Source organism: Micromonospora humidisoli, from assembly GCF_016900955.1.
GTDB lineage: Bacteria > Actinomycetota > Actinomycetes > Mycobacteriales > Micromonosporaceae > Micromonospora > Micromonospora wenchangensis.
Genome location: NZ_JAFEUO010000005.1, coordinates 456,820 through 513,737 on the forward strand (window position 1 = coordinate 456,820; position 56,918 = coordinate 513,737).

Below are 56,918 nucleotides of genomic sequence, written 5' to 3' on the forward strand. Positions count from 1 at the left end.
GACGGCCAGCACGACCCCCGGTACGTGCCCAAACTGGTCGACCTGCTCGACGACAACGACCTGGTCATCGGTGCCCGGTTCGCCGGTGAGGGCGACTACTCCGTGCGCGGGCCCCGCCGCTGGGCGATGGTCATGCTGTCCGGGGTGCTCTCCCGGGTGGCCAGGACCCGCCTCACCGACACCACGTCCGGTTTCCGGGCCGCCAACCGGCGGGTCATCGAGATGTTCGCCGGCTGGTACCCGGCCGAGTACCTCGGCGACACGGTGGAGACCCTGGTGCACACCGCCCGGCGCGGCTACCGCATCCGTCAGGTGCCGGTGGCGATGCGCAAACGGATGGCCGGCACCCCCAGCCACTCCCCCGCCAAGGCGATGATCTACCTGGGCCGGGCCTTCGCGGTACTCACGCTGGCGCTCATCCGCCGGTGATGCGGCGGCTGCTCCACCTCGTCCCGCCCGGCACCCTCGCCGTCGGAGGCGGGCTCGCCCTGCTCGGGCTCGCCTCCTACGTGCACCTCGCGGTCGCCGGACACGCCCTCGACCGCGCCGACTACTCCTCGCTGTCGGTGCTCTGGTCGATCGTGTTCACCCTCGGCATCGGCGTGTTCATCCCCGTCGAGCAGGAGGTCGCCCGGGTCGTCGCCGCCCGCCGCAGCCAGGGGTTGCCCCCCGGCCCGGTGCTGGCCCGGGGAGCCACCGTCGCCGCCGTCGTGCTGGCGCTGCTGGTCGTGGCCATCCTGGCCGGCTACCGGGCGCTCACCGACCGGCTCTTCGCCGGTGACGCCACGATGGTCGCCGTGCTGATCGGCGCGCTGGTCGCGATGGCCGTGGCGTACACCACCCGGGGCGTGCTGTCCGGCCTGCAACTCTTCCCCTGGTACGGCACCCAGCTCGGGGTCGACGGCGGGGTACGCATCGCGCTGGTCGCCGGCCTCGGCGTCAGCGGCGTCACCGACCCGGTCTGGTACGGCGCGGTGCTGGTCGTCGCCCCGCTGCTGTCGGTGCTGGTGACCCTGCCGCCGGTGCTGCGGGCCGTCGGCGGCGGCGTCCCGGTGGCCTGGGGCACCCTGCTGCGCGGCCTCGGCCTGCTCACCGTCTCCAGCCTGCTCTCCCAGGTCGTGGTCAACGTCGGCGTGATCAACGCCCGGCTGCTCGACCCGGCCGACGTGGCGACCGCCGGTGCGCTGCTCTCCGCCCTGGTGCTGGTCCGGATCCCGCTGTTCGTCTTCGGCTCCATGCAGGCGTCGCTGCTGCCCGGCCTGGCCACCACCGCCACCACCGGCGACGTGACCGGTTTCCGCCGCCTGCTGCGCCGGGCGCTCGGCGTGGTCACCGCCCTCGGCGTCGCCGGGGCGGTCGGCGCGGTGGCGCTCGGCCCGTGGCTGGTGCACCGGCTCTTCGACGCCCCCGGCGTGCTCGGCCACGGCGACTTCGCCTGGCTGGCCGTCGGCACCCTCGCCTACCTGTGGGCGATGGTGCTCGGGCAGGCGCTGCTCGCCCTCGACCGGCACCGCGCCCAGGCGGTGTCGTGGACGATCGGGGTGGCCGCCCTGCTCGCCGTCACGGCCGTCCCGGCCCCGGTCGCGCTCCGCGTCGAGCTGGCCTACGCCGTCGGTTCCGTCGTGGTGGCCGCCACCATGGCCGTCCTGCTGCTGCGCCGGGGCGCCCGCCCGGCCACCCCCACCCCCGGCCGGCCGCTCGACGACGTGGTGGCCGCCGGCGTCTCCGGAGGTCTGTAGATGTCCCGCCCCCAGGTGTCCGCGGTGATGCTCGCCTACGGCGCCGAGCCCTACCTGGTCGACGCCGCCCGCGCCGTGCTGGCCAGCGTCGACGTCGAGATCGAGCTGATCGTGGTCGACAACGGCTGCACCGGTGACGGCATCGACGTGGTCAAGGGCCTCGCCGGGGTGCGGGTGGTCCGGCCGGAGGAGAACACCGGCTACTCCGGCGGCTGCCGGGTCGGTGCCGCCGAGGCCACCGGCGAGTGGCTGGCCTTCGTCAACTCCGACGCCGTCGTCGCCCCCGACGCGTTGGCCCGTACGGTGGCGGTGGCCGGTGAGCCGGGTGTGGGCGCGGTGATGGCCTCGATCCGGCTCGCCGAGAACCCCGACCTGATCAACACGTCAGGCAACCCGCTGCACTACATCGGGCTGTCCTGGGCCGGCGGCAACGGCCAACCGGCCAGCGCGCACGCCCGGCGCACCACTGTGCCGTCGATCAGCGGCTGCTGCTTCGTGATCAACCGGGCGCTCTGGCGGGAGCTGGACGGCTTCGCCGCCGAGTACTTCGCCTACCACGAGGACACCGAGATCAGCCTGCGGCTGTGGCAGCGCGGACTGCGCCAGGAGTACGTCCCGGACGCCGTGGTGGTGCACCACTACGAGTTCTCCCGTAACAAGCTCAAGCACTACCTGCTGGAACGCAACCGGCTGATCTCGCTGCTCACCGCGTACGAGACGCGGACGCTCGTGGTGCTGGCCCCGATACTGCTGCTCACCGAGGCGGCGATGCTGGTGGCGGCGCTGCTCGGCGGCTGGAGCCGGGAGAAGACGCGCGGCTGGGGGTGGCTGTGGACCAACCGGGCCTGGGTGCGGGCCCGGCGTCGCCGCCTCCAGCAGGAGCGGATCGTCCCCGACGGCATCATCGCCGAGCTGATGACCGCCACGGTCGACCCGTCGAACGTCGAGTCGCCGCCCGGCATGGGCATCTTCAACGTCATCGCCGCCGGCTACTGGGCGCTGGCGAAGCCGCTGCTGCGCAGGGCCTGACCGTCGACCCGCCGCCACCGGTGCGTGCCGGTGCCGGCCCCGGTGGGCGGGCGGCGGTGCGTCGGCGCGGATGGCGGATGGCATCCACGGGTCGGGGCCGGGGTTCTCGTCACCCCGGCCCCGACCCGTCTCACCGTCACGCTTCCGGCTTCTCCTGGGGCTGACCCTCCAGGTCGGCCGAGCCGGCCGAGGTGGTGGGCTTGTGCGCCTCCTCGGTCGGCACCGTCGGGGTGGCGGCCCGGCCGTCGGCCGGCGCGGCGTCACCTGCCGAGTCGCCCTCCAGCAGCGCGGTCAGCGCCGCGCCGGTGATCCGTCGGAAGGTACGCCCCACCCGGCCGCGGTCCAGGACCGCCACCTCCAACTGGTTGGGGGCGATCGTCCGGGCCGCACCACCCTCGCCTCCGACGCTGCTCAGCGCCTTCATAGCCACCCTGACCGCCTCGCTGAGCGACAGGTCGGGGCGGTGCTCGGACTTGAGCACGCCGGTGATCGCCTCGGCCTGACCGCCCATCGCCATCCGGCCCGGCTCGTCGTTGACCGAGCCGTCGTAGGTGAGCCGGTACAGCTCGTCTTCCTCGACCGTGGCACCGACCTGCGCCACGCAGATCTCCACCTCGAACGGCTTGGACTGCTCGGTGAAGATCGCGCCGAGGGTCTGCGCGAACGCGTTGGCCAACGCCCGGCCGGTCACGTCCCGCCGGTCGTAGCTCAGGCCGTTGAGGTCGGCCATCCGCACCCCGGCGCGGCGCAGGTTCTCGAACTCGTTGTACCGGCCGACGGCGGCGAAGCCGATCCGGTCGTAGATCTCACTGACCTTGTGCAGGGCGCTGGAGAGGTTCTCCGCGACGAAGAGCACCCCGCCTGTGTAACTCAGGACCACCGCGCTGCGCCCCCGGGCGATGCCCTTGCGGGCCAGCTCGGAGCGGTCGCGCATGATCTGCTCGGGCGAGGCGTAGAACTGCATGGCCACGGCGGCGGTTCTCCTTCTGGCGCTGTGCTGACGACTGGGGCTGGTGGGGGTGGGGACGGCGTCAGCCGCCCGGGTTCTCCATCCGCCCGGCGACGACGGCCTCGGCGATGGTGGCCGTCTCGGCCTCGGTGAGCCGGTGGGTGCCCTCGGCGGTCGCCGTCATCACCACCGGGTAGATCCGCCGGGTCAGGTCCGGCCCACCGGTGGCCGTGTCGTCGTCGGCGGCGTCGTAGAGCGCCTCGACGGCGAGCCGGGTCGCGTCGTCGATGGACAGGCCGGCCCGGTAGCGCTTCTTCAGCGCCGACTTGGCGAACAGCGAACCGGAGCCGATCGCGTCGTAGCCGGTCTCCTCGTAGGGGCCGCCGGTGACGTCGAAGCTGAAGATCCGCCCGGCCCGGGCGGGGTCCCGGGCGGCCAGGTCGAAGCCGGCGAACAGCGGGACGACCGCGAGCCCCTGCATGGCGGCACCGAGGTTGCCCCGGATCATCGCGGCGAGCCGGTTGGCCTTGCCGTCGAGGGAGAGCATCGCGCCCTCGATCTTCTCGTAGTGCTCCAGCTCGACCTGGAACAGGCGCATCAACTCGATGCCGATGCCCGCCGTGCCGGCGATGCCGACCAGCGAGTACGCGTCGGCGGGGTGCACCTTCTCGATGTCGCGCTGCGCGATCAGGTTGCCCATGGTGGCCCGGCGGTCGCCGGCCAGCACCACACCCCCGGTGGCCGAGATGGCCACGATGGTGGTGGCGTGGGGTGCCAGGTCGGCGGCCATGCCCGGCGGCAGCGGCCGTCGGCCGGGCAGCATCTCGGGGGCCACCCTGCTCAGGAACGAGGTGAAGGAGGACGTCCCCGCGTTGGTGAACACATCTGGTAGACGCCCGGATGGATCAAAGCCCGCTGCCACGTGGTTCCTCTCAGGTACGTGATCGCCCTGGCCAGCCTCGTGGGACTGTCACGGAACTGGCCAAGACCACCGTTGCAGTTGAAGCAGAGTATCCCGCGCACCCATCCGGTGCGGTGATCGTGGTCCACATGTTGAGGATCTTCCGCGCCGCAAACGGCGCAGACGCCGCCCTGCTCGGCGAGAAGCTCCCGGAACTCCTGCTCGCCGATCCCGTAGCGGCGGCGCAGGTGGTACTCGCGACTGCCGCCGTAGAGCCGGAGCTTGCTCTCCCTACCCTTCTCGTTGTGGCAGGGCTTGCAGTATCGGCCGTAGCCGCCGCGCCCCGACCGGTTACGGGGAAAGTCGTCGAGCGCTTTCGTCTCACCACACGTCGGGCAGCGACGGTGGCCATCCGGAACCACAGGTGGTTGGCGAACCTCCCGGCCGTGCTTCTCCCTCGTCCGCTTGGCATAGCTCACCTTGGAACGCAGGTTGAAGCAAGGCTTGCAATAGCTGCCCCGGCCATCGGGCCGACGGCTGTTCACGCAGAACTCATCGAGCAACTTCCACTCGCCGCAGTCTCGGCAACGACGGTGTCCGTCTCGATCGTCGAGCGGATAGGGCATGTCCGATTTAACCCGTTATGCCCTATTCACCCCCTTTCTGTACGTAGCCGCGCACAAATTCTTCGGCGTTCTCCTCCAGGACCGAGTCGATCTCGTCGAGCAGGTCGTCGACGTCCTCGGTGATCTCCGCGTGCCGTTCCGCCACCTCGGGGTTGGCCTCGGTGGTGACGTCCTCGATCTCCTCGGCCTGGTGCGACTTGCCCGCCTGCGACTGGCCGCCCTCTTGTGAAGCCATCTCGGTGCCTCCTCCACGATCGCCTGCGATGAACTTACCTCGCGGAGGCGACGAAAAGCCCGCCGCGCGCCGGCATCCGACGCACGACGGGCCACCGGCACCTGTCGGATCAGCCGCCGGTCAACGTCTCCAGCAGGTCCTTGGCGGTGTCGCACCTGTCGAACAACGCGCCCACGTGTTTGCGGGTGCCCCGCTCCGGCTCCATCATCGGCACCCGGACCAGCGACTCCCGGCCCACATCGAAGATCACCGAATCCCAGCTCGCCGCGACCACCTCGGAGGCGTACTGGGCCAGGCAACGGCCCCGGAAGTAGGCCCTGGTGTCCTCCGGCGGCTCGGTCATCGCCCGGCGGGTCTGCTCGTCGTCCAGCATGGTCTTCATCGAGCCCCGGGTCACCAGCCGGTGGTAGAGGCCCTTCTCCGGCCGGACGTCGGAGTACTGGAGGTCGACCAGTTGGAGCTTGTGCGAACCCCAGCCCAGCTTCTCCCGCTCCCGGTAACCCTCCAGCAGCCGCAGCTTGGCCACCCAGTCCAACTCGTCGGCGCAGAGGAACACGTCGCGGCCCAACCGGTCCAGCACCCGCTCCCAACGCTCCAGCACGTCCAGGGTCTGCGCGTCGGCGTCCGCGCCGTACCGCTCCTCCACGAAGGAGCGGGCCCGCTCGTAGTAGGCCCACTGGAGGTCCAGGGCGGTCAGTCGACGCCCGTCGCGCAGCCGCATCCGGTGGGTCAGGGACGGGTCGTGGCTGACCGCGCGCAGCTCGGCGACCGGATCGGCGATGCCCAGGTCGGCACCGAGCGCCTTCTCCTCGATCATGGTGAGAATCAGCGCGGTGGTGCCCACCTTGAGATAGGTGGAGATCTCCGACAGGTTGGCGTCGCCGATGATGACGTGCAGCCGGCGGTACTTGTCGGCGTCGGCGTGCGGCTCGTCGCGGGTGTTGATGATCGGTCGCTTGAGGGTGGTCTCCAGCCCCACCTCGACCTCGAAGAAGTCCGCCCGCTGGGAGATCTGGAAGCCGCTCTGGCCGCCGTCCTGCCCGATGCCGACCCGACCGGCGCCGCAGACGATCTGCCGGGTCACGAAGAACGGCGTCAGGTACGCCACGATGTCGGCGAACGGGGTCTGCCGCCGCATCAGGTAGTTCTCGTGGGCGCCGTAGCTGGCACCCTTGTTGTCGGTGTTGTTCTTGTAGAGGTGGATCGGCTGGGTGCCGGGGATGGTGGCCGCCCGCCGGGCCGCCTCGGCCATCACCCGCTCCCCCGCCTTGTCCCACCGGACCACGTCGAGGGGGGTGGTCACCTCGGGGGTGGAGTATTCCGGATGGGCATGGTCGACGTAGAGCCGGGCACCGTTGGTGAGTATCACGTTGGCCAGGCCCAGATCCTCGTCGGCGAGCGCCTCCGCCGGGTCGTAGGCGGCCCCGGAGTAGGTGAACCCCCGGGCGTCGCGCAGCGGCGACTCCTCCTCGTAGTCCCACCGGGCCCGGCCGCCCCGGTTGAGTTCCGGGCGCGCACCGTACGCATTGACCACCTGCGACGAGGTGACCATCGGGTTGGCTCCGGCCTGACCGGGCACGGAGATCCCGTACTCGACCTCGGTGCCCATGATCCTTCTGACGCTCATCGACCTACCTGCTCCGCTCGCCTCACCCGGTCCGCCGTCACGTCGAGCGTAGTCCGCCTCACCGGGGAAGGGGGCACGCCGCTTCGGCCGGGTCGGGAGTCGCGGTCTCCAGGGTCGGCGGAGGCGGCTCGTCGGAGGGGGCCACGTCGCACTCGGGGACCGTCAACGGCACCCAGCTCAACCGGTGCCGCAGGGCGGGCTCGTCGCGCAGCATGCGATGCACCCGACGTTCACCCTTGGGGTCGGAGGTGATGAACCGGATCGGGCCGGCCACCCGGCGGACGATGATGTCGGTGCGGTCCGGTTCGAGGAACGGCAGACTGTAGATGCCCGGATCGGTGGCCGCCGTGGTGCCGTGCAACGCCGACAGGCACAGCGAGATCAGGTAGGACCGCATCGGTCCCCGGTCGATGACCAGGGTGGTGGTGCCCGGCACCTCGGGATAGCGCTGTTGGGCGTCGGCGCACACCCAGGCCACCCGGGACGGCAGGGTGAGGTCCTGGTGGACCCACCGCTGCGCCCAGGTCTGCTCGTCGACCACCAGCAGGCTGCGGTGCCAGCCGGTCACCCCGCACAACGCCACCGCGACCGTCATGGTGAGCGCGGCAGCGAGCACCCCCGCCGTGGTGCTGCCGACCCCTCGCCAGCTCAGGGCGGGTCGGGGCACCGGCAGCAGCCGGACCACCCCGGCGGTGCCGACGATGAGCAACGCGGTGGCCAGGTGGGTGCCCTTGACGAAGTAGTAGCCAGGGGTCACCCCGGCGTCGGTGTTGATCTGCGCGATGGTCAGCGGTAGGGCCGCGCCGACGACGCAGACCAGCAGCCAGCGCCGCCACGCCGGATCGGCGCGGGCGACCTGGACGAGCAGGGCCACCCCGACGATGCCGCCGAGCCAGATCAGCGCCCGCCAGCCCTCGACGGCCTGGGACGAGCCGATGACCAGCGCCTCGGTCTGCCCGGCCCGCAGCACGCCGAGCAGCGGGGCGATCAGGGCCAGCGCGGCCCCGGCCAGGCCGACCGTCAGCACGGTGAACCACCGGCGCAGCGCCTCCCGCCAGTGGGTGAGCACCCAGCACAGGACCAGCACGGCGGCGGCCGGCAGGAACAGGTAGTAGGTGAACCCGACGGCGGCGAGCAGGGCGCACAGCAGCACGACCTGTTCCCGGGTGCCGGGCACGGGGCGGGCGACCAGGGTGGCGATCAGGACGGTCAGCGTCAGGCCGAGCACCTCGGTGGGGTAGCCGGCGTTGAGCAGTCGCGGCAGCTGGGTGCCGAGCACCAGCGCGCCGACGACCACGGTGAGCACCGTGCGGTGCAGCAGGTGGATCGGGCCGGCCAGCCGTTGGGCCGCCCAGATCAGCACGAGGGTGAACAGTCCGAAGCCGGCGACGGTCCAGCCGAAGTAGTGGGCGACGAGATCGTCGACGCGCGGCCCGGTGGGGGTCAGGAAACCATCGAGCAGGGCGGTGGCCAGGTGCCAGCCCTGCGGGTAGTAGATGAGCTGGGCGGTGATCTGCTCCCGGGCGGCGGCCGGGTCCACGAAGGTGTAGCCGTCGAGGCGGCCCATCGCGTCGAACAGCGCCAGGTGCCGCCAGTTGTCCTCGCCCGCGCCGAGGACGGTGAGCCGGTCGGCGAGGTCGGTGGCCCGCTGCCAGGGTTGCCGCAGGTAGAACACCATGGCGGCGGCACCGGCCAGCGGGAACAGGTCGGCCCAGCCGGGTCGGGGCAGCCGGGGACGGCGGCGTAGCGCGGCGGCGGCGAGGACCAGCGCGGTGAGGGCGGTCCCGGTGAGCGGCACCGGCCGCATCCCCCAGGGCCAGACCGGGAAGACCAGGCCGGCGATCGTGGTCAGGCCGAGCAGCAGGCCCAAGGCGAGCATCAGCCGGTCGAGCAGGGTGCGGCCACCGCGTAGCAGGCTGGCCGTGGCGACCAGGACGATCGGCGGGAGCAGCCACTCCCGGTGCAGGGCGTGCCCGGCGACGGGCACGGCCCAGGCGGCGACGAGGGCGGCCAGCAGAAGGGGTATCCACCGCCAGCTGCGGCCCCGCCGGGGCGTCGGGACGGTGGGGGGCGTGCGATCCACTGCCGGGGACAGCGGCGGATCGGCGACGGACAGCTCGGGCGGCACGCGGTTCCTCGGAGTCGACTAGCGGTGGGGGAAGTCTAGCGACGAGTCCGGCATTCCACCCGCCCGGCGCGGGGTGGCGCGGTTAACAGTGGGTGACGCCGACGCCAGCGGGCCCGCGACGCGTCGCGTCGCGGGCCCGTCCGGTCGTCCGGTCAGAGGTACTGGCCGGTGTTGCTCGCGGTTTCGATGGAACGGCCGGCCTCGGTGCCCTTGCCGCCGGAGACGAGCGTACGGATGTAGACGATCCGCTCGCCCTTCTTGCCGGAGATCCGGGCCCAGTCGTCCGGGTTGGTGGTGTTGGGCAGGTCCTCGTTCTCCCGGAACTCGTCGACGCAGGCGTCGAGCAGGTGCTGCAACCGCAGCCCCTTGCGTCCGGAGGTGAGGAACTCCTTGATCGCCATCTTCTTGCCCCGGTCGACGATGTTCTGGATCATCGCGCCGGAGTTGAAGTCCTTGAAGTACAGGACCTCCTTGTCGCCGTTGGCGTAGGTGACCTCGAGGAAGCGGTTCTCCTCGGTCTCCGAGTACATCCGCAGGACGACCGCGTCGATCATGGCCGCGACGGTGGCCTGCGGCTCACCGCCGTGCTCGGCCAGGTCGTCGGCGTGCAGCGGCAGCCCGGCGAGGATGTACTTGGAGAAGATGTCCTTGGCCGCCTCGGCGTCCGGACGCTCGATCTTGATCTTCACGTCGAGCCGGCCGGGGCGCAGGATGGCCGGGTCGATCATGTCCTCCCGGTTGGAGGCACCGATCACGATCACGTTCTCCAGGCCCTCGACGCCGTCGATCTCGCTCAACAGCTGCGGGACGATGGTGTTCTCCACGTCGGAGGAGACACCGGAGCCACGGGTCCGGAAGATCGAGTCCATCTCGTCGAAGAACACGATGACCGGGGTGCCCTCCCCGGCCTTCTCCCGGGCCCGCTGGAAGATCAGCCGGATGTGCCGCTCGGTCTCGCCGACGTACTTGTTGAGCAGCTCCGGGCCCTTGATGTTGAGGAAGAAGCTGGTGTGCCGGTCCTTGCCCAACCGCTCGGCGATCTTTTTGGCCAGCGAGTTGGCCACCGCCTTGGCGATGAGCGTCTTGCCGCAGCCCGGCGGACCGTAGAGCAGGATGCCCTTCGGCGGCCGGAGCTGGTGCTCCCGGAACAGATCGGCGTGCAGGAAGGGCAGCTCCACCGCATCGCGGATCTGCTCGATCTGCGACTGGAGGCCGCCGATGTCGGTGTAGTCGACGTCGGGCACCTCCTCCAGCACCAACTCCTCGACCTCGCTCTTCGGGATCCGCTCGTAGGCGTACGCCGAGCGGGGCTCGATCATGAGCGAGTCGCCGGCCCTGATCGCGGAGCCGATCAGGGTGTCGGCCAGATGGACGATGCGCTCCTCGTCGGAGTGCGAGACCACCAGCGCCCGGTCACCCGGAGCGCCCTCGGGACCCGCGAGGATCTCCTTGAGCATCACCACCTCACCGACCCGCTCGTAGCCGAACGCGTCGACGATGTTGAGCGCGTCGTTGAGCAGGACCTCCTGGCCGCGCCGCAACTCCTCGGCGTCCAGTGAGGGTGAGACGGCTACCCGGAGCTTCCGTCCGCCGGTGAAGATGTCCACCGTGCCGTCGTCGTGTCGCGCGAGGAAGACGCCGTAACCGGACGGCGGCTGTGCCAGCCGGTCGATCTCCTCCTTGAGCGTCACGATCTGCGCGCGAGCCTCCTTGAGGGTGCTCACGAGCCGGTCGTTGTTCTCGGTGAGCCGCGCCAACTGTGCCTGGGTGGCCGCCAGCCGCTCTTCGAGCTGCCGGACGTGTCGGGGGCTTTCGGTCAACTTGCGCCGCACCAGAGCGAGTTCCTCCTGAAGGAACGCGACCTGCGTGGAGAGATCGTGGGCCTCCTTCTCCCACCGTGCGGCGCGCGAGTCCGCGTCGTCACTGCGTGCCACGTCCCACCTCCCCGGGGGGCTTGAACGTTCTGCCCTAACACTAGCCGCTATGAGGCCGATTCGGTCCCACGCAACGCCCTCGTCACCGAACCTTGATCGCCACGGGACGCCTGAGGGGCAGGTCCGGCCGTTCGGGTACCGTCGGGGAGTGGGACGGGAGAACATGGGGGGTGCCTGGTGACCGACGTCGCTACCGACCAGTTGCAGGTCTGGGTTGACCAGGACCTCTGCACGGGTGACGGGCTCTGCGTGCAGTACGCACCGGAGGTCTTCGAGTTCGACGTCGACGGCCTGGCGTACGTCAAGGGCGTCGACGGTGAGCTGCGGCTCGCCCCCGGCAGCCGGGTCGACGTGCCGGAACACCTGCGGCTGGAGGTGATCGACTCCGCCAAGGAGTGCCCGGGCGAGTGCATCCACGTGGTGCGTGGCAGCGACGGCGTCGAGGTCGCCGGCCCGGAGGCCGAGGACGACTGAGCCGACGACGACCGGCTCCCGGGCCGGGGTGGCCCCGGCGTCGCCCCCGGCCCGGTCACGGCGCTACAGCAGCGGGCGGCCGACCACCGAGGCGACCAGCCGGGCGAACTCCTCCAGCCGGGCGATCTGCCCGGCCCCGCCGTCGTCGAGGGTCTTGCCGAAACGTAGCGCGTCGTGCCGGGGCGCGCCGACCATGTCGTCGCCGGGCGGTGCCTCGTCCAGCGAGGTGAGCAGCAGGTAGACGTCGATGCTGTCGACCCGGACCTCGCCGTTCTCGGCCCGGGTGAGCCGCCGCCGGCAGCCCACCTCGGTGACCGTGGAGACCGGCACCACCCGCAGCGACGACGTCATCGACCCGGGCGGCCCCTCCCCCGGCGGCACGTCCTCGCCGTGCCAGAGCACCAGCCGGCTGCCGTCGCAGACGACGACCTCCTGCCACACCCCGTTGACCTCGTTGACGAACCGTTCCAGGGTGAAGCCGAGCACCGAGGCGCCCCGCAGCACGCCGCCGAGCGCCTCCAGGGCGATGTCCGGGTCACGCAGGTAGGCCCGCGCCGCCGACTCCAGATCCTGGTACGGCGACCAGTCGGGGAACACGGCCGGCAGCTCACCGCCGCCGAAGCCCGGCCGACTCATGCGCACTCCCTGCGGTCACACCGTCGGCCCGCACCGGCCGTCGGGTTCTGCCCGTTCACGCCCAGCAGCTCCGATCCGCCGTCACGGCCGGTCCACCCCGTCGGCTGCGGTGGCCGACGCGGCGGCGGTGGCCTGTGCCGCCGCCTCCCGGGCCGCCGCCGCCTCCCGCAGCGCCTGCTTGCGTTCCGCGTACGCCTCGGCGCCCTTGCTGGGCTTGCGGCGGCGCGGCGGCGCGGTGACGCCCGGAGCGAGCTTACGCGCGGAGACCAGGAACGCGGTGTGCGCGATCATCCGGTGGTCGGGGCGGACGGCGAGCCCTTCGGCGTGCCAGTCGCGCACCAGCGACTCCCAGGCCCGCGGCTCGGTCCAGCCGCCCCGCTCGCGCAGCGCCTCGACCAGCTCGGACAGCTGCGGGGTGGTCGCCACGTAGCCGATGAACACCCCGCCGGGCAGCAGCGCCCGCTCGACCATGTCGAGGGTCTCCCAGGGGGTGAGCATGTCCAGGATGATCCGGTCGAAACCGGTCTCCGGGCAGTCGGCGACGTCGCCGACGTGCAGCCGCCAGGCGGGGTGCGGCGCGCCGAAGAACGCCTCCACGTTGCGCCGGGCGATCTGGGCGAAGTTGTCGCGCACCTCGTAGGAGTGCAGCTCACCGCCGGTGCCGACGGCGCGCAGCAGGGAGCAGCTCAGCGCCCCCGAGCCGGCGCCGGCCTCCAGCACCTTGGCGCCGGGGAAGATGTCGCCCATGGCGACGATCTGCGCCGAGTCCTTCGGATAGATCACCTGGGCGCCGCGCGGCATGGACAGCACATAGTCCGACAGCAGCGGACGCAGCGCCAGGAACGCCGTCCCGCCGCCGGCGGTGCTGACCACGCTGCCGTCGGGCCGCCCGATCAGCGCGTCGTGCGCCAGGATGCCCCGGTGGGTGTGGAACTCCTTGCCGGGCTCCAGGGTGACGGTGTGCATCCTCCCCTTCGGGTCGGTCAGCTGCACCCGGTCACCGGGGCGGAACGGGCCCCGGTGCACCGGGGGGAGTTCCGCGACGGCGGGGGGCGGCGGGGTGCCGTTGCGGGCCGGGAGGGTGGGGGGATGTGCTGCGGTCACCTGTTCGTCTTCCGTGTGGGTTCGAGGACCTGGGCGAGATCCGCGGTGTGCAGAACGCCGACCACATCTTCGCCTGACGTCACCACGTAGCGTGCGCCCGGGTGGGCCTGGACGGCCGCCATCAGCCGCTCGCCGTCGAGACCGAGCGGCACCGCCGGCAGCGCGGCCAGCGGCCGGGCCACCGCGTCGACCCCGAGCCAGGGCCGCCGGTGCACCGGTACGGCGTCCGCCGCGGCCGGGTCGACCAGGGCGACCGGCCGGCCCGCGCCGTCGACGACCAGCACGGCGGACCCGGGCGGGCCCTGCTCGGCGTGCCGGCGCTGCGCCTCGGCCAGCGGCGTGCCGGTGGGTACGGCGACGACCGGGCGGGCCAGCCGGGCCAGGTCGAGCAGCGGCACCCGGCGGCTGATCCGGGCGTACCGGATCGACTGTCCGGCGCCGCGCCAGAGGGTGACCGCGACCAGCAGCATCAGCGGCAGCGCCAGCGGCACCAGCACCCGCTGCACGGTGAGCAGCACGACCAGCCCGGCGGTGCCCACCGCGACGGCCCGCCCGACCCAGCCGGCGACCTCGGTGGCCCGGTGCCGGTCGCGGGTGATCCGCCACAGCACGGCGCGCAGCGCCCGGCCGCCGTCCAGGGGCAGGCCGGGCAGCACGTTGAACACGGCGACGATGATGTTGCTCAACGCCAGTTGCAGCGCGAGCTGATGGGCCAGGGTGTGGTCGGGGGTGGCCAGCGTGGCGGCCACGGCGAGCCCGCCGAGCAGCGCCGAGACGGCCGGGCCGGCCAGCGAGACCAGCAGCTCCACCCGGGGGGTGGGGGCGTCCCGGTCCATCTCGGTGTAGCCGCCGAGCAGTTCCAGGGTGATCCCGCGCACACCGATGCCGTGACGCCTGGCGGTCAGCGCGTGCCCCAGCTCGTGCAGCAGGACCGAACCGAGCAGCGACACCACGAAGCCCAGACCGATCAGGTAGCCGCCGAGCGGGGACAGGCCGAGCCGGTCCCGGGCGAACTCGGCGTAGGTGACGGTCACCAGCAGGGTGAGCAGCAGCATCGACACGTTGAGGTGCAGCGGCACCCCGAACACCCGGCCGACGGTCAGGCCGCTGCGGGGCCGACGCGGCGGGCGGGGACGGGACTGCACCGCCCCGATGTTACGCGCCGACCCGATCATGCCCGGTGCGGCGAGCACGGCCCTGTCACACCGGTGTCCTAACCTTCGGGGCATGACGGCGGAACCGGTGATCGACCAGCAGCATCCTCCGGCGGCGCTGCCCGCCACGGTCCGGGCCTCGCTGTCGCCGTCACGGGCGGCCGACTTCAAGACCTGCCCGTTGCTCTACCGGTTCCGCAGCATCGACCGGCTGCCCGAGCGGCCCAGCGTCGAGCAGGCCCGGGGCACCCTGGTGCACGCGGTGCTGGAGCGGTTGTTCGACCTGCCGGCGGGCGGGCGCACCCCGCAGGCCGCCGGTGACCTGGTCGGCCCGCAGTGGGACCGGCTGGTCACCGAGCAGCCCGAGTTGGCCGGGTTGTTCGACCCGGGCGACGAGCCGGGCACCGCCGAGTTCCTCAGGTCGGCGGCGGCCCTGCTGGAGGGCTACTTCGCGGTGGAGGACCCGCGTCGGCTGGAGCCCGCCGAGCGGGAGAGCCTGATCTCCGCGGTGGTCGACGACGAGTTGCTCATCCGGGGTTACCTCGACCGGCTCGACGTGGCTCCCGACGGGGCACTGCGGGTGGTCGACTACAAGACCGGCGGTGCGCCGAGGGAGGCGTTCGAGGCGCGGGCGCTGTTCCAGTTGAAGTTCTACGCGCTGGTGCTGTGGCGCACCCGGGGCGTGGTGCCCCGGGTGCTGCGCCTGCTCTACCTCAAGGACGCCGAGGTCTGCGACTACTCCCCCGACGCCGACGAGCTGCTGCGGTTCGAGCGTACGGTGGTGGCGCTCTGGCAGGCCATCGAGCAGGCCACCGCGCGGCAGGATTTCCGTCCCCGGCCGAGCCGGCTCTGCGACTGGTGCAACCATCAGGCGCACTGCCCGACGTTCGGCGGCACCCCGCCGCCGTTCCCGCAGCGGGCCGGGGCGGCCGACCCGCTGCGCGACGCCCGGTCCCGACCGGCCACCCCGGGCGCCGACGAGTAGCGCCGGCACCCGCCCGGCGGAGGCGGGCTCCTCCGTGAGGAGGAGACGAGGTTCACCGTCGGCGACGACCGGACGCCCCGGCGGGCGGCTAGCGTCGCGGTATGACCGAGGGACCCGAGCGGTGGTGGGTACGCCGGCCGCTGGCCGGTGACGCCCTGTTCGCCGCCGCGCTGGTGCTGGTGGAGGTCGCCTTCGTCCTGCTCACCCCGCGCGAGTTCTGGCCCCGGCAGCTGCCGTCCGCGCTGGCCTGGAGCGTGCTGTGCGCGGCCCCGGTGGTGCTGCGCCGGATCGCCCCGTGGCCGGCGGTAGTGGCGGCGCTGGCCACCCTGGCGGTGCCGGCGGTACTCGGGCACGCGCCCACCACGCAGAGCCTGACGTTCCTGGTGCTGACGTACACGACGGCGGTGCACCGGACGGTGCTGCCGGCGGTGGTCGCCACGGTGCTGCTCTGGGTGCCGGTGGCCACCCTCAACGTGGTCACCCCGCTGGACACCGGGCTCGACGTCGGTCCGGCGTACCTGGTGCTCAACAACCTGCTCACCGCTCTGCTCGCCTACGCGGTGGGGCGGGCGGTGCGGGCCCGGCGCACCTCGCTGCGGGCGCTGCGGGAGCGGGCCCGGGCGGCCGAGGACAACCAGCGGGCGCTGGCCGAGCAGGCGGTGGCCGACGAGCGGCGACGGATCGCCCGGGAACTGCACGACGTGGTCGCCCACCACGTCAGCGTGATGGGGGTGCTGGCCACCGGGGCACGGCGGGTGCTGCACCGCGACCTGGCCGCCGCCGACGAGGCGATCACCACCATCGAGGACACCAGCCGGGTCACGCTGCGGGAGATGCGCCGGCTGCTGGACGTGCTGCGCACCGACACGGAGCCCGCCGCCGACCTCACCCCGCAGCCCGGCCTGGCCGGCATCACCGCGCTGGTGGAGCAGGTACGCGAGGCGGGGCTGCCGGTCGTCCTGGAGGTCACCGAGCCGGTGCCGACGGTCGACGAGGGAGTCTCACTGACGGTGTACCGGATCACCCAGGAGGCGTTGACCAACGCGCTCAAACATGCCGGGACGGCCACCGCGACCGTCCGGTTGGGCGTCGACGGCGGCGGCCTGACCGTGGAGGTCACCGACACGGGGCGGGGACCGGAGCCGGGACCCGACCGGATCGGGCACGGTCTGGTCGGGATGCGGGAACGGGTGGCGCTCTACGGTGGAACCCTGCGGATCGGGCCTCGGCCCGGTGGCGGCTTCCGGGTGTACGCGAGAATTCCGGTGGAACCGGCCGGGACGGTCCCGGCGTGACGGGGGAACGGGGACAGCAGATGGGCCAGACGTACGGCAGCCCTGTGCCGTCCGCGCCGGACGGGCGGGCCGGACACCCGCCGGGGCGGCCGGTGCGGATCCTGCTCGCCGACGACCAGCCGTTGCTGCGCACCGGGTTCCGGATGGTGCTGGGCACCGAGGACGACCTGGACATCGTCGCCGAGGCCGGCGACGGGCAGGAGGCGGTGGAGTTGTCCCGCCGGCTGCTGCCCGACGTGGTGCTGATGGACATCCGGATGCCCCGGATGGACGGGGTGGCCGCGACCCGGGCGATCGTCGACGCCCGGTTGCCGGTGCGGGTGCTCATCCTCACCACCTTCGACCTCGACGAGTACGTGGTGGGGGCGTTGCGGGCCGGGGCGAGCGGCTTCCTGGCCAAGGACGTGCCGGCCGACGATCTGGTCACCGCCATCCGGACGGTGGCGGCCGGGGAGGCGGTGGTGGCGCCGCGCATCCTCAGGCGGCTGCTGGACCGGTTCGCCACCGTGCTGCCCGATCCGGCGGCGAGCCCACCGAAGGCGTTGGGCACGTTGACCGAGCGGGAACGGGAGGTGCTCGTCCAGGTGGCCCGGGGGTTGTCCAACGCGGAGATCGCCGCCGCGCTGTCGGTCAGCGAGACGACGATCAAGACGCACGTCGGACACGTGCTGACCAAGCTGCGGCTGCGCGACCGGGTGCAGGCGGTGGTGCTGGCGTACGAGTCGGGGCTGGTCCGCCCGAAGGCGTAGCCGGGCGGCGCCGGGTGCCCCTCGGGGCGTACCCAGGGTGAGGCCGGTGGGGGGACGGCAGCGTTGCCGCGCTCACCTACCGTGACGAAAGACGGCGTGGCGCGGTTGACCGTGTCGTGGCGTCGGATCCTGAACTTGATGCCGGGCCCCGCCGCAGGGTGGGGGTGGCACGACCGGTCGCCGGCTCAGGGTCAACCCTGAGCCGTTCTCCGGGCCGACCCGCAGCGGGAAATCCGCGCCGGGTCAGTCCGTGGTCGGACGGATCCGCGCCGACCGGCACCGAGGATGGGATCGACCCCACCGACCAGCGGGGGCGGTGGGGGCACACACAGCCAGACGGAAGAGGTAGATGACGTGACCGCGACGGTAGGCCGGCATGCGCAGGCCGCGGCCCGGGCGAACGACGTGTGGAAGGTGTACGGCACCGGCGAGGCGCAGGTCGCCGCGCTGCGGGGGGTCAGCGCCGAGTTCGAGCGGGGCAGGTTCACCGCGATCATGGGCCCGTCGGGGTCGGGCAAGTCGACGCTGATGCACTGCCTGGCCGGGTTGGACTCGGTGAGCAGGGGCACGGTGCAGATCGGCGACACCACGGTGACCGGGCTGGGTGACTCGGGGCTGACGAAGCTGCGCCGGGACAAGGTGGGCTTCATCTTCCAGCAGTTCAACCTGCTGCCGACGCTCACCGCGCAGGAGAACATCCTGCTGCCGATGTCGATCGCCGGTCGCAAGCCCGACCCGGCCTGGTACGACACGGTGATCGACACCGTCGGTCTGCGGGACCGGCTGGGGCACCGGCCGTCGCAGCTCTCCGGTGGCCAGCAGCAGCGGGTCGCCTGCGCGCGGGCGCTGGTCGCCCGACCCGAGGTGATCTTCGCCGACGAGCCGACCGGCAACCTGGACTCCCGTTCCGGTGCCGAGGTGCTCAACTTCCTGCGCAACTCGGTCCGCGAGCACGGGCAGACCATCGTGATGGTCACCCACGACCCGACCGCCGCCGCGTACGCCGACCGGGTGGTCTTCCTGGCCGACGGGCAGATCGTCTCCGAGCTGATCGAGCCGACCGCCGACACGGTGCTGGACACCATGAAGAAGCTGGACACCCCGGTCGAGGTGGCCGGCTGATGTTGCGGGCCACCCTCAAGAGTCTGCTGGCGCGCAAGGTGCGCCTGCTGCTGTCCGGCCTGGCCGTGGTGCTGGGCGTCATGTTCGTGTCGGGGGCGTTCGTGCTCACCGACACGCTGGGCCGCTCGTTCGACGCGGTCTTCGCCGACGCGTACGAGGGCATCGACGTCAACGTCGCCGGCAAGCCCAAGGTGGCGCTCAGCGAGATGCAGGGCGAGCAGGTGCCCGCGACGGTGCCGGCGGCGACGGTACAGCGGATCGCCGGGGTGCCCGGGGTGGCCGAGGCCACCGGCGTGGTCACCACCGACGGGGCCCAGCTGATCGGCAGCAACGGCAAGGTGGTCACCTCGTTCGGGCCGCCGCAGCTCGGGTCGAACTGGCGGGGCGAGAGCGACCTGGTGACGCTGCGGGAGGGCCGGGAGCCCCGGGCGGACGACGAGATCGTCGTCAACGCGGCGCTGGCGCAGGCGGGCAAGGTGAAGGTCGGCGACCGGGTCGGGGTGCTGACCCCGCTGGTGCCGAAGGAGACCTTCACCCTGGTCGGGGTGTTCGGGTACAGCGGTGACCGGGACTCGATCGGCGGGGTCAACGAGATCGCCTTCACCACGCCTGTCGCGCAGCGGCTGCTGCTGGGCGAGCGGGACACCTTCACCAACGTCACGGTCCGGGCCGCGGCCGGGGTCGACGACGTCGCGTTGCGCGACGACGTGGCCCGTACGCTCGGCGACGGCTTCGAGGTCAAGACCGGCGCGCAGTTGTCGGCGGACGCCTCGGCGAGCCTGAAGGAGGGGTTGTCCTTCTTCAACAAGATCCTGCTCGGGTTCGCCGCCGTCGCGCTGCTGGTGGGCACGTTCCTCATCCTCAACACCTTCTCGATCATCGTGGCGCAGCGGACCCGGGAGCTGGCGCTGATGCGGGCGATCGGGGCCAGCGGCCGGCAGATCATCGGTTCGGTGGTGCTGGAGGCGGTGGCGATCGGCCTGATCGCCTCGGTGCTGGGGCTGGGCGCCGGCATCGGCATCGGTGCGCTGCTGGCGTACGTCTTCGGCAACCTGGCCGGCGGGTTGACGCTGGCCGGGATCGGCGTCCCGGCGTCGGCGGTGGTCGGCTCGTTCGCGGTCGGCCTGCTGATCACGGTGGTGGCGGCGTTGCTGCCGGCGCTGCGGGCGGCGCGTATCCCGCCGATCGCGGCGATGCAGGACGTGGCCAACCCGGACCGGCCGTTGACCCGGGTCACCGTGACCGGTGGGGTGATCACCGGGATCGGCGCGGTGCTGCTGTTCCTCGGGCTCAGCGGCAACGCCGGGGACAACACCCTGGCGGTCATCCTGGGTGGGGTGCTGTTCGCCTTCATCGGGGTGGCGCTGCTGACCCCGCTGATCAGCCGCCCGGTGGTGTCCCTGCTGGGGGCGATTTTCGCCTGGTCGGTGCCGGGCAAGCTGGGACGGTTGAACTCCGGCCGCAACCCGCGCCGGACGGCGATCACGGCGGCGGCGCTGATGGTCGGCATCGCCCTGGTGACCGGGGTGACGGTGATCCTGGACTCGGCGAAGGGCAGCATCGGCGCGCTGGCCCAGGACACCATCAAGGCCGAGCTGGTGATCTCGGGGGCGTCGACCGGTCCGCGCCCGGCGAGCTTCGACCCGGCGGTGCTGACGAAGGTCGCCGCGCTGCCCGGGGTGCAGCTGGCCGACGGCGAGTACGGCGACATGGGCATGGTCGACGGGAAGGTCACCTGGCTGGCCGCGTCCAGCGACGTGACCGCGTTGCAGCGGATCTTCGGGGCGAAGGCGACCGCCGGTGACATCAGCCGGCTCGGCCCGGACCAGATGCTGTTCAGCTCGGACGCCGCCCGTTCCCGCAACATCTCGGTCGGGTCGACGGTGACCGTGCAGGCCTCCCGGGGTGAGCCGCGCACCTACACGGTCAGCGGCATCTACGAGAGTTCCGAGCTGACCAGCCCGGTGCAGTTGCCGCCGCAGGCGGTGAAGGACTTCGCCATCCCCAAGCCCAACCAGGGCTTCATCCAGCTCGCCCCGGGCACCCGGGTGGCGGACGTGCAGCCGCAGGTGGAGGCGCTGCTGGCGGACAGCCCGGAGGTGTCGGTGGCCGACCGGGACGCGTTCATCGAGCAGCAGACCGGGTCGCTGGACAGCCTGCTCACGATGATCCAGATCCTGTTGGCGCTGGCCATCGTGATCGCGGTGCTCGGCATCGTGAACACCCTGGCCCTGTCGGTGCTGGAGCGGACCCGCGAGCTGGGCCTGCTGCGGGCGATCGGGCTGCGCCGGGCGCAGACCATGCGGATGATCACCGTGGAGGCGGTGGTGATCTCGGTCTTCGGGGCGCTGCTCGGGATCGTGGTGGGCGTCGGCCTCGGTGCCGCGGTGGTCCGGGCGCTCAAGGACGACGGCATCACCGACCTGATCCTGCCGTGGGGCCAGATGGGGCTGTTCCTGCTGCTGGCGGCCGTCATCGGCGTGGTGGCGGCGGTGCTGCCGGCGGTGCGGGCGGCCCGGATCAACGTGCTGGGCGCGATCGCGCACGACTGATCCTGTCCGCCGTGAGGGGGGTTCCGCCGGCCGGCGGGCCCCCCTCGTCATGTCAGACGGCTCAGCCGGGTGGCTCGCCGAGCAGCGCCGCCAGCAGCTCCAGGTCCGCCGAGGTGAGGCTCTCCACCTGGTGTACGCCGTCGGTAGGCGGCACCGGCACCTCCGCCGGGACGGCCAACACCGCCGCACCGGCGGCGAGCGCGCTGGCCACCCCGGTCGGCGAGTCCTCGATCGCCACACACCGGTCGATCGGCACGTCGAGCAGCCGGGCGGCGGTCAGGTAGGGCTCGGGGTGCGGTTTGGTCGAGTCCACCTCGTCGCCGCAGACCACGGCGTCGAAGCTGTCCCGGCCGAGGGTGTCCAGGGCGACCTCGACCAGGGGCCGGCCGCTGGAGGTGACCAGCGCGGTGGGGATGCCGGCGGCGCGGACCGCCCGCAGCAGGGTCAACGCGCCCGGCCGCCAGCGCAGCCCGGTGCGGAACAGTTCCAGGATGCGCGCGTTGATCCAGTCGGCGCTGGCCTGCGGGTCCCGCTCGGGTTGGCCGAGGTCGTCATGGAGGATGCGCATCGACGCGGCCATCGCGGTGCCGATCATCGCCCGCCGGGCCGGGCCGCTGAGCGTCCCCCCGTAGACGGTGGCCAACTCGTGCAGGGCGACGTCCCAGAGCTTCTCGCTGTCGACCAGGGTGCCGTCCATGTCGAAGAGCACGGCGGCGGGGTGTGGGCTGCTCAGCGGAATCCTCCTGGCGCTCGCGGGTGGTCTCCGGGCGATCCTGCCAGGCGGGCCAGGACCGTCCGTCGCCGTACCGGCCGGACGTGACCTGCTCCTCAGCGCAGGTTGCAGGCGTCCAGGGAGCGCTCGTAGCCGCGGAAGAACCAGTCGGTGCGCTGTTCGGCGGTGCCGTGCGAGCCCTCGGCGAACCACGGCTGGTCGGGGTCGTCGCCGACGGCGAGCAGCCCCTCACGGAACTCGTCGAGGTCACCGGCATCGAGCCGCAGGGTGCCGTCGCGTACGGAGTCGCCGAGGTAGGCCCCGGCCATGCAGTCGGCCTGCAACTCCTGCTGGATGGTGAAGTTGGCGCGCAGGCCGAGGCGGACCTGGATGCCGTGGGCATACTCGTGGCCCAGCAGGTAGAACACGAACGCGTCGCCGACCTGCCGGAACGCCGACACCGACCAGTTGACGTCGTAGGCGATGAAGTCGCCCTGGGAGCAGTAGACCGCGTTGTTGCGGGGCAGCGCCTGCCCGGCGCAGGAGATCTCGCCCTCACGCTGGTAGGGCACGATCCGGCTGATCGGGCGGAACTGCTCGCCGGAGGTCCGGAACTGGGCGGCCCAGTAGCGTTCGGCGATGGTGACGGCGTCGGCGATGTCGCTCTTGAACTCGGCCACGCTGGTGGTGCCGTCGGCGCGGGTGGTCTCCGCCTCGGGCGAGGAGGGGGCCGCCGCCGGGCGCGACGACTGCCGGGGGGCCGGCTCCCGGGGTTCCTGCGGGGCGTTCTCCCCCACCCCGCCGGCCGCGCAACCGACCGCCACCACCAGTGCCGTCAACGCGGCGAGCAGTGGTCCGTGCGAGCGGCGTCGCGAGCCTGCCGTCACCGTGTGCCTCCCAGGCGTGCCGGTCCTGCGATCGGTGGTACCCCGACCGTGGAACGATCATGCCCGGCCGGCGTCCCGTTGACCATGGGTGAGCCAGGTCGGCCCCGCCGGGCGGTCAGTGGTGCTCCTGGCCCCGATGGATCGTGTCGTTCTGGGCGAAGTGGCGTTCCGCCTCGTACCGGTGCTGTCTGGCCTGGGCGTCCCGCCCGGCGGTGCGGTCCTCGGCCCCGACGGTGCGGGCCCGGTCGCGCCAGGCGACCCAGCCGACCGTGCCGATCATCACCAGGGCCGCCACCCCGAGCACGAGCCACATCGTCGTCATGAGGCCACGGTAGGTGACCGTCGCCACCCGCCCGGTCGGCGACTAGCCTCGCAGCCGGTGTCCGGATCGCCCCGGCGGCTCCGACGTCCCGGGTGTCCGGCCGCACCCGGCGGCCGAGAGGAGAGCCCGTGAAATACATGATCATGTTGTACGGCTCGCAGCGCGACTACGACGCCATGGCCGGCCGCCCCGGGGCCCAGCCGCCGATGACGCCGGAGCAGGTCGCCGCGGTGCACGAGCACATGGCGGCGGTGCACCAGGAACTGGCCGAATCCGGTGAGCTGGTCGACGGGCAGGGGTTGACCGCGCCGGTGCACGCCCGCCGGGTACGGCTGCGACAGGGCACGCCGGTGGTGACCGACGGGCCGTACCCGGAGACGCAGGAGGTGCTCGCCGGGTTCACCGTCGTCGACTGTGTCAGCTTCGACCGGGCCACCCAGATCGCCGCCCGGTTCGTCGACCCGGACGCCGAGGGCGGGTACGTCGACGTACGGCCGGTCGCCGACGGCATCGACGACCTGGACGGCTGACCCTCACGCGATGGGACCGTCCACCGTCGAGGACCTGTTGCGCGTGCTCGCGCCGCAGGTCCTCGGCGCGGTCGTCCGCCGGTACGGCCACTTCGACGCCGCCGAGGACGCCGTCCAGGAGGCGCTGCTGGCCGCCGCGACCCGCTGGCCGGTCGAGGGGCTGCCGGAGCAGCCCCGAGGCTGGCTGGTCACGGTGGCCGCCCGGCGGCTGACCGACCTGCTCCGCGCCGAACAGGCCCGGCGACGGCGGGAGGACGACGTCGGCCGCGCGCAGCCGTGGTCCGCCCCGGCGGCCGACCACCGGGAGCCGGGCGACGACAGCCTGGTGCTGCTGTTCCTGTGCTGTCATCCGGCGCTGCCGCCGGCCGCCCAGATCGCATTGACCCTGCGCGCCGTCGGCGGGTTGGGCACCGCCGAGGTGGCGCGGGCGTTCCTGGTGCCCGAGGCGACCATGACCCGGCGGATCACCCGCGCCAAGCAGCGCATCCGGGACAGCGGGCTGCCGTTCGCGCTGCCCGGACCCGACGAGCGCGCAGCCCGGCTCGACGCCGTCCGGCAGGTGCTCTACCTGATCTTCAACGAGGGGTACGTCGGCACCACCGGCCCGCGCCTGTGCCGGGTGGACCTGTCCGCCGAGGCGATCCGGCTGACCCGGCTGCTGCACCGGTTGCTGCCCGACGATCCGGAGGTGACCGGGCTGCTGGCGTTGATGCTGCTCACCGACGCCCGGGGGCCGGCCCGGGTCGGCCCGGACGGTGAGCTGGTGCCGATGGCGCAGCAGGACCGCCGCCGCTGGCGGGCCGACCAGATCGCCGAGGGGGTGGCCCTGGTCAGCGCGGTGCTGCCGCGCGGCGACATCGGGCCCTACCAGCTCCAGGCGGCGATCGCGGCGGTGCACGACGAGGCAGCCAGCGCCGCAGCGACCGACTGGGCGCAGATCGAGGCCCTGTACGGGGTGCTGCTGGGGATGTCGGACAACCCGGTGGTGGCGCTCAACCACGCGGTGGCGGTGGCGATGGCCCGGGGTCCCGCCGCCGGGCTGCGGCTGCTCGACGCGCTGGCCGACGACCCCCGCGTCGGCGACGACCCCCGGCGGCACGCCGCCCGCGCCCACCTGCTGGAACGCTGCGGCAGGACCGCCGAGGCCCGGACCGCGTACGCGCACGCGGCCCGACGGTCGACGAACCTCGCCCGCCAGCGCTACCTGTACGGCCGGCTGGCGCGGCTGACCGATGCCGGGGACGGTGAGCACGGCAACGGATGACCGTCGGCGGGCGACGCTGCGATGGTGGGTGGGTCGCCTGGCCGGGCCCGTCACCGTCTTCGAACCTGGAGTGCTCGATGGACCATCAGCGCGATCTGCTGGGCGCCGCGACGAAACTGCGCGCCGAGATGGTGGACCGGCTGGGGGACCTGGTCGCGGCCGAGTCCGCCCCGGGCGACCTGCCCCACCTGGAGTCCTGCGCCGACCTGCTCGCCGGCTGGGGCGAGCAGGTGCTCGGCCGGCCCGCCGAACGGGTCGTCGTGGACGGGCTGCCGCACCTGCTGTGGCCGGCGGCCCGGCAACGGGTGCTGCTGCTCGGCCACTTCGACACGGTCTTCCCCATCGGCACCGTCAGGTCCCGGCCGTTCACCGTACGCGGGGACGTCGCCACCGGTCCCGGGGTGTGCGACATGAAGGCCGGGATCGTGCAGATGTTCACCGCGTTGGGCCTGCTGGCGGACACCTCCACGGTCGGCGTGCTGCTCACCTGCGACGAGGAGACCGGCTCCGGCACGTCCCGGCCGCTGATCGAGCGGGAGGCGCTGCGCTCGGACGCGGTGCTGGTCTGCGAGGCGGCCACCCCGCAGGGGGAGGTGAAGGTGGCCCGCAAGGGGGGCTCGGTGTACCGGGTCATCGTGCAGGGCCGGGCCGCCCATGCCGGGGTGGAACCCCAGCGGGGGGTGAACGCCACCGTCGAGGTGGCCCACCAGATCCTCACGCTGCGCGCCCTCGGCGCGGGGCACAGCGGCGGCACGTCGGTCACCCCGACGCTGCTGGCGGCGGGCACCACCACCAACACGGTGCCGGAGCTGGCCAGTCTGGCGGTCGACGTCCGGGCGTGGACCAGTGCCGAACTCGAACGCATCGACCGGGCCATCCACGAGCTGGTGCCGTTCCTGCCCGAGGCGACGGTGGCGGTGGAGGGCCGCATCGGCCGTCATCCGATGCCGGCGGAGCTGGCCCGGCCGCTGTTGGAGACCGCCCGGTCGGTCGCCGACCGGCTCGGCCTGCCGGCCCTGACCGGGGCGCACGTGGCGGGCGCGTCCGACGGCAACTTCACTGCCGCGCTGGGGGTGCCGACCCTGGACGGGTTGGGCGCGGTGGGTGGTGGGGCGCACGCCCGCGACGAGTACGTCCGCCTCGACCGGATGCCGGAGCGTACCGCCCTGCTGGCCGGTCTGGTCGACCAACTGTCCACGAAGGACAACTCCTGAGCGCGGTCCGGCCGGTGGGGCCGTAGGCTACCCCCTGTCGGCGAGCGACCGACGGGCAGGGGTCGAACGCGCGCATGAGCACGGCACAGCGGTCAGGGTCGTCCATTCCCCGGCTCGGCGTCGAGGAGGAGTTCCTCGTCGTCGACGCCGAGCGGGGCGAGGTGACGCCGCAGGCCGCCACGGTGGTCGACCGGGCCCGGGCGGAGCTCGGCGGCCGGGTGGGTGGCGAGATCACCGAGTTGCAGATCGAAACCCGTACCGAGCCCTGCCGCACGGTGGCGGAGCTGCACGCGCAACTCGTCGGGGCGCGTGGCGCGTTGCAGGCGGCGGCGGGTCGGGACGGGCTGCGGGTGGTCGCCACCGGCTCTCCGGTGCTCGGCCCGGCGGTGCCGCCGCCGATCACCCAGGGGCCACGGCAGGACCGGGGCAACGCCACCTACCGGGGGTTGCACGACGACCTGGCGATCTGCGCGGTGCACGTGCACGTGGAGCAGCCGGACCGCGACCGGGCGGTGCTGGTCGGCAACCACCTCCGTCCGCACCTGCCGGTGCTGCTGGCGCTCACCGCCAACTCGCCCTACTGGCGCGAACGCGACACCGGCTACGCGAGCTGGCGCAGCCTGACCTGGCAGCGCTGGCCGGTGGCCGGGCCACCGCCCTTCCTGACCTCGGCCCGGCAGTACGACGCACACATCGACCTGCTGCTCGACGCGGGCGCGATGGTCGACTCGGGGACGATCTTCTGGGACCTGCGGCTGTCGGCCCGCCATCCCACCCTTGAGGTGCGGGTGGCCGACATGCCGATCACCGCCGCCGAGTCCGCCGGGTTCGCGGCGCTGGTCCGGGCCCTGGCGATGGTCGCCGCGACGGCCGTCGAGCGGGGCGACGAGGGGCCCCGCACCGACCCGGACCTGATGCGGCTGGCGTACTGGCGGGCGGCACGCGACGGGATGTGCGGCCACGGCGTCGAGGTCGGCACCGGCCGGCTGCTGCCCGCCGGGGTGCTCGCCGCGCAACTGGTCGAGCTGGCCCGGCCGGCGTTGGAGGAGACCGGCGACGGCCCCCGGGTGCAACGGTGGCTGGCCGGGCTGGCGGTCGACGGCGACGGCGCGGCCCGGCAGCGGGCGGCGGCGGCCACCAGGGGCCAACTCACCGACGTGGTCGCCGCGCTGGTCGCCGCGACCGCCGCGGACGGACCCGGCGGGCAAGACAGCACACTGGCGTAACGACGAACCGGCCCGCCTCGGAAATGCTGGGAGCAGCCGGCCCGCGCGGTCCCCGCGTCCACTGTGGAGTGGGACACGACCGGGTCCGGCCGCGGCTCTGCCAGGGAGGCGACAGATGGCCGACACGGTCCAGCTACCCACCGTTCCGATCCGACTCGAACGCCGTCCGGCAGCGGACATGGTCCGCGCGGCGGAGGCGTTCGCCGAACAGATGGCCCGCCGCCGGTCGGTGCGCGACTTCGCTCCCGACCCGATACCCGAGGGGGTGATCGAGGCGGCGATCAGGGCCGCCTCGACCGCCCCCAGCGGGGCCAACGTGCAGCCGTGGCGGTTCGTCGTGCTGACCGATCCGGCCCGCAAGCGCCGGCTGCGCGCGGCGGCCGAGGCCGAGGAACGCGACTTCTACCAGCGGCGCGCGCCGCAGGAGTGGCTGGGTGCGATCGCCGCGCTCGGCACCGACTGGGAGAAGCCGTTCCTGGAGACCGCACCCGCCGTCATCGTCGTGTTCGAGGTGCACCAGGGGCCGCACAGCCCCAAGCCGTACTACGTCAAGGAGTCCGTGGGCATCGCGGTCGGCCTGCTGATCACCGCGCTGCACCAGGTCGGTCTGGCCACCCTGACGCACACACCCAGCCCGATGCGGTTCCTCAACGAGGTGTGCGGACGCCCGCCGGAGGAACGACCGAACCTGGTGCTGCCGGTCGGGTACCCCGCGCCGGATGCGCGGGTGCCCGACCTGGCCCGCAAACCGCTTGACGAGATCATGATCCGTCAGTGAGGTCCCGGCTGAGGAAGCGCACCAGTGGCTCCACGTGCCGGTCCGGCCGCCGCCACTCGGCCAGCAGATCCTCCAGCAGGTGCTGCTCGGCCACCAGTTCGCCGTGGCGGTACCGCCGGATCACCGGGTGGATGAAGGCGCTCTCCCGGGCCCGGTCCGGGGTCGGGTGCCGCTCGATGGCGAACACGTCGCCGTAGTCGTCGCGGCCCCAGCGCAGGGCCAGGGTGTAGCAGTGCGGGGAGTCGGCGAACCGCTGCACGGCGTAGTCCTCCGGCAGGTCCTCGTGGTGCCGGAAGTCGCCCGTGGCGTCGTCGCGGACGAAGACGTCGCAGAGGTACTCGAACTGGGTCCACAGCGCCGAACTCCAGTTGACCCGGTCCAGCATCACCTTGGTCAGCGAGGCCGGCTCGCCCGACACGGTGCCCACGGGCAGCGGCACGTCGTCGTACCGCTCCCGCAGCAGCCGGGTGAAGGTACGCAGGTTGTACCGGAACCCGTCGATGAACGGCGACGAGGCGTGCTTCACGTCCCGCGCCTGGGCGATGGTGCCGGCGAAGTACAGGTCGTCGACGTTGCTCGACTGCCAGTCGGGACGCAGGCCCGGCATCCGGCCGTCCCGCACCATGTCCGGGACGCAGGAGGCGTCGAACAGGGAGGTGTCCATCCGGAATCCGGTGCAGCGCAGCACCTCGTGGTAGTCGAGTTCGGCGGTCTCGCCCTGCGCGTGGGTGTAGGTGATCGAGACCCGGAACCTGCCGTCGACAGGCCGGATCTCGTCGATGGTGCAGTCGAGCACCGAGTGCAGCGTCTTGAACTGGTAGCTGTCGAGGATCGCGCCGTACTGGCCCCGGACGTCGCCCGGGTGCTTGGTGTTCCAGGCCAGCCGCAGCGGCTGCCGGCTGGCCAGGTGCACCATCGACGCCTTGCCCAGGATCGACGAGGCGGTCTCGAACGCCGAGTTGCCCTTGCCGATGATCAGGACCCGCTTGCCGGCGTACCGGTCGGGGTCGACGTCCATCTCCTCGTAACCGGTGGCGTGCTCGATGCCCTTGATGTCCGGCACGAACGGCCGCCCCCAGCCGGTCGCCACGATCAGGCACCGCGCCCGTACGACACCCCGGTCGGTACGGACGGTGAACCCGTCGTCGTCGCGGGAGATCTGCTCGACGGTGGTGCCGTAGCGGACCCGGAGCTGGTGTACCCGCTGGAACTCGGCGAGGTACCGCACCAGGTCGTCGGCGGCCGGCAGGTACTCCTGGCTGAAGTTCGGGAACAGCAGTTCCGGATCGTCGTTGAGCAGCGAGTTCCAGTCCCACCGCAGTCGGATCTCGGGGTCGCTGCTGTCGGTGTGCACCTTGTTCAACGAGATCAGGCGGCGGTGGCGCGGGAACCGCCGGAAGAAGCCCCCCGGCTCGGCGCCACGTTCGAGCGTCAGGTAGTCGGCGCCCTGCTGCTGAAGGTAGTAACTCAGTTGCAGGCCGGCGGGCCCGGCTCCGACGATGACGTACGTGTGCGTGGTGTCGACCATCAGGTGAACCCTTCGGTGCGGAGGCGGTTGCTCCGACGATGAGGTGGACCACGAGATGTGTCAATGGTCGACGGCCGGGCGAACCGCAGCCGGACCCGCCGGGGGCGACGCGGAACCGGCCCGGCTACGACGCGATGGTGAACGCGGCCACCACGCCGTTGTGGTCGGAGTTGGTGCCGCTGACGATGCTGTAGTCGGTCATCCACATCTCGCGGTACTCCTCCAGCCGCTTCCAGAAGTAGATGTAGTCGATGTGCCGGTTGCCGTGCGTCCCGTTGGCCTTCTCGCCGTACAGGTTGTAGCAGGACCGCAGGTTCGGCAGCTCGTTGGCCTCGAAGACCTGCCAGGGGAACTTCTGGTACCCGTAGGCCCGGTCGGCGCTGAAGTCGACGTTCAGGTCGCCGCTGACGATGACCTGGCCGGAGTCCTTCTTGGCCGCCGCCAGGTCCTTCAGGGCCTGGAACTGCTGCTCGGCGCAGGCGGTGCGGGGCAGGTCCTCGGGCCGGCCGTTGTTCTCGATGCTGGCGTTGGCGTGCGCGTTGATGTGGTACACGCTGCGCCCGGTCGCCTTGTGCCGGTAGCGGACCCAGTTGTTGTAGCGGGCCGGCGGCACCTCGCCCGGCCCGTTGGTGTCGCACACGAAGTTGGACCCCTTGTCGAGCACCTCGAACATGCTCTTGCGGGCCAACAGCGCCTCGTTGGCCGCCTGCGTCGGTTCGGGCGCGTACAGCCACCAGCCGTTGTCCGCGGCCCAGTCCTTCAGGTACGCCTTGCGGTTGCCGACCTCGTTGAGCCCGACCAGGTCCGCCTTGGCGGTGATCAGTTCCAGGTCGTGGACGAAGTCGGCCTGGTTCAGCTCGTTGAGGATGTTCAGGGTCGCCGCCTGGAAGGTGGAGTTCGCGGCGGCGGGAGTGGCCGGCACCAGGCTCACCAGCAGCACCGCCGCGCCGACGAGGGCTCCTGCACCGCGCGCCGACCATCGTTCTCCGCGTGCCATGGCTGTCCTCTCCGGAGCGCTGACGACCGGCGCGACACGACCCGGCCATGAAGAAAGGTTACTTTGCCAACGGTGGCACGGTAGCTTAGTTTCAGCCTCCGGACAACGCACACGCATTGTCCGCAGTGAATTGCCGATCCAGCCGGCGGAGCGACCCGGACACCCGCGACGCCCCCTCCGCCGCCGTCACGCCAGGGAGAGCCCATGCACCTACGAAGGACCTGGCGGCCGGCGTTGGTCGCCGTCGTGGTGACGGTCGTCGCCGGCACCGCCGCCGCGCCCGCCACCGCCGCCACCCCGCAACCGGTGTACGCCCCCACGGGCGGGATCGCCGACCCCGGCGTGGTGCGGCACGGTGACAGCTTCGTCGTGTTCGCCACGGGTGGACGTGCCCCGGCCTACCGGGGTGAGACCGCGTCCGGGCCGTGGAGCAGCCTCGGCACGACACTCGGGTCGGTGCCGGACTGGGCCGACAACGGCACGGTGTGGGCCCCCGAGGCGGTTCACACCGCCACCGGTTGGGTGCTCTACTACTCGGTGCCGGCCAAGGGTAGGAACGGGCAGCGGTGCATCGGTGCGGCCACGTCCGACGTCGTCGGTGGGCCGTACACGCCGGTCGGCACCGCGCCGCTGATCTGCCCGGGCGGCGCGCACGGGGCCGACGACGCGGTGCCGGGGCGGCCGGTGGCCGCCGCCGGGGTGATCGACCCGTCCCCGTTCGAGGACGCCGACGGCCGACGGTTCGTGCTCTACAAGACGCAGCAGACGCCGTCGTCGATCCGGATGCTGCGGCTCGACGACACCGGCACCCGCTGGGTCGGCAACGCCAGCGGTGAACTGCTCCGCAACGACGGCATCATCGAGAACCCGGTGCTGCGGCAGCGGGGATCCACCTTCGTGCTGTTCGCCTCCCGGTACGGGTACGACAACTGCAGCTACGCCACCGTCTACCTGACCTCCACCGACCGCTGGGACTTCCACGGCCGGACCGAGCACCCGCTGCTCACCACGTCCGGCACCGGAATCTGCGGCCCGGGTGGCGCGGACCTCGTCCCCGCCCTGGTCGACGACGAGCAGCGGTTGTTCCTGCACGGGTGGGTCTGTGCCGGCACCACCCCGTGCCGGCAGCAGGCCGACGGTTCGCTGCCGGCCGACGCCCGCCGGGCGTTGTACGCGGCGATCTTCCGGTGGGACGGCGCGACCCCCCGGGTCGGCGCGTTCCTCTGACCCGGCCGGCGACGACCAGCGGTGGGCCGGTCGGGCCGCGCCCGGGGGTGGTCAGTCGTCGCGCCGCCGGCCCGACCGGCGGGTGCTGCGGGCGACCACGACGGCGGCGGCGAGGCTGAGCGCGGCGGCACCCAACTGCAACAGGCCGTCGAGCAGGTCGACGAGAGCGGTGAGAGAGGTGGAATCCACTGTGGCCTCCGGGGGTTGGTTCCCCCGCCGTCCGCGTGCTGCGGAGGCGGCCCCCCGGGCCCGACGGTGACAACCACGGGCACCAGCACGATTATGGCACGGCGGCCCGAACGACGTTCCCCGCCGGGCACCGCCCGTCGCCGGGCCCGGCCGGCACCGCGGTGACCCCGGCCGCTCAGAGTTGGCCGGGGAAGAAGCCGTACCGGGCCAGGGGTTCGACGATGTTCCGTTCCTCGTAGGACAGGTGCGACAGCAGGGTGTCGGTGAGCACGTCCACCGCCTGCTGCAGGCCGGTCAGCCGCCCCGGGTCCCCGATCAGCGCGACCAGGGCCCGGTCGACACCCTCGACGACCTCGTGGATGACGACGTGTTCCTGCTCCAGCCGGTCGATCACCGGGACCAGCCCCGGATCGGCCCGCCTCAGGTGCGGGAAGATCGCGTCGTCCTCCAGCCCGTGGTGCTGGGTGACCAGCGTGCAGTAGGCGGCGCAGTACGCCCCCAGCGTCCAGTTGTTCTGCCGCAGGGTCATCCGGTTGAGCGCGCCCCGGGCGTCCCCGGCGGAGACCACCCCCCGGCGGACCTGGTCGAGCAGGTCGCGGATCTCGCCCAACTCCCGGCGCAGGTGGTCGTGCACATCGACCAGGTGCCCGCCGACGGCCTGGGCCTGCGGGGAGTAGACGTACCCGGCCGGGGCGGGCGGGGCGACGGGCCGGGTCGACTCGTCCCAAAGCCGGTGGTCGCTGTGCCGTACCTGCGGCGCGGGGGTGGGGGTGACCGCGAGCCCCGCCACGCCCCCGGCCCGGACCGTCTCCCGCCGCCCCTGCGCCGGTCCCGTCGCCCCGGACGGTTCTGTCGCCCCGGTCGGCCCCGCCGTGCCGGTCGGCTCCCCCGGCGGCGGGGTGGCCGACGTCGAGCCGGCCCGCTCGGCGGCGACCAGCTCGCGGACGCCGGGGGCGACCTCCTGGGCGAAGAGCTGGATGCTGGCGGGGTCGTCGGTGCCGAGGACGAACCCGGAGGTGCCGTGCTCCAGCGCCAGGTCGGTCAGCTCCCGCACCCACTGCCGGGGCGGCCCGTCGAGGAAGCCCGCGCCGGTGCCGGTGAACCGACCGGAGACGTTCAGCAACCGCCGTACCCCGGCGGGGTCCCGCCCGGCCGCCGCCGCGCCCTCGTCGACCAGCGCGTTGAGCCCGGCCAGGTCGGCCGGCCCGTTCGGCAGGTACGCCAGGGACGGCAGCCAGCCGTCCGCCGTCCGCCCCACCAGCCGCAGCAACCTCGGCCTGTACGCGCCGACCCAGATTCCCACCGGGTGCGCCGGGGCGGGGCCGCGCTTCGCGCCGACCACCCGGTAGTGCTCGCCGTCGACGCGTACCCCGCCGCGCCGGTCGGCGGCCCACACCTCCCGGATGATCCGGATCGCCTCGTCGAGGGCGTCCACCGCCTGCCCGGGGGTGCGCCGTCGGCCCCCGTTGGCCTCGATGGCGTCCCAGAACGCGCCCGCGCCGAGGCCGAGCTCGACCCGGCCGCCGCTGAGCAGGTCGAGGCTGGCGACGCTGCGGGCCAGCACCACCGGCTGCCGCAGCGGCAGGTTGAGCACGTTGCCGGCCAACCTGATCCGGCTGGTCGCCGCCGCCAGGTAGGACATCAGCGTCCAGGTGTCGAGGAAACCCGGCTGGTAGGGGTGGTCCTGGAAGGTGACGAGGTCCAGGCCGACCTGCTCACAGAGCCGGGCGCGGGCGACGACCTGCTCCGGCTGCCGGGCGTCCGGGGTGAGGAAGCCGCCGAACAGCAGCTCGTGTCCGTAGTCGGTCATGACGTCGCCGTCACCTGTCCCCTCGTCGCGTGCGGCGTCGCCCGGCGGCCCGGCGCGGTGGGGCGACCGGCCCACCGTAGCGCCGACCTGCGCCCACCCGCCTGGCGGTCGCGGGTTTCGGGTCCGCGCGGGGCGGGCTGCCGGTGTGCTCAGACGTCGACGGTGAGGTGCACGGCCACCCGGTCGCCCACCGCGAGCCCTTCGGCCGCCCGCACCCGGGTCTTCACCGGGACCATGCCCCAGCCGTAGCTGACCGCGGCGGACGCCGTCGACAGCGCCGCGCACTCGTCGTCGGGGACGGTGACGAAGTGCCAGGGCGCCGGCCCCTTCCACCACCACAGTTCACCGCTGAACGCCAGTTCCACCGGGTCAGGATAGGAACAGCGCCCCGTCCCGGCCACCGGGACGATCACGACTGGCGGAAGTTGCGGCACCTTGCGAGGCTAGGTGCCGTGTATGACTACGACCTGTTGGTGCTGGGCTCCGGGCCCAGCGGTCAGAAGGCGGCGATCGCCGCCGCGAAGCTCGGTAGGCGGGTCGGCATCGTGGACCGCCGCGACATGATCGGTGGGGTGTGCATCAACACCGGCACCGTCCCCTCCAAGACGCTGCGGGAGGCCGTGCTCTACCTCACCGGCCTGAGCCAGCGGGACCTGTACGGCAGCAGCTACCGGGTCAAGGAGGAGATCACCGTCGCCGACCTGGCCGCCCGCACCCAGCATGTGATCGAGCGGCAGACCGACGTGATCCGCAACCAGCTTGCCCGCAACCGGGTCGCGCTGATCACCGGCACCGGCCGGTTCGCCGACCCGCACTCGATCTGGGTGGACGGCGGCTCCGGCCACGACACCCGGATCACCTTCGACAAGGCCGTCATCGCCGCCGGCACCCGGCCGGCCCGCCCGGACAGCGTCGACTTCGACGACCGGACGATCGTCGACTCCGACGGGGTGATCAACCTGCAGGCCGTGCCGCGCAGCATGGTGGTGGTCGGTGCCGGCGTGATCGGCATGGAGTACGCCTCGATGTTCGCCGGGCTGGGCACGAAGGTGACCGTGGTGGAACGCCGGGACCGGATGCTCGACTTCTGCGACGAGGAGATCATCGAGTCGCTGAAGTACCACCTGCGTGACCTGTCGGTGACGTTCCGCTTTGGCGAGGAGGTCGCCGCGGTGGAGAAGCACCAGAACGCGGCGCTGTGCGTCCTCAAGAGCGGCAAGAAGATCGTCGCCGACACGGTGATGTACTCGGCCGGTCGGCAGGGGCAGACCGACGACCTGGCCCTGGACGCGGCGGGCCTGGAGGCCGACAAGCGTGGCCGGATCGCGGTGGACGAGCACTACCGCACCAGCGTGGAGCACATCTACGCGGTGGGTGACGTGATCGGCTTCCCGGCGTTGGCGTCCACCTCGATGGAGCAGGGCCGGATGGCCGCGCAGCACGCCTGCGGCGAGCCGGCCCGTGAACTCCAGGAGTTGCAGCCGATCGGCATCTACACGATTCCGGAGATCAGTTTCGTCGGCAAGACCGAGGAGGAGCTGACCAACAGCTCCACCCCGTTCGAGGTCGGCATCGCCCGCTACCGCGAGCTGGCCCGGGGGCAGATCGTCGGCGACTCGTACGGCATGTTGAAACTGCTCGTCTCCCCGCAGGACGGCCGGCTGCTCGGGGTGCACGTGTTCGGCACCGGCGCGACCGAGATCGTCCACATCGGGCAGACCGTGATGGGCTGCGGTGGCACGGTCGACTACCTGATCGACACGGTCTTCAACTATCCGACCCTGTCCGAGGCGTACAAGGTCGCCGCCCTGGACGCGGCCAACAAGATCCGCAACATCACCCGGATCGACGGCTGACCCGCCGCCCGGTGCGGGCACCGCGATCCTGCGGGACCCGCACCGGTGGGTGGGGACGGTCACCGGCCCCGGCACGCGGGGTGACGCACGGCAGGTCGGCAACTACGCTCGACGGGTAGTCAGCAGCCGATCGACAGGGCCCGCCGTGATGCCGAGAAGTCCCACAGTGGACGGGCAGTCGCCGGGTGACAGCCGTCGCCGGAGCCTCGGGGCGTTGCTGCGGCGGGTGCATCTCGGTGGCCCGGTGTCGCGGGCCGGCCTGGCCGAGTGGCTGGGCGTCAACCGCAGCACGGTCCTGTCGCTCACCACGGAACTGGTCGCGGCCGGCCTGGTGCGGGAGGACTCCGCCGAGCTGACCGGGCGGGCCGGGCGACCGTCCCTGATGGTCCGGCCGGCCGCCGACCGGGTCTACGTGATCGCCTTCGACATCGCGGTGGACCGGCTGGTCGCGGCCCGGGTGGGGCTGGGCGGGGCGATCCAGGATCGCCGCGAGGCGCGCCGGGCCCGCGCGGGCGTCGACCTGGACACCGTCGTGCGGGTGCTGGCCGACCTCGGCCGGCAGCTGCACGCCACGGCGGCGTCGGGGGCGGCCTGCGTCGGGATCGGCGCGTCGTACTGCGGGATGATCCGGCCGGGCGACGGGATGGTGCGCTTCGGGCCGGACATGGGCTGGGTGGACCAGGCGTTCGGCGCGGAGCTGGCCCGCCGGCTCGATCTCGGCCTGCCGGTCCTGGTCGGCAACGAGGCCCATCTGGGCGCGGTGGCCGAGCACCGGCGCGGGGTGGGTGTCGGGGTGGACAACCTGGTCTACCTGCACGGCGACGTCGGGGTCGGCGGCGGGATCATCGTGGGCGGCGAGCTGCTCGGCGGCGACGGCGGGTACGGCTCCGAGGTCGGTCACATGCTGGTCAACCCGTACGACGGCAGACCCTGCGGGTGTGGCTCACGCGGCTGCCTGGAGGCGGAGGTCGGCGAGCGGGCGCTGCTCGACGCCGCCGGTCGGCCCGGCGACCGGATCGGCCGGGACGCGGTCCGCGAGGTGGTCGACGCGGCGGACCGGGGCGATCCGGCGGCCCGGGAGGCGCTGCGGACCGTCGGCGACTGGCTCGGCATCGGGGTGGCGAACGTGATCAACCTGTTCAACCCCGGCATGGTGATCTTCGGCGGGATGCTGCGGGAGGTGTACCGGGGCTCGGCGGCGCACGTGCGGGAGCGGATCGCCGTCAACGTCCTGCCGGTCTCGCGTACCCGGGCTCGGTTGCGGGTGTCCGCCCTCGGCGACGACGCCACCCTGGTCGGCGCGGCGGAACTCGGCTTCACCCGGCTGCTCGCCGACCCGCTGGGGACGCCGGTCGGCTGAGCGGCCGGCCGAAAACCGGTTGGCGGAAGCGGTCCGGTGGGCCAGGCTGACGGGCATGACGTACTGACGGACACCCCCGCATCCCGCACGCCCGTGCCGCGCCACCGCGCCGTGGCGCCGCCGCACGCCATCGTGCCGCCGGCTGCCATCGTGCCGCCGCGTGCCGTCCGTCGTTCCCGTCACCCGAAACGAGCATTCGTGTCCGCACAGCATTCCCCGCCGTCCCCGACCACGGCCACCGTCACCGTCTTCGCCTCCCCCGAGAGCTGGATCGAGTCCGACGCCGTGCGGCAGTGCCACCAGGTGGCCGCACTCGACGGCATGCGGCACGTCGCCGCCATGCCCGACCTGCACCCGGGCAAGGGCGCCCCGATCGGCGCGGCGATGGCCTCGACCGTGCTCTACCCGCACCTGGTGGGCTCCGACATCGGGTGCGGCATAGCCGTCTTCCCGATCGGCCTGAAGCGGGCCGTACCCGAGCGGATCGCCGCCCGGTTCCCGGACCTGGACCGGTCGCCGGACCCCGACGACCCGGTCTGGGCCGTCGCGCCCGGCGGGCCGCCCGCCGGTCACGTCGAAGGGCTCGGCACGGTCGGTCGGGGCAACCACTTCGTCGAACTGGCCCGGATCGACACCGTCCTCGCGGCGGACCACACGGACCGGCTCGGGCTCGTCGCCGGTGACCTCGTGCTCGTCGTGCACAGCGGGTCGCGGGGCCTGGGCGAGCGGATCCTGCGGGCGCACACCGAGGCCCACGGCGCGGGGCCGGCCCCCGACCCGGCCGGCTACCTGGCGCGGCACGACGAGGCGGTCCGCTGGGGCGCGCTCAACCGGCGGGTGCTGGCCGCCCGGGTCGCCCACGCCCTAGGGGCCGAACCCACCGAGCCGGTCGTCGACCAGTGCCACAACCTGGTCGAGGTCCGCGACGGCGAGTACCTGCACCGCAAGGGGGCGGCCCCGGGCGACGGCCGGGACGTGCTGGTCGCCGGCACCCGGGGCACCCCGTCGTACCTGGTGGCCGGGCACGCCGGCCCGGCGGCCAACCACTCCGTGGCGCACGGCGCGGGGCGGAAGATGTCCCGCGCCGACGCGCTGCGCCGGGGCCGCGCCAAGCACACCGTCGCGCAGTTGCGGCGTACGCCGGTGGGTTCGCTGGTGGTGTGCGGCGACCGGCAACTGCTGTTCGAGGAGGCGCCGACGGCCTACAAACGCATCGAGCAGGTGATCGCCGACCTCGTCGCGCACGACCTGGCCACCCCGGTGGCGAGCACCGTCCCGCTGGTCACCTACAAGACGCCCGACCTCGGGCCGGACCGCCGGGACGAGCGTCGGCGGGGTCGTAGGTGAGCGTCCACCTGCTCCTGTCGGCCGGGCGCGGTCCACAGGAGTGCGAGTGGGCGGTGGCCCGGCTGCTGGGCCGGTTGGCGGCCGACGCCGCCCGGCACGGGGTGGACAGCCACCGGGTCGAGTCCGTCGCCGGCGACCGACCGGGCACCTACCGGTCGGTCCTGCTCCGGCTCGACGGGCCCGACGCGGCGACGTTCGCCGCCGGGTGGACGGGCACCCTGTGCTGGCAGGCGCCCAGCCCGTACCGGCCGGGGACCGGTCGGAAGAACTGGTACGTCACCGCCCGACCGTGCCGGGTGGACACCCCGAGCACCGCATTCGTCGAGGCCGACGTGTACGTCGTCGCCTGCCGTACCGGTGGACCGGGCGGTCAGCACCGGAACAAGGCCAGCACGGCGGCGCGGGCGACCCACCGCCCTTCCGGCACCGTCGTGGTGGTCGACAGCGAACGGCAGTTCAGCCTCAACCGCGCCGCCGCGCTGCGGCTGCTGCGGCAGCGTCTCGCCGAGGGTGACGCGCGTGCCGGCCGCGCCGTCACCGCCGCCCGCCGACGCCTGCACGACGAACTCGTCCGGGGCGACGCCGTGCGGGTCGAACGTCCCCGGCCGCCCGCCGCGACCGGGGCCGGTGTCAGGAGCCGTTCCGCAGGTCGGTCAGCCGGTCGCGGGTGAAGCGGAGGTCGTCGAAGACGACCCGGCAGCCGTCGCCGGTCGGCGACTGCGCCTCCAGGCCGATCGTGGCGGCGGTGGCCGCGCCGTCGATGCCGAAGTAGCGGACCATCCGCCAGGTCCGCCCGTCGACCGAGGCGTGGTACGCGAACGCGTGGTCGATCCGGGACACCCGCAGCCAGACCGTGCGGGCGTCGACGACGAAGGCGTTGGCGTCGTCGGCGACGCCCCGGGCGACCACCGAGACGATCATCGGTTCGCCGTCGGGAGAGAGTTCGAAGCAGAGCTTGCCCCAGTGCCGCTCGTCGACCCAGAGCAGCAGCACCCCGGCGTCGTAGGTGGCCGCGAAGTCGACGGTGACCCGGGCGCTGAACTGGAAGTCACCGTCGGGGGGCAGGCCGAGCAGGGTCGCCGCGTCGAGGGTCGCCCCGACCACCGGGTCACCCGCCGCCGGGTCGATGAAGATGTCGCTGCGTGGGGCCGCCGAGCCGGTCACCACGCCGTCGGCCTCGACGATCGTCCACGCCGCCTCGGGCGAGGGTGACAGGGCGAACGGCAGACCCGGGACGGTGCGGGTGGTGGTCATGACAGCCATTATCCGCCGCGGCCCCCCACGCGCGTCGCCCCGGTGGCGCGTCCGGGTGACGGTGCACGACCGGGAACAGCGGGACCGGCGGACGCCGACCCCCGGCTCCCCCACCGGGCCGGTACGCACCGTCGTCGGTCGGGCCGCCTAGGGTGAGGGCATGGTAGAGCGAGGTCTGACCCTGATGGCGGTGCACGCGCACCCGGACGACGAGGCGACGAGCACCGGTGGCGTGTTGGCCCGGTATGCAGCGGAGGGCATCACGACGGTGTTGGTGACCTGCACCGACGGTGGTTGCGGCGACGGCCCCGGCGGGGTCAAGCCGGGCGAGCCGGGGCACGACCCGGCGGCGGTGGTGGCAATGCGGCAGGCCGAGTTGGAGGCCAGCTGCGCGGCGTTGAAGGTCAGTCACCTGGAGACGCTCGGCTACGCCGACTCCGGGATGATGGGCTGGCCGAACAACGAGTCGCCCGGCGCGTTCTGGACCACGCCGGTGGCGGAGGCGGCGCAGCGGCTGGCGGAGCTGATCCGCCGGTACCGGCCGGACGTGGTGGTCACCTACGACGAGAACGGCTTCTACGGCCACCCCGACCACATCCAGGCCCACCGGATCACCATGGCCGCCGTCGAGATGACCGACATCCCGGCGAAGGTCTACTGGACCACGGTGCCGCGCACGGCGTTCGCGGAGTTCGGCCGGGTGATGAAGGAGTTGGGCGTCGAGTGGGCCGAGCCGGACGCGCAGGACGCACCGGGGCCGCAGCTCGGCCTGCCCGACGACGAGATCACCACCTGGGTGGACACCAGCAGCTACGGCAACCAGAAGTTCGACGCGCTGGCCGCCCACGCCAGCCAGACCGAGAACATCTTCTTCCTGCGAATGGGCCGGGACCGGTTCGTCGAGCTGATGGGCCGGGAGACCTTCGTCCGGGTCCGCGACACCACCGGGGCGGCGCTGCCGGAGGACGACCTGTTCGCCGGTCTGCGCTGACCGATCCGGCGATTGTTGCCGGGGTGTTCCAGCCGTAACCGGGACGGAACACCCCGGGGGGTGACCCGCCGGCCATCACTTCGGAAAGATGGACAACTCGGTATGGTTATCCATCGACAACCGTCTTCCCAGACTCTCCACAGCCGACGATGATCGCGTCATCGAAAGATGCGAAAGCATCTCGGATCGGGGAGGTCAGTTTGAGATCAGCCCTAGCGCTGGCCGGCGTCACCATGCTGGTCGGCAGTGGTCTCGTGGTCACCACCACGGGCGCGTCCGCCGCTCCGCCCCCCACCGCGGGACCATCGCTGGTCGCCGCCGCCGACACCGCGCTCAAGGAGCACTCCCGCGACGTCAGGTCGTCGGCGAAGGACCGCTACGCCGTGCACAGCAGCAGGCGCGACGCCCAGGGCCGGGGCACGGTCCGCTACACCCGCACCTACGACGGGCTCCGCGTCTACGGCGGGGATGTCGTCATCCGCACCGGGGCCGACGGCGACTACGCCGGCAGCTCGGTCGGCCTGGCCGCGCCGCTGAGCCTCGCCACCACCCCGAAGGTCAGCGCCGCCAAGGCCAGCAAGGCGGCGACCACCGCGTTCTCCGGCCGGATCACCGGCACCGGCGCGGCGGAGCTGTTCGTCGACGCCAGCAGCGGGACCGGCCGGCTCGCCTGGGAGACCGTGGTGTCCGGCTGGGCGCCCGACGGGCAGACCCCCTCGAAGCTGCACGTGATCAGCGACGCGCTCACCGGGGCCCGGATCGGCTCCTACGACGAGATCGAGTCCGTCGTCGGCACCGGCAACAGCATCTACGCCGGCCCGGTCGCGATCGACACCACCCTGTCCGGGTCGACCTACAGCATGATCGACCCGACCCGGGGCAACGGCCGTACCTGCGACATGAACAACGGCACGTCGACCTGCACCACCTTCACCGACGCCGACAACGTGTGGGGCACCGGCGCGGCCTCGAACCGGCAGTCCGCCGCCGTCGACGCGCACTTCGGCGCGGCCACGACCTTCGACTACTTCACCGAGGTGCACGGGCGCAACGGCATCTTCGGCAACGGCACCGGCGTGCCGAGCCGGGTGCACTACGGCAACGCGTACGTCAACGCCTTCTGGGACGGCGCGCAGATGACCTACGGCGACGGCACGGGCAACGCCAAGCCGCTGGTCGCCCTCGACGTCGCCGGCCACGAGATGTCCCACGGCGTCACCGAGAACGTGGTCCCCGGTGGCCTGACCTACTCCGGCGAGTCCGGCGGCCTGAACGAGGCCACCAGCGACATCTTCGGCAACATGGTGGAGTTCTACGCGAACACCCCGGTCGACCCCGGCGACTACGAGGTCGGCGAGAAGATCGACATCCGGGGCACCGGCGCGCCGCTGCGCTACATGTACAACCCGACGCTGGACGGCTCGTCGCACGGCTGCTGGTCGACCAGCACCAACAGCCTTGACGTGCACTACTCCTCGGGCGTGGCCAACCACTTCTTCTTCAACCTGGCCGAGGGCTCCGGCGTCACCCCGTACGGCACCTCGCCGCTGTGCGGGTCGGCCCCGCCGGTGACCGGGATCGGCCGGGAGAAGGCGGAGAAGATCTGGTTCCGGGCGCTGGACGCGTACTTCGTGTCGAACACCCGCTACGTGAACACCGCCCAGCCGACCAACACCGCGCGGATCCACACCCTGTCGGCCGCCACCGACCTGTACGGCCTGTGCAGCACCGAGTACAAGGCCGTGATGGCCGCCTGGACCGCGGTGAACGTCACCGGCACCGAGTCGTGCGCCGCCAACGACTTCACCGTCGCGGTCTCCCCGACGACGCTGACCCTCGACCCGGGCACCTCGGGCTCCGCCACCGTCAGCACCACGGTCATCCGGGGCACCGCCGAGACGGTCACCTTCTCGACCGGCCCGCTGCCGGCCGGGGTGAGCGTGTCGTTCTCCCCCGCCTCGGTCACCGCCGGCGGGTCGACCACCGTCACGGTCACCGCCGCCGCCACCGCCGGCAGCGGCACGGTGCCGATCACGGTGGTGGGCACCGCCCCCTCGGTGGCCCGCACGACCACGCTGAACGTGACGGTGAACGGGCTGCCGGGCTGCTCCGGCAGCAACGGCACCGACGTGCCGATCGCCGACAACTCGACGGTGCAGAGCACCATCGTGATCAGCGGTTGCGCGGCGACCCCGTCGACCGCGAGCAAGGTCGAGGTGCACATCGTGCACACCTACATCGGTGACCTCGTGGTCAGCCTGATCGCGCCGGACGGCAGCGTGTACACGCTGCAGAACCGCTCCGGGGGCAGCACCGACAACATCGACCAGACGTACACCGTGAACCTCTCCTCGGAGACGGCGAACGGCACCTGGCGGCTGCGGGTGCAGGACGCGGCGAGCCTGGACACCGGCTACCTCAACAGTTGGAGCCTGAACCTCTGACGTATCGGCGACACGGGCGGGCCATCCGGGGTTTCCCGGGTGGCCCGCTCACGCGTCGGCGACCCGAACCCACCCCGCTATAGTCATGTTCATCTATTGGTGTCGCCGTCCCGACGCCGGCAGCTCCCCCACCACCCCACCACCGAGGAGGTCCGGATGACTCCGTACCGATCCCGCCTGCGGGCCTGGGCCGTCGCGTTCCTCGCGGCGGTCGCCCTGCCCGCCGCCCTGCTCGGCCCGCCGACGCCGGCGTCGGCCGCGAACACGCTGACCATGCTCGGCGCGGACGTCTCCTCCGTGCAGCGCAGCCTGGACCTCGGCGCGCGGTACTACGACGCGGCCGGCACCGCCCGCGACCCGCTCGACATCCTCAAGGGCGTCGGCGTCAACTACGTCCGGCTGCGGGTCTGGAACAACCCGGCCAGCGGCTGGAACAACAAGGCCAAGGTGCTGGCGTACGCGAGGACGGTCAAGGCCAAGGGCCTCAAGCTGATGATCGACTTCCACTACTCCGACACCTGGGCCGACCCGGGCAAGCAGTACAAGCCGGCCGCCTGGGCCAACCACGGCATCGGCCAGCTCCAGACCGACGTCTACGACTACACCTACGACGTGTGCACCAGCCTGCGCAACCAGGGCACCACCCCGGACAGCGTGCAGATCGGCAACGAGATCAACGTCGGCATGCTGTGGAACGACGGCAAGGTCGTCAACAACGACTTCACCAACCTCAGCCTGCTGCTCAAGGCCGGTTACCAGGCCACCAAGGCGTGCAACGGCGGCACCCAGGTGATCATCCACACCGCCAACGCGGACAGCATGGACCACGCCCGCTGGTTCTACGACGGCATCCGGGCCAAGGGCGTGCAGTGGGACCTGACCGCCCTGTCGTACTACTGCATGTGGCACGGCACGCTGGCCAACCTCTACAACGTCATCACCGACGTCCGCACCCGGTACGGCAAACCGGTGGTGCTCACCGAGACGGCGTACCCGTTCACCGCCGCGAACGCCGACTACGAGGCCAACGCGATCAACGGCACCGAACCCTGCGCGGGGCACCAGGCGAGCTGGACCGGCCAGGCCACCGAGTTCTCCTGGGTGCAGGACACCGCCCGCAACGCCGGCGCGATCGGCGTCTTCTACTGGGAACCGACCTGGTACGCGGTGCCCGGCAACGGCTGGGACCCGGCGAACATCAACGGCACCGGCAACCAGTGGGACAACATGGCCATCTTCAACTGGACCGGCCAGGTGAACCCGAACATCCGCTGGCGGCCGTAGGCCGGACGGTCGGCGGGCCACCGTCGGTGGCCCGCCGACCGGGCACTACCCTGGCGCGGTGCGATACGACGAGTGCGAAGCGGCCATCCGTGAGCTGGTCGACGCGGCCGACGAGGACGCCCTGCACGCCTTCGGGCTGGCGACCGTCACCCGCCTACTGGAGGCCGACCTGATCGACGAGGCCGGTACCGACGACCTCGACGAGGACGCCTGGGCGGCGCTGACCGCCGCGCGGGAGCGGATCACCACGGCCGACGCGAGCGAGCTGCGCGCCCACCTCGACCGCATCGACGAGGGCATCCTCGCCGACGGCGACATGGATCCCGGCCTGTTGATCGCCCTGTCGGCCCTCGAACACTGGACCAGCTACCTGGAGGAGCACCGGCGCGGCGAGCTGCACGAACTCGCCCTGCGCTCGGTCGAGGAGGTCGACTACCGGGTCTCGGCCGCGCTCGACGACTTCCTGGCCACGCCGGAGATGGCCGCCGAGTACGCGCGGATCAGGCAGTCGCTGACCGCCTGACGGGTCGATGGGTGGCGGGCCGGACCGACGGTGTGCCGCCAACCGGGTGGGTGGCGGCACACCGGTGTGCGCCTCAGTGCCGTGTGGTGTGCCCGCGCGCCGACACGACCGTCACCCGCCGGCCGACGGTCACCGGCCGCAGTTCAGCGTCAGCGGGCCCGGCGCGTTGGTCCAGACGAGCATGCCGAAGGTCGTGCTGCCACCCGGGGCCAGCGTCCCGTTCCACGAGGCGTTGCGCACCGTGACGTCGGCACCGGAGATGGTGAGCACGCCGTTCCAGAGGGCCGAGATGCGCTCGTCGCCCAACCACCGCCAGGTGACCTGCCAGCCGTTGAGCGTCTCCTCGGCGGTGTTGCGTACGGTGACCGTGGCCGCGTACCCGCCGGTCCAACGGTTGTCGATGGTGATCGTCGCCCGACACGACGCCGACCCGGCCGGCAGCGTCCGGACCGGCCCGTTGAGCACGTACGGGTCGTGCTTCTCCCCGGCGCTGAACCGGTACCAGTAGTCGCTGTCCGGGGTCAGCCCGGTGACCGTGATGTCCCCCTGCCGTTCCGGGCCGGACACCGCCGAGGCCACCGGGTTCAGCCACGCCGTCGCGTCCTCCCGGCTGGCGAAGAGGACCAGGGTCATCGGCGGGTTGTAGCCGCACGGCGGGGTCATGATCATCGAGTACCGGACGGTGATGCTCGTGGCGCTGGCCGACACGAACTGCCCGGAGACCGGCAGCGCCGGGGGGCAGGCGTAGGTGGGGGTGGGAAGGGGGGTGGCCGAGAGCGCCGGCTGGGCCTGGGCGCCGGTGAGCGTGCCGGCCCAACCGGCCAGGGTCAGGGTCGTGGTCGCCAGCACCACGCCGAGCGTGCGGAGCATCCGTACCTCCGAGAGGGTTGCGGGGGCACCGGCGGCCGGGACGGGCCTGGGGTGCCGGGCGGTGAGGGGTGGGTGATCTCTGCGCGACCGACGGCGGCCGTGGACCGGGTGGTGCCGGACGACACGGGCGGGGCGACCGGCCGGTGGTCACCGTCGCGGACTGCCCGGCGCGGGGTGGCGCGGTCGCCCCGCGTGTCCGACGGATCGACGCACGAGTGGTCACGCTGGCTCCCGAGCGTGACGACGTCAGAACAGTCTGGCATTCGATGACTGTCGATGCAATGCCCGTCCGGCCGGCCGGCGTGCCAGCCGGACGGGCGTGACGCGCCGCCGTCCGACCGATCGCCCAGAACGGGTCGGATCAGCGGTTACGCGGCGGGGCGGCGCTGTCGCGGACGACCAGATCGGTGGCGAGTTCGATCCGCGGACTCTCGATCGTCTCGCCCCGGGCCAGCCGCAGCACGGTACGGGCGGCCAGCATGCCCATCTCGGCAAGCGGTTGACGGATCGTGGTCAGCGGCGGCGAACACCAGCGGACCTCCGGCAGGTCGTCGAAGCCGACCACGCTGACGTCGTCGGGCACCCGCAGGCCACGCTTGCGGACCGCCTCGTAGACGCCGAGCGCCATCTGGTCGCTGGAGGCGAAGATCGCGGTGGGCGGTTCGGGCAGACCCAACAGGTGCATGCCGGCGGTGTAGCCAGACTCGTGGTAGAAGTTCCCGGGCCGCACCAGCCGGTCGTCGATGGCGAGGCCGGCGGCGTCGAGCGCGGCCCGGTAGCCGTCCATCCGGGCCCGGCTGCACATCAGCTGCGGCGGGCCGGCGATGAAGCCGATCCGCCGATGGCCGAGGCCGAGCAGGTACTGGTTGGCGCGCAGGCTGCCCGCCCAGTTGGTGGCGCCGATGGTGGGGGCCTCCTGGGGGGCCACCCCGGCGGGGTCGACGATGACCACCGGCAGCCGTAGCCGGCGCAACTCCGCCTGCAACGGCGGCTCCACCATCGAGGTCACGAAGATGACCCCCTCGGTGGAGCGGGTGCGCATGTTGTCCAGCCACTGCTTGGCCGACGAGGTGCGCCGGTGGATGGCCGACACGACGGTGCCGGCCCCGCTGGCCTGCGCGACGTCCTCCACCCCACGGATGATCTCCACGGCCCACGGGCTGTCCAGGTCGTTGAAGACCAGGTCGATCAGGGCGGACTGGGTGCGTCGCGCCGCCGAGCGGGGACGGTAGCCGTGCCGGGTGAGCAGTTCCTCCACCCGTTCCCGGGTCTGCGGGGCGACGTCGGACCGACCGTTGATCACCCGGGAGACCGTGGGCACGGAGACGCCCGCCAACCGCGCGATCATCGCGATGGTGACGTTCCTGCCGTTCTCGGAGCCCACGGTCGCCCTTTCGGTCGGGGAACTACAGTCGCAGAAGGCTATCGCAGCAGGTCCGGGTCACCCCTTCACGCTGCCGGAGAGCCCACCGATGAGCTGACGTTCGGCGATGGCGTAGAAGCCCAGCGCCGGGATCATCGACAGCACGACGTAGGCGAGCACCTTCGCGGTGTCGTCGGAGTACTGCCCCTGGAACGCCTGGACGCCGAGGGGAAGGGTCCACCAGCTCTGGTCGGTGAACACCACCAGCGGCAGCATGAAGTTGTTCCAACTGCTCACCAGGGCCAGCACCGACACGGTGGCCAGGGCGGGACGGGCCATCGGCAGCAGCACCCGCCAGAAGAAGCCGAACGGGCCGCAGCCGTCCAGGGTCGCCGCCTCCTCGACCTCGCCGGGAATAGTCCGGAAGAACTGCCGCAGGATGATGATGGTGATGGGCAGGCCGAACGCCGCCTGCGGCAGGATCACCCCGAGCGGGTTGTCCAGCAGCCCCATCCCGCGCAACAGGATGAACAGCGGCAGGATCGCCACCGCGAACGGGAACATCAGCCCGATCGCGAAGATGGTGACCAGGAACTCCCGGCCCCGGAAGGCGAACCGCGCGAACACGTACGCGGCCATCGCCGCCGCGGCGACCACGACGAACGTGCTGGCCACGGCGATGAAGACGCTGTTGCCCACGTTGCGCCAGAACACCCCGGCGGTGACGATGTCGAGGTAGTTGCTCGGCGCCCACGGGTCGGGCAGGCCGAGCGGGTTGGTGGAGAGCTGCCCGTTGTCCTTGAACCCGCCGATCACCCCGAACCAGACCGGCACCACGATGAGCGCGCCGACGGCGATGGAGATGAGGTGCAGCAGGAGGCGGCGGGCCCGCTGGGCCGGGTTCGCCGGGCTGGTCATCGCTGGTCTCCTTGGACGGTGAGGGCACCCTCGGTGTCCCGGCGCAGCACGATGCGCTGGTAGATGAGGGCGAAGACGAGGCTCAGCAGGAACATGATGATGCTGATCGCGCTGGCGTAGCCGACCTCGAAGCGGCGGAAGCCGTACTGGAACATCGTCACGGCCATGGTCTCCGAGGCGTGGATCGGGCCGCCGCCGGTGAGCACCCAGACCATGTCGAAGAGCTGGATGGTGCCGATGACCGACAGGAACACGCTGATCCGGATGGTCGGGCCGAGCAGCGGCAGGGTGACGTGCCGGAACGCCTGCCACGCGCTGGCCCCGTCGGTGACCGCCGCCTCGTTGAGTTCCTTGGGGATGTTCTGCCGGGCGGCCAGGAAGAGGATCATGTAGAGGCCGAAGTACTTCCAGGAGACCACCAGGAAGACGGCGTACAGGACGGTGTCCGGGTCGGCGAAGACGGCCCCCGCGTCGGCCCCCAGGAACCGGGAGATCGCGTCACCGAACCCCCGGTTGGGCGAGAACACCAGCTTGAACAGGACAGCGGTGGTGACCTCGGAGAGCACGTAGGGGGCGAAGAAGATCACCCGGTAGACGGCGCGTCCCCGCAGCGGCTGGTTGAGCAGCATCGCCAGGCCCATCGCGACCGGCAACTGGACCACCAGGGAGAGCACGATCAGCACGAGGCCGTGCCACAGGTCGCCCCGGAACACCGGATCGGCGAAGGCCCGGGTGTAGTTGTCCAGCCCGATGAAGTTCTCGGGCAGACCGAAGCCGTTCCACTTGTAGAGGCTGGCGTAGCTGGCCACCACGATGGGCGCCAGCACCAGCAGCAGGAACAGCAGCAGGGACGGGGTGAGGAAGATGGCCAGGGCACGGCGGCGGCCCGGCCGGGGCCGGCGGCCGGTACGGCGTCCGCCGCCCGGCCCCGGCCCCGACGGTTCGGTCACTCGGCCGCCGGGTCCCGCGTTCGACAGGATCGATGGCGTGGTCATGCCTGCTCCACTCAGTTCTCGCCGGCGGCTGGTGATCGGTGGGGGTGGGACGTCACTACTGGGTCTTCGCCACCTGGGTGATGTCCTTGAGGATCTGCGCCGGTGACTTGCTGCCGGCGACCAGGGCGGCGACGCTGTCGTTGACCTGCTGGCCGACGGCCGGCGGGTACGCCTGGTCGAGGTAGAGCTGGAAGCCGGTGGCGGCGGCCAGGCTCTCGGCCACGATCTTGTTGTTCGGGTCGGCGATGGCGTCGGTGGCTTCCTTGACCGTCGGCAGCACCGCGCCGGTCTTCGCGCTCCGGCGCTGGACGTCGACGCTGAGCAGCGTCTTGAGGAAGTCCATGGTGGCCGGCGGGGCGTCCTTGCCGACGGCGAAGCCGTTGCCACCGCCGAAGACCTCGGTGGCCGAGCCCTTGCCGCCGTCGACGGCCGGGAAGGGGAAGAAGCCGAGCTTGTCGCCGAGCCCCTTCTTGCTGGTCGAGCTGGACGCCTGCACCGACGGTGCCCACTGCCCCATCAGCTCCAGCGCGGCGCCCCCGTTGCCCATGGTGGCCGCCTGGCCGTCCGGGGAGCCGTACTCGGCGCCGAGGAAGCCCTTCTGGAACGGCTGGAGGTCGACCAGTTCCTTGAGCCGCTCACCGGCGGCCGCGAAGTCGGGGGTCTCGAAGTTCTTGTCCTTGGCGGCCTGCTGGAGGGCACCGAGCCCGCCGATGCGCATGGACAGGTAGGCCCAGTAGTAGTGGGCCGGCCACTTGTCCTTGCCGGCCAGCGCCACGGGGGTGATCCCGGCGGCCTTGAGCTTGCGGACCACGTCGAGCAGCTCGGCCCAGGTGGCCGGCGGCGCGGTGATCTGCGCCCGGGCGAAGAGGTCCTTGTTGTACCAGAAGCCGACCATGCCGATGTCGAACGGCACCCCGTAGATCTTGCCGTCCACCGTATACGGCTCCAGGGACAGCGGCAGCAGGGTGTCCTTCCACGGGGCGACGGTCTCGGTGAGGTCCTTGACCAGGCCCGCGTCGACCTGCTGCTTGAGCACCCCGCCACCCCAGGACTGGAACAGGTCCGGCGGGGAGCCGGCCTGGGTGGCGGTGGTCAGCTTGGCCTTGAACGCCTCGTTCTCCAGCGGCTGAATCTCGATCTTCACGTTGCTGTGCGCGCCCTGGTACTCCTGGGCCACGGCCGCCCAGACCGGCAGCATCGGCTCGGTGTTCTGGATATGCCACCAGTTGATCGTCTGGGGCGCGTCCGGGTCGTCGGACGCGTCGTCGCTGCAGCCGCTGAGCAGGTACGCGCCGGCACCGGCGCCGACGAGGCCGAGCAGCGATCTGCGGGAGAGGTGCGCTGTCATGATCCATCCCTTCAGGGACTCACGAGGTGCTCGGGCGCCGGCCGGGCCGGCGGGATTCGAAACGTGTATCTCCGGAACTTTCAGAGCGTCGCCGGTATTACCGATCGATGGCGGGCACGCTACGAGTTGTTTCCACGCGGGTCAAGACCTCTGTCCTATCGCGGCGAAAACGGCTAGCGTGTGCAGGGCTTCACCGAGCACGGACCTGATTTCGAAAGTTTCGAGAGCTGCCCCGAGGAGTGCACGTGTCGACCGACACCGCTGAAGTGGCGACCGCTGCCCGGTCGATCCGCAATCCCGTCCTCGCCGGGTTCCACCCGGACCCGTCGATCCTGCGGGTCGGCGACGACTACTACCTGGCCACCTCGACGTTCGAGTGGTACCCCGGGGTCCGCCTGCACCACTCGCGCGACCTGGTGCACTGGCGACCGCTCGGCGGGATCATCACCGACCGCCGCCTGCTCGACCTGCGCGGTTGCGGCGACTCCAACGGCGTGTGGGCACCCGACCTGACCTACCACGACGGGCAGTTCCACCTCGTCTACAGCGACGTGGCCAGCTTCGCCAGCGGCTACTGGGATCCGCAGAACTTCCTGATCACCGCGCCCGACATCACCGGCCCCTGGTCGGACCCGGTGAAGCTGCACGGGCGCGGCTTCGACGCCGCGCTGTTCCACGACGACGACGGCACCACCTGGCTGCTGGCCATGAGCGCCGACTGGCGGCCCGGCCGGGACCGCTTCGGCGGCATCGAGATCCAGCAGTACGACCGGGCCGCGCGCCGCCTCGTCGGCCGGCCCCGCATCCTGTTCACCGGCACCCCGGTCGGGGTCACCGAGGGTCCGCACCTCTACCGCCACGACGGCTGGTACTGGCTGATCACCGCGGAGGGCGGCACCAGCTGGGAACACCAGGTCACCGTGGCCCGCTCCCGCGAGCTGCTCGGACCATACGAGGTGGACCCGGACGGCCCGCTGCTGACCTCGGTGGGCCGACCCGACCTGCGGTTGCAGAAGGCCGGCCACGGCAGCCTGGTCCGCACCCCCGACGGCGGGTGGTACCTCGCCCACCTGGTCGGTCGCCCCTACTCCCCGCTGGGCAGCTGCGTCCTGGGCCGGGAGACCGCGATCCAGCGGGTCGAGTGGCCCGCGGGCGGCTGGCCCCGGATCCCCGGTGGGGTGCCCGCCGACGAGGTCGACGCCCCCGACCTGCCGGCACACCCGTGGCCGGCGGAACCCGACACCGACGACTTCGACACCGACGAGCTGGGCCCGGCGTGGTCGACGCTGCGCCGGCCGGCCGCCCCGGACTGGATCGACCTGCGGGCCCGGCCGTCGCACCTGCGGGTCCACGGTGGGCAGTCACCGGTGGGGCGGCAGGCCCCCAGCCTGGTCGCCCGCCGGGTCGGCGCGACCCGGTGCGCCCTGGAGACCGTCGTCGAGTTCGACCCGGTCGACCACCGTCAGCTCGCCGGGATCACCGCGTACTACAACACCCTGAACTGGCACCATCTCTACCTGACCCGGGCCGACGACGGCCGCACCGTGCTGGAGCTGCTCAGCTCCGACAACGGCCGGCGCACCGCCCACCCGGAGCTGACCGTGAACACCGGCGGCGTCACCCGGGTCGGCCTGCGCGCCGAGTTCGACGGTCCGGTGGTGCGCTTCGGCTACGACCTGGGCGCCGGCTGGCAGCAGCTCCCGGTCGAGCTGGACGCGACCATCCTCTCCGACGAGCACGCCGCCCTGATCATCGACGGCGAGCCGGCCGCGTGGGGGTTCACCGGGGCGTTCCTCGGGCTCTGGGTCCAGGATCTCGGCGGCGACGGCGGGTACGCCGACTTCGACCGGGCCACCTACCGGGAGCACTGACCGCCCGGCGTACCACGACCGACCGCACCACGACCGGCTCCGGTGGAGCCGGTCATGGTCGTGCCCGGAGCCCGTCGCCGTCGAAACGTTGCGACTCGGCGTCGGCGGCGTGACCAGGAGTTCCGGAAGTATCGATGGTTGACCCGGCGGGTCTGCGCTCGTAACGTTCCAGTCGACTTCCGGAAATCGATAGTGAACTATCGGTAGGTTCCGGCGCGGCCGTCCCCCGCGCGCATCGGTGGCCGCACCGCACCCCTGCCCCACCTCGCCGCCGTCGACCCGTCGACGGGCCTCGGGAAAGGAACGCAGATGATGCTCAGACGGTGGATGGCTGCCGGACTGGTCGCCGTCGCGACCGCCGGTGTGTTGAACGCCGTACCGGCCACGGCGCAGCGGCCGTACGACCCGACCGCGCAGAGCCTGCGCGCCCTGGGCCAGCGCCACGGCCTGTACGTCGGCACCGCGGTCGACATGGCCGCCCTCGCCGACCCCGCCGAGCCCCGCTACCGGGAGATCGTCCGCGACGAGTTCTCCACGGTCACCGCCGAGAACGTGATGAAGTGGGAGTCGCTGGAGCCCACCCGGGGCAGCTACGACTGGTCGGCGGCCGACGAACTCGTCGCCACCGCCCGGCGCAACGGCCAGAAGGTCCGGGGCCACGTGCTGGTCTGGCACAGCCAGCTGCCCAAGTGGCTCACCGACGGGGTGGCCGACGGCTCCATCGACAACACCGAGCTGCGGTCGATCCTGCGCCGGCACATCACCACCGTCGCCAGCCGCTACCGGGGCAAGATCTGGCAGTGGGACGTGGTCAACGAGGCCGTCAGCGACCCCTGGGACACCCCGTCCACCCTGCACTACAAGGGGTTCTGGGCCGAACACCTCGGCCCCGGCTACGTCGCCGACGCGTTCCGCTGGGCCCGCGCCGCCGACCCTACCGCCCTGCTGTTCTACAACGACTACAACATCGAGGCGTTCGGCTCCGGCGACCCGGCCAACGACAAGACCCAGTTCGTCTACGACATGGTCAAGGGCCTGCTGGCCCGGGGCGTGCCGATCGACGGCGTCGGCAGCCAGGGCCACCTGGGCACCCAGTACGGCAACTACGACACCCTCCAGGTATCCGACGCGCTGCACCGGTTCGCCGGGCTGGGACTGTCCACCGCGTTCACCGAGGTCGACGTGCGCAGCCGGCTGACCGACGGGGTCCAGGCCGGCGACTCGGAGGAGATCAACCCCCGGCTCCAGGCGTCTGCGGCGAACTTCCACGTGCTGTTGCAGGCCTGCCTGGCCGAGCCGCGCTGCCTGTCGTTCACCGTCTGGGGCTTCACCGACCGGCACTCCTGGGTGCCCGGCACCTTCGACGACCCGCCGCAGGGCCTGGCCACCATCTACGACGAGAACTACCAGCCCAAGCGGTCGTACCAGCTGATGAAGGCCGACCTGATCTACGCCGGACCGCCGTACGTGCGGATGCGGGCCACGCCGAAGCCGCGCCGGTAGGCCGGCCGGTGGTCGCCGACATCCTCGACGCGGCCCGGGGCGGCGGACGGACGGTCAGCCTCACCTTCGACGACGGCCCGAACCCCACCGACACCCCGCGCCTGCTCACCGTCCTGCGGCGGCACCGGATCGCGGCCGTGTTCCTCCTCTGCGGCGGGCAGGTCGAGGCCCACCCCGAGGTGGTGCGCAGGATCGTGGCCGACGGCCACCACCTGGGCAACCACAGCATGCACCACGACGACATGTCCGCCTGGTCACCCGAGCGGATCGAGGCGGACCTGCGGGAGACCAACGAGGCCATCCGGCGGGCCGTGCCGGCGGCCAAGGTCCGGTACTTCCGGGCCCCCTACGGGGCCTGGGGGGCGACCCCGGCGGTGGCCGCCGCGCTGGGCATGCGACCGCTCGGGTGGCGGCTGGCCGTCGGGGACTGGGAGCCGCCGGGCACCGACGAACTCGTCCGCCGGCTGCTCGACGGGGTCACCCCCGGCGCGGTGGTGCTGCTGCACGACGGCGGCGGCGACCGCAGCCAGAGCGTCGCGGCGGTCGACCGGGTCGCACCCGTGCTGCGCGCACGACGCTGGCGGTTCACCCTGCCCGCCTGCTGATCGCGGCGGCCGGCGTGGCCCGGGAGACCGGGCCACGCCGGCACGGGCGGCGGTCCGACCGGCACGGGCGGACCGGGGTACGCAGCTGGCCCGCCGCCCTGACGTCGGGGTGCCGCCGGGCCCCGTGCGGGACCCGGGACACCCCGACGTCGACGGTCATGACGACGGCTCAGCTCCCACCGCTGGTTCCGCCCCGCCGGTGCCCGCGGTTGTCCCGGTCACGGTTACGGTCGGCCCCGTTGCGCCGGCTCACCGGCTCCCGGGCCGAGACCTCGTCGCGGCCCGTGGTGCGGGACGTGTGGTCTCGGGAGGTATGGCTACGGGACGTGTGGTTACGCGAGGTGTGGTTACGGGAGGTGGCCCCGCTCCTGTGGTGCGAGCTGGCGGTGTCGGCGATCTCCCCGCGGGACTCCGTGTCCTGGTGGGAGCGCCTCGGCTGTTCCCGGGGACCCCGGGTGACCATGAACCCGGAGCCCACACCGTGCACGATGGCCCCGGCGTTGCCGGCCGTGGTGTCCTGGCCCGGCGCGTAGCCGACCCCCCAGGTGATCGCGCCGGCTGCGGCCACCGCGCCGTAGGCGGCCCGGACCAGGTCACCCTGTTGGCCGTTGCGCAGCGAGTTGATCACCTCCTTGCCCACCACGTACATGCCGGGGCCGGCGGCCAGGGCCAGGCCCACACTGTTGGCCACCGCGTTGCCCCGCAGCCCGGCGGCACCCTGCACCCCGGGCGACGCGACCATCGACACGAAGTTGACGATCTTCTCGTCGTTCTCGTAGACCCACTTCCCCGCCTGCTGCGCCCAGGTCATCACCCGGTTGCGGCTGTCCAGGGAATGCTCACTGGTCTCCCCCTCGTTCCACTCGACGCTGATCGAGTCGCCCGGGCCGGGGCTGCTGCGGCCGGAGGAGTTCGACGAGCCGTACGGCTGGACCACCAGGTCCTGGTAGTCGGCCGCGCCGTACTGGCCGTAGCCCGACGCCACGGACGAGCTGCTCGGGGCGTCCTGGCTGTAGTTGCTGGGGGTGTAGCTGACCTGCGGGTTACTGGCCTGGCTGTAGACGCTCGGCGAGTAACTGATCTGCCCGTACTCGCTCTCGGTGGGCGGGTAGTGGACGCTGTAGTTCTCGCTGCCGGTGGGACTTCCGGTCCCGCCCGGTGGCGGCTGATGGGGTGAGGACACCTGGGCTCCTTGATGCTCGACCAGCGGTTGACACGCTCTTTACGACCGGCCCGGCGGGCCGGTTCAGCCGGCGGCGGGGGTTTCTCACCGGTTCGCCTGCCACGGCGTCGCGGTGGCCTTGCCGGCGGCCCGCTCGGTGATCGCCGCCACCTCCTGCCGGGCCTGCGCCGAGATCCGCGCCGCGTCCGGCTCCTTGTACCAGGGCCGCAGCGTGATCACGGCGGGCCGGATGCCGGTGGCGAGCAACAGTGCGGTCCCCTTCGGCAGGGCCCGGATCCGGTCCGGCGGCAGCACGTGCTCCTGCCGGTACGAGGTGGACCGCGACGAGCCGTCCCGGCTGCGCGAGACGCTGACCGTGCTCACGTCGTGCTGCCCGACCAGCTTGGACACCTTCTCCACGAAGTCGGCGTCGTCGAGGCCCGCACCGAGCAGCTTGATGGTGGCCGCGCCCCACAGCGCGTCCATCCCGGCCTCCCCCCAGACCCGGGACCCCTGCCGGTAGCTCTGCAACAGGGTGACCACGTTGATCCCCCGCGATCCCAGGTGCGAGTAGAGGTCGGGCAGGTCGGAGATCCGGCACACGTTCGCCGCCTCGTCCAGCACCGCCGTCATCGGCGGGTCGAGCCGGCCGCCCATCCGTTCGGCGGCCACCACCCCCGCCCGCAGCGTCGCGTCGGCGAGGCCGGCGATCACCCCGGCCGCCGAACCGCCACCGTCCTTGGACAGCAGGAAGAGGGTGTCCCGGCCGAGCACATGCTGCTCCGGGCGGAACTGCGGCAGGTACGGGTCCGGGGACACCCAGGCCAGGATCTCCGGGTCGAGCAGGCACGCCACGCACTGCCGGGCCGTCTCGTAGATGCCGTCGCGGGTCTCCACCGCCCCGCGTACGGTGCCCTGGAGCTGCTCGGCCATCGCCGGCAGCCCGGCGTCGCGCAGCAGGTCGATCGGGGTGCGGTCGGCCGGGTCGGCCAGCCAGCCGAGCAGCTCGGCGACGGGTACCCGCCCCCGGGCGGCGGCCAGGAAGAGCGCGGTCAGGGTGTTCTGCGCCGCCGAGATCCAGAAGTCCTTCTTGGCGGTGTCGTCGTTGACCGACGCTACGAAGTGCCCGGCCAGTCGGCGGGCCCCCTCGATGCTCGTGCAGTCGGCGAGGATGTCCCACCACATCCGCCGGGGCACGTGGGCGATGCCCTGCGGGTCGAACGTCCACACCGTACCGACGCGTTCCCGTTCGGCGCGGGTCACCGCGTACACGTCGGACTTGTTGGAGGTGAGCAGCACCG

Annotated in this window: 52 protein-coding genes (2 of these 52 only partly in view); 26 read left to right on the top strand and 26 right to left on the bottom strand. The window is 72.2% G+C overall.

Translation table 11 applies throughout. The annotated features are described in order from the left end of the window. The 3 genes in view from JQN84_RS20680 to JQN84_RS20690 are tightly spaced (each overlapping or abutting the next) and all read left to right on the top strand, a layout consistent with a single transcriptional unit that may run on beyond the window. On the top strand, positions 1-429 hold the 3' portion of the coding sequence (locus JQN84_RS20680; protein WP_204960151.1) for a glycosyltransferase family 2 protein. The gene continues 273 nt to the left of window position 1, outside the view; the window shows 429 of its 702 coding nt (coding positions 274-702); the start codon falls outside the window, past its left edge; the stop codon is at positions 427-429. Further along, positions 429-1,739 (top strand): polysaccharide biosynthesis protein, encoded by a 1,311-nt coding sequence (locus JQN84_RS20685; protein ID WP_239485767.1) that lies wholly within the window; start codon positions 429-431, stop codon positions 1,737-1,739. Before JQN84_RS20680 ends, JQN84_RS20685 begins: the two co-directional genes overlap by 1 nt. After that, positions 1,740-2,768 carry a glycosyltransferase family 2 protein gene (locus tag JQN84_RS20690; protein ID WP_204960153.1) on the top strand — a complete coding sequence of 343 codons (1,029 nt, stop codon included), beginning with the start codon at positions 1,740-1,742 and terminating at the stop codon, positions 2,766-2,768. Between the two features lie 136 nt (positions 2,769-2,904). Here JQN84_RS20690 and prcA read toward each other — a convergent pair whose 3' ends face one another. From prcA to arc, 7 genes are all read right to left on the bottom strand, one after another. After that, positions 2,905-3,738, bottom strand: a complete 834-nt coding sequence (prcA, locus tag JQN84_RS20695; protein ID WP_204960154.1) for a proteasome subunit alpha — start codon at positions 3,736-3,738, stop codon at positions 2,905-2,907. Between the two features lie 61 nt (positions 3,739-3,799). Continuing rightward, positions 3,800-4,639, bottom strand: a complete 840-nt coding sequence (gene prcB / locus JQN84_RS20700) for a proteasome subunit beta (RefSeq protein ID WP_204960155.1) — start codon at positions 4,637-4,639, stop codon at positions 3,800-3,802. Continuing rightward, positions 4,558-5,244, bottom strand: coding sequence for an endonuclease VII domain-containing protein (locus JQN84_RS20705; protein WP_204960156.1), 687 nt, complete (start codon positions 5,242-5,244; stop codon positions 4,558-4,560). The genes prcB and JQN84_RS20705 overlap by 82 nt, the downstream gene beginning before the upstream one ends. A gap of 22 nt (positions 5,245-5,266) precedes the next feature. Continuing rightward, positions 5,267-5,479 (bottom strand): ubiquitin-like protein Pup, encoded by a 213-nt coding sequence (locus JQN84_RS20710; RefSeq protein WP_204960157.1) that lies wholly within the window; start codon positions 5,477-5,479, stop codon positions 5,267-5,269. 109 nt (positions 5,480-5,588) lie between these two features. After that, entirely contained in the window at positions 5,589-7,106 is a 1,518-nt protein-coding gene (gene dop / locus JQN84_RS20715; RefSeq protein ID WP_372446003.1) for a depupylase/deamidase Dop, read from the bottom strand. A gap of 58 nt (positions 7,107-7,164) precedes the next feature. After that, positions 7,165-9,234, bottom strand: a complete 2,070-nt coding sequence (locus JQN84_RS20720) for a hypothetical protein (RefSeq protein WP_204960158.1) — start codon at positions 9,232-9,234, stop codon at positions 7,165-7,167. A gap of 152 nt (positions 9,235-9,386) precedes the next feature. After that, positions 9,387-11,168 (bottom strand): proteasome ATPase, encoded by a 1,782-nt coding sequence (gene arc, locus JQN84_RS20725; protein WP_204960159.1) that lies wholly within the window; start codon positions 11,166-11,168, stop codon positions 9,387-9,389. 177 nt (positions 11,169-11,345) lie between these two features. Between arc and JQN84_RS20730 the strand changes: the two genes are divergently transcribed. Continuing rightward, positions 11,346-11,642, top strand: coding sequence for a ferredoxin (locus JQN84_RS20730; protein WP_088646668.1), 297 nt, complete (start codon positions 11,346-11,348; stop codon positions 11,640-11,642). 63 nt (positions 11,643-11,705) lie between these two features. Here JQN84_RS20730 and JQN84_RS20735 read toward each other — a convergent pair whose 3' ends face one another. From JQN84_RS20735 to JQN84_RS20745, 3 genes are all read right to left on the bottom strand, one after another. After that, positions 11,706-12,278, bottom strand: coding sequence for a hypothetical protein (locus tag JQN84_RS20735; protein ID WP_204960160.1), 573 nt, complete (start codon positions 12,276-12,278; stop codon positions 11,706-11,708). A gap of 81 nt (positions 12,279-12,359) precedes the next feature. Further along, positions 12,360-13,304: a tRNA (adenine-N1)-methyltransferase gene (locus JQN84_RS20740; RefSeq protein WP_204960338.1), complete on the bottom strand. Its 945-nt coding sequence runs from the start codon at positions 13,302-13,304 to the stop codon at positions 12,360-12,362. A gap of 74 nt (positions 13,305-13,378) precedes the next feature. Continuing rightward, positions 13,379-14,470 carry a site-2 protease family protein gene (locus JQN84_RS20745; protein WP_281903071.1) on the bottom strand — a complete coding sequence of 364 codons (1,092 nt, stop codon included), beginning with the start codon at positions 14,468-14,470 and terminating at the stop codon, positions 13,379-13,381. A gap of 139 nt (positions 14,471-14,609) precedes the next feature. Between JQN84_RS20745 and JQN84_RS20750 the strand changes: the two genes are divergently transcribed. The 5 genes from JQN84_RS20750 (at position 14,610) to JQN84_RS20770 (ending at position 21,239) form a co-directional block, all read left to right on the top strand. Continuing rightward, on the top strand, positions 14,610-15,521 hold the full coding sequence (locus JQN84_RS20750) for a RecB family exonuclease (RefSeq protein WP_204960162.1): 912 nt from the start codon (positions 14,610-14,612) through the stop codon (positions 15,519-15,521). Between the two features lie 101 nt (positions 15,522-15,622). Continuing rightward, a complete protein-coding gene (locus tag JQN84_RS32110) occupies positions 15,623-16,816 on the top strand; it encodes a sensor histidine kinase (protein ID WP_204960163.1) in 1,194 nt (397 codons plus the stop codon). 20 nt (positions 16,817-16,836) lie between these two features. Beyond that, positions 16,837-17,565: a response regulator gene (locus JQN84_RS20760; protein WP_255554013.1), complete on the top strand. Its 729-nt coding sequence runs from the start codon at positions 16,837-16,839 to the stop codon at positions 17,563-17,565. 354 nt (positions 17,566-17,919) lie between these two features. After that, a complete protein-coding gene (locus tag JQN84_RS20765; RefSeq protein ID WP_088646672.1) occupies positions 17,920-18,687 on the top strand; it encodes an ABC transporter ATP-binding protein in 768 nt (255 codons plus the stop codon). Beyond that, entirely contained in the window at positions 18,687-21,239 is a 2,553-nt protein-coding gene (locus tag JQN84_RS20770; RefSeq protein WP_204960164.1) for an ABC transporter permease, read from the top strand. Before JQN84_RS20765 ends, JQN84_RS20770 begins: the two co-directional genes overlap by 1 nt. Before the next feature lie 61 nt (positions 21,240-21,300). On the opposite strand, the gene JQN84_RS20775 is transcribed toward JQN84_RS20770, so the two are convergent. From JQN84_RS20775 to JQN84_RS20785, 3 genes are all read right to left on the bottom strand, one after another. Continuing rightward, the gene (locus JQN84_RS20775) at positions 21,301-21,948 is read right to left on the bottom strand and encodes an HAD family hydrolase (RefSeq protein ID WP_204960165.1); all 648 of its coding nucleotides are present in this window, start codon (positions 21,946-21,948) and stop codon (positions 21,301-21,303) included. Between the two features lie 119 nt (positions 21,949-22,067). Next, the gene (locus tag JQN84_RS20780; RefSeq protein WP_204960166.1) at positions 22,068-22,838 is read right to left on the bottom strand and encodes a neutral zinc metallopeptidase; all 771 of its coding nucleotides are present in this window, start codon (positions 22,836-22,838) and stop codon (positions 22,068-22,070) included. A gap of 115 nt (positions 22,839-22,953) precedes the next feature. After that, positions 22,954-23,160, bottom strand: coding sequence for a hypothetical protein (locus tag JQN84_RS20785; protein WP_204960167.1), 207 nt, complete (start codon positions 23,158-23,160; stop codon positions 22,954-22,956). 137 nt (positions 23,161-23,297) lie between these two features. Here JQN84_RS20785 and JQN84_RS20790 point away from each other — a divergent pair, with 137 nt between their 5' ends. The 5 genes from JQN84_RS20790 to JQN84_RS20810 all read left to right on the top strand — a co-directional run bounded on the left by JQN84_RS20790 (position 23,298) and on the right by JQN84_RS20810 (position 28,172). Then, the gene (locus JQN84_RS20790; RefSeq protein ID WP_239485902.1) at positions 23,298-23,690 is read left to right on the top strand and encodes a YciI family protein; all 393 of its coding nucleotides are present in this window, start codon (positions 23,298-23,300) and stop codon (positions 23,688-23,690) included. A gap of 10 nt (positions 23,691-23,700) precedes the next feature. Further along, positions 23,701-24,954, top strand: a complete 1,254-nt coding sequence (locus JQN84_RS20795) for an RNA polymerase sigma factor (protein WP_204960169.1) — start codon at positions 23,701-23,703, stop codon at positions 24,952-24,954. Positions 24,955-25,031: 77 nt separating this feature from the next. Then, positions 25,032-26,168, top strand: coding sequence for a M20 family metallopeptidase (locus JQN84_RS20800; RefSeq protein WP_204960170.1), 1,137 nt, complete (start codon positions 25,032-25,034; stop codon positions 26,166-26,168). 74 nt (positions 26,169-26,242) lie between these two features. Further along, positions 26,243-27,394, top strand: coding sequence for a carboxylate-amine ligase (locus JQN84_RS20805; protein ID WP_204960171.1), 1,152 nt, complete (start codon positions 26,243-26,245; stop codon positions 27,392-27,394). A 178-nt stretch (positions 27,395-27,572) separates the two neighbouring features. After that, positions 27,573-28,172 (top strand): nitroreductase family protein, encoded by a 600-nt coding sequence (locus JQN84_RS20810; RefSeq protein WP_239485903.1) that lies wholly within the window; start codon positions 27,573-27,575, stop codon positions 28,170-28,172. Here JQN84_RS20810 and JQN84_RS20815 read toward each other — a convergent pair. Together JQN84_RS20815 and JQN84_RS20820 are read right to left on the bottom strand one after the other, a co-directional pair. After that, positions 28,156-29,700: an NAD(P)-binding domain-containing protein gene (locus JQN84_RS20815; RefSeq protein WP_204960173.1), complete on the bottom strand. Its 1,545-nt coding sequence runs from the start codon at positions 29,698-29,700 to the stop codon at positions 28,156-28,158. The two genes, JQN84_RS20810 and JQN84_RS20815, sit on opposite strands and share 17 nt — an antisense overlap. Before the next feature lie 124 nt (positions 29,701-29,824). Next, positions 29,825-30,697 (bottom strand): endonuclease/exonuclease/phosphatase family protein, encoded by an 873-nt coding sequence (locus JQN84_RS20820; RefSeq protein WP_204960174.1) that lies wholly within the window; start codon positions 30,695-30,697, stop codon positions 29,825-29,827. Positions 30,698-30,901: 204 nt separating this feature from the next. On the opposite strand from JQN84_RS20820, the gene JQN84_RS20825 reads away from it, so the two are divergent. Then, positions 30,902-31,924 carry a glycoside hydrolase family 43 protein gene (locus JQN84_RS20825; RefSeq protein ID WP_204960175.1) on the top strand — a complete coding sequence of 341 codons (1,023 nt, stop codon included), beginning with the start codon at positions 30,902-30,904 and terminating at the stop codon, positions 31,922-31,924. Positions 31,925-31,975: 51 nt separating this feature from the next. Here JQN84_RS20825 and JQN84_RS20830 read toward each other — a convergent pair whose 3' ends face one another. From JQN84_RS20830 to JQN84_RS20840, 3 genes are all read right to left on the bottom strand, one after another. Further along, positions 31,976-32,113, bottom strand: coding sequence for a hypothetical protein (locus JQN84_RS20830; protein WP_204960176.1), 138 nt, complete (start codon positions 32,111-32,113; stop codon positions 31,976-31,978). Positions 32,114-32,288: 175 nt separating this feature from the next. Continuing rightward, complete coding sequence (locus tag JQN84_RS20835; RefSeq protein WP_204960177.1) at positions 32,289-33,923, bottom strand: LLM class flavin-dependent oxidoreductase; 1,635 nt, start codon at positions 33,921-33,923, stop codon at positions 32,289-32,291. Positions 33,924-34,072: 149 nt separating this feature from the next. After that, entirely contained in the window at positions 34,073-34,288 is a 216-nt protein-coding gene (locus JQN84_RS20840; protein WP_204960178.1) for a DUF1905 domain-containing protein, read from the bottom strand. Between the two features lie 87 nt (positions 34,289-34,375). Here JQN84_RS20840 and sthA point away from each other — a divergent pair, with 87 nt between their 5' ends. The 4 genes from sthA to prfH all read left to right on the top strand — a co-directional run bounded on the left by sthA (position 34,376) and on the right by prfH (position 39,157). Continuing rightward, positions 34,376-35,779, top strand: coding sequence for a Si-specific NAD(P)(+) transhydrogenase (gene sthA, locus JQN84_RS20845; RefSeq protein ID WP_204960179.1), 1,404 nt, complete (start codon positions 34,376-34,378; stop codon positions 35,777-35,779). Positions 35,780-35,927: 148 nt separating this feature from the next. After that, positions 35,928-37,139, top strand: coding sequence for an ROK family protein (locus JQN84_RS20850; RefSeq protein WP_204960180.1), 1,212 nt, complete (start codon positions 35,928-35,930; stop codon positions 37,137-37,139). A gap of 198 nt (positions 37,140-37,337) precedes the next feature. Then, positions 37,338-38,486 (top strand): RNA ligase RtcB family protein, encoded by a 1,149-nt coding sequence (locus JQN84_RS20855; protein ID WP_204960181.1) that lies wholly within the window; start codon positions 37,338-37,340, stop codon positions 38,484-38,486. Continuing rightward, entirely contained in the window at positions 38,483-39,157 is a 675-nt protein-coding gene (prfH, locus tag JQN84_RS20860; protein ID WP_204960182.1) for a peptide chain release factor H, read from the top strand. Before JQN84_RS20855 ends, prfH begins: the two co-directional genes overlap by 4 nt. On the opposite strand, the gene JQN84_RS20865 is transcribed toward prfH, so the two are convergent. Continuing rightward, complete coding sequence (locus tag JQN84_RS20865) at positions 39,117-39,740, bottom strand: DUF1349 domain-containing protein (protein ID WP_204960183.1); 624 nt, start codon at positions 39,738-39,740, stop codon at positions 39,117-39,119. The genes prfH and JQN84_RS20865 overlap by 41 nt on opposite strands. Before the next feature lie 160 nt (positions 39,741-39,900). Here JQN84_RS20865 and JQN84_RS20870 point away from each other — a divergent pair, with 160 nt between their 5' ends. The 4 genes from JQN84_RS20870 (at position 39,901) to JQN84_RS20885 (ending at position 44,982) form a co-directional block, all read left to right on the top strand. Then, the gene (locus JQN84_RS20870; protein ID WP_204960184.1) at positions 39,901-40,731 is read left to right on the top strand and encodes a PIG-L family deacetylase; all 831 of its coding nucleotides are present in this window, start codon (positions 39,901-39,903) and stop codon (positions 40,729-40,731) included. A 200-nt stretch (positions 40,732-40,931) separates the two neighbouring features. Further along, complete coding sequence (locus JQN84_RS20875; protein WP_204960185.1) at positions 40,932-43,175, top strand: M4 family metallopeptidase; 2,244 nt, start codon at positions 40,932-40,934, stop codon at positions 43,173-43,175. 156 nt (positions 43,176-43,331) lie between these two features. Further along, positions 43,332-44,459: a glycoside hydrolase family 53 protein gene (locus tag JQN84_RS20880; RefSeq protein WP_204960186.1), complete on the top strand. Its 1,128-nt coding sequence runs from the start codon at positions 43,332-43,334 to the stop codon at positions 44,457-44,459. 58 nt (positions 44,460-44,517) lie between these two features. Then, entirely contained in the window at positions 44,518-44,982 is a 465-nt protein-coding gene (locus JQN84_RS20885) for a hypothetical protein (RefSeq protein ID WP_204960187.1), read from the top strand. A gap of 129 nt (positions 44,983-45,111) precedes the next feature. Here JQN84_RS20885 and JQN84_RS20890 read toward each other — a convergent pair whose 3' ends face one another. The 5 genes from JQN84_RS20890 to JQN84_RS20910 all read right to left on the bottom strand — a co-directional run bounded on the left by JQN84_RS20890 (position 45,112) and on the right by JQN84_RS20910 (position 50,476). Next, a complete protein-coding gene (locus tag JQN84_RS20890) occupies positions 45,112-45,852 on the bottom strand; it encodes a cellulose binding domain-containing protein (protein WP_204960188.1) in 741 nt (246 codons plus the stop codon). A gap of 361 nt (positions 45,853-46,213) precedes the next feature. Continuing rightward, complete coding sequence (locus JQN84_RS20895) at positions 46,214-47,200, bottom strand: LacI family DNA-binding transcriptional regulator (protein ID WP_239485909.1); 987 nt, start codon at positions 47,198-47,200, stop codon at positions 46,214-46,216. Positions 47,201-47,293: 93 nt separating this feature from the next. Continuing rightward, positions 47,294-48,133, bottom strand: coding sequence for a carbohydrate ABC transporter permease (locus tag JQN84_RS20900; RefSeq protein WP_204960190.1), 840 nt, complete (start codon positions 48,131-48,133; stop codon positions 47,294-47,296). Further along, on the bottom strand, positions 48,130-49,128 hold the full coding sequence (locus JQN84_RS20905) for a carbohydrate ABC transporter permease (protein WP_204960191.1): 999 nt from the start codon (positions 49,126-49,128) through the stop codon (positions 48,130-48,132). The genes JQN84_RS20900 and JQN84_RS20905 overlap by 4 nt, the downstream gene beginning before the upstream one ends. 55 nt (positions 49,129-49,183) lie before the next feature. Next, complete coding sequence (locus JQN84_RS20910; protein ID WP_204960192.1) at positions 49,184-50,476, bottom strand: extracellular solute-binding protein; 1,293 nt, start codon at positions 50,474-50,476, stop codon at positions 49,184-49,186. Positions 50,477-50,721: 245 nt separating this feature from the next. On the opposite strand from JQN84_RS20910, the gene JQN84_RS20915 reads away from it, so the two are divergent. From JQN84_RS20915 to JQN84_RS20925, 3 genes are all read left to right on the top strand, one after another. Next, positions 50,722-52,347 carry a glycoside hydrolase family 43 protein gene (locus tag JQN84_RS20915; protein WP_204960193.1) on the top strand — a complete coding sequence of 542 codons (1,626 nt, stop codon included), beginning with the start codon at positions 50,722-50,724 and terminating at the stop codon, positions 52,345-52,347. A 309-nt stretch (positions 52,348-52,656) separates the two neighbouring features. Beyond that, complete coding sequence (locus JQN84_RS20920; protein ID WP_204960194.1) at positions 52,657-53,850, top strand: endo-1,4-beta-xylanase; 1,194 nt, start codon at positions 52,657-52,659, stop codon at positions 53,848-53,850. Between the two features lie 8 nt (positions 53,851-53,858). Continuing rightward, the gene (locus tag JQN84_RS20925; protein WP_204960195.1) at positions 53,859-54,455 is read left to right on the top strand and encodes a polysaccharide deacetylase family protein; all 597 of its coding nucleotides are present in this window, start codon (positions 53,859-53,861) and stop codon (positions 54,453-54,455) included. A 169-nt stretch (positions 54,456-54,624) separates the two neighbouring features. Here the strand turns inward: JQN84_RS20925 and JQN84_RS20930 are convergent, their stop codons facing one another. After that, a complete protein-coding gene (locus JQN84_RS20930) occupies positions 54,625-55,638 on the bottom strand; it encodes a hypothetical protein (protein ID WP_204960196.1) in 1,014 nt (337 codons plus the stop codon). Positions 55,639-55,722: 84 nt separating this feature from the next. After that, positions 55,723-56,918, bottom strand: the 3' portion of a protein-coding gene (locus JQN84_RS20935) for a type IV secretory system conjugative DNA transfer family protein (RefSeq protein ID WP_239485768.1). The gene runs 577 nt beyond the window's last position; the window shows 1,196 of its 1,773 coding nt (coding positions 578-1,773); its start codon lies beyond the right edge, outside the window — the gene reads right to left on this strand; it ends in the stop codon at positions 55,723-55,725.

Bases quoted from the DNA above. Each gene is read 5' to 3' on its own strand.
- JQN84_RS20880 (WP_204960186.1), top strand. From the start codon at position 43,332: ATGACTCCGTACCGATCCCGCCTGCGGGCCTGGGCCGTCGCGTTCCTC.
- JQN84_RS20805 (WP_204960171.1), top strand. From the start codon at position 26,243: ATGAGCACGGCACAGCGGTCAGGGTCGTCCATTCCCCGGCTCGGCGTC.
- JQN84_RS20825 (WP_204960175.1), top strand. From the start codon at position 30,902: ATGCACCTACGAAGGACCTGGCGGCCGGCGTTGGTCGCCGTCGTGGTG.
- JQN84_RS20920 (WP_204960194.1), top strand. From the start codon at position 52,657: ATGATGCTCAGACGGTGGATGGCTGCCGGACTGGTCGCCGTCGCGACC.
- JQN84_RS20810 (WP_239485903.1), top strand. From the start codon at position 27,573: ATGGTCCGCGCGGCGGAGGCGTTCGCCGAACAGATGGCCCGCCGCCGG.
- JQN84_RS20900 (WP_204960190.1), bottom strand. From the start codon at position 48,133: ATGACCAGCCCGGCGAACCCGGCCCAGCGGGCCCGCCGCCTCCTGCTG.
- JQN84_RS20690 (WP_204960153.1), top strand. From the start codon at position 1,740: ATGTCCCGCCCCCAGGTGTCCGCGGTGATGCTCGCCTACGGCGCCGAG.
- JQN84_RS20795 (WP_204960169.1), top strand. From the start codon at position 23,701: ATGGGACCGTCCACCGTCGAGGACCTGTTGCGCGTGCTCGCGCCGCAG.
- JQN84_RS20910 (WP_204960192.1), bottom strand. From the start codon at position 50,476: ATGACAGCGCACCTCTCCCGCAGATCGCTGCTCGGCCTCGTCGGCGCC.
- JQN84_RS20750 (WP_204960162.1), top strand. From the start codon at position 14,610: ATGACGGCGGAACCGGTGATCGACCAGCAGCATCCTCCGGCGGCGCTG.
- dop (WP_372446003.1), bottom strand. From the start codon at position 7,106: ATGAGCGTCAGAAGGATCATGGGCACCGAGGTCGAGTACGGGATCTCC.
- JQN84_RS20905 (WP_204960191.1), bottom strand. From the start codon at position 49,128: ATGACCACGCCATCGATCCTGTCGAACGCGGGACCCGGCGGCCGAGTG.
- JQN84_RS20770 (WP_204960164.1), top strand. From the start codon at position 18,687: ATGTTGCGGGCCACCCTCAAGAGTCTGCTGGCGCGCAAGGTGCGCCTG.
- JQN84_RS20820 (WP_204960174.1), bottom strand. From the start codon at position 30,697: ATGGCACGCGGAGAACGATGGTCGGCGCGCGGTGCAGGAGCCCTCGTC.
- JQN84_RS20685 (WP_239485767.1), top strand. From the start codon at position 429: ATGCGGCGGCTGCTCCACCTCGTCCCGCCCGGCACCCTCGCCGTCGGA.
- JQN84_RS20800 (WP_204960170.1), top strand. From the start codon at position 25,032: ATGGACCATCAGCGCGATCTGCTGGGCGCCGCGACGAAACTGCGCGCC.
- JQN84_RS20815 (WP_204960173.1), bottom strand. From the start codon at position 29,700: ATGGTCGACACCACGCACACGTACGTCATCGTCGGAGCCGGGCCCGCC.
- JQN84_RS20790 (WP_239485902.1), top strand. From the start codon at position 23,298: ATGATCATGTTGTACGGCTCGCAGCGCGACTACGACGCCATGGCCGGC.
- JQN84_RS20865 (WP_204960183.1), bottom strand. From the start codon at position 39,740: ATGACCACCACCCGCACCGTCCCGGGTCTGCCGTTCGCCCTGTCACCC.
- JQN84_RS32110 (WP_204960163.1), top strand. From the start codon at position 15,623: ATGACCGAGGGACCCGAGCGGTGGTGGGTACGCCGGCCGCTGGCCGGT.
- JQN84_RS20870 (WP_204960184.1), top strand. From the start codon at position 39,901: ATGGTAGAGCGAGGTCTGACCCTGATGGCGGTGCACGCGCACCCGGAC.
- JQN84_RS20895 (WP_239485909.1), bottom strand. From the start codon at position 47,200: ATGATCGCGCGGTTGGCGGGCGTCTCCGTGCCCACGGTCTCCCGGGTG.
- JQN84_RS20735 (WP_204960160.1), bottom strand. From the start codon at position 12,278: ATGAGTCGGCCGGGCTTCGGCGGCGGTGAGCTGCCGGCCGTGTTCCCC.
- JQN84_RS20710 (WP_204960157.1), bottom strand. From the start codon at position 5,479: ATGGCTTCACAAGAGGGCGGCCAGTCGCAGGCGGGCAAGTCGCACCAG.
- JQN84_RS20850 (WP_204960180.1), top strand. From the start codon at position 35,928: ATGCCGAGAAGTCCCACAGTGGACGGGCAGTCGCCGGGTGACAGCCGT.
- JQN84_RS20835 (WP_204960177.1), bottom strand. From the start codon at position 33,923: ATGACCGACTACGGACACGAGCTGCTGTTCGGCGGCTTCCTCACCCCG.
- JQN84_RS20760 (WP_255554013.1), top strand. From the start codon at position 16,837: ATGGGCCAGACGTACGGCAGCCCTGTGCCGTCCGCGCCGGACGGGCGG.
- JQN84_RS20705 (WP_204960156.1), bottom strand. From the start codon at position 5,244: ATGCCCTATCCGCTCGACGATCGAGACGGACACCGTCGTTGCCGAGAC.
- JQN84_RS20785 (WP_204960167.1), bottom strand. From the start codon at position 23,160: ATGACGACGATGTGGCTCGTGCTCGGGGTGGCGGCCCTGGTGATGATC.
- JQN84_RS20890 (WP_204960188.1), bottom strand. From the start codon at position 45,852: ATGCTCCGCACGCTCGGCGTGGTGCTGGCGACCACGACCCTGACCCTG.